This is a genomic window from Acinetobacter sp. V91_7, from assembly GCF_031799075.1.
In the GTDB taxonomy this organism is placed as follows: domain Bacteria; phylum Pseudomonadota; class Gammaproteobacteria; order Pseudomonadales; family Moraxellaceae; genus Acinetobacter; species Acinetobacter calcoaceticus.
Genome location: NZ_JAVQNT010000045.1, coordinates 115,344 through 173,014, shown reverse-complemented (window position 1 = coordinate 173,014; position 57,671 = coordinate 115,344). Strand labels below are relative to the sequence as shown.

Annotated in this window: 50 protein-coding genes (2 of these 50 cut by a window edge); 25 read left to right on the top strand and 25 right to left on the bottom strand. The window is 38.8% G+C overall.

Going from position 1 to position 57,671, the window contains the following annotated elements; genetic code table 11:
• Positions 1 to 786, bottom strand: the 5' portion of a protein-coding gene (locus RMB03_RS20410) for an urease accessory protein UreD (RefSeq protein ID WP_311077383.1). It extends 90 nt beyond the left edge of the window; 786 of the gene's 876 nt are visible here — the first part of the coding sequence; it begins with the start codon at positions 784 to 786; its stop codon lies off the left edge, out of view.
• 201 nt (positions 787 to 987) lie between these two features.
• Between RMB03_RS20410 and RMB03_RS20405 the strand changes: the two genes are divergently transcribed.
• Entirely contained in the window at positions 988 to 1,311 is a 324-nt protein-coding gene (locus tag RMB03_RS20405) for a hypothetical protein (RefSeq protein WP_005042208.1), read from the top strand.
• A 186-nt stretch (positions 1,312 to 1,497) separates the two neighbouring features.
• The gene (locus RMB03_RS20400) at positions 1,498 to 1,968 is read left to right on the top strand and encodes a copper resistance protein NlpE (protein ID WP_004641811.1); all 471 of its coding nucleotides are present in this window, start codon (positions 1,498 to 1,500) and stop codon (positions 1,966 to 1,968) included.
• Positions 1,969 to 2,028: 60 nt separating this feature from the next.
• On the opposite strand, the gene RMB03_RS20395 is transcribed toward RMB03_RS20400, so the two are convergent.
• The gene (locus tag RMB03_RS20395; protein ID WP_003653024.1) at positions 2,029 to 3,633 is read right to left on the bottom strand and encodes an isocitrate lyase; all 1,605 of its coding nucleotides are present in this window, start codon (positions 3,631 to 3,633) and stop codon (positions 2,029 to 2,031) included.
• 587 nt (positions 3,634 to 4,220) lie between these two features.
• Here RMB03_RS20395 and RMB03_RS20390 point away from each other — a divergent pair.
• From RMB03_RS20390 to RMB03_RS20380, 3 genes are all read left to right on the top strand, one after another.
• Positions 4,221 to 5,210: a LysR family transcriptional regulator gene (locus tag RMB03_RS20390; RefSeq protein WP_003653025.1), complete on the top strand. Its 990-nt coding sequence runs from the start codon at positions 4,221 to 4,223 to the stop codon at positions 5,208 to 5,210.
• Positions 5,211 to 5,320: 110 nt separating this feature from the next.
• Positions 5,321 to 6,646 carry a hemolysin family protein gene (locus RMB03_RS20385; RefSeq protein WP_017391686.1) on the top strand — a complete coding sequence of 442 codons (1,326 nt, stop codon included), beginning with the start codon at positions 5,321 to 5,323 and terminating at the stop codon, positions 6,644 to 6,646.
• A 569-nt stretch (positions 6,647 to 7,215) separates the two neighbouring features.
• Complete coding sequence (locus RMB03_RS20380; RefSeq protein ID WP_005042217.1) at positions 7,216 to 8,553, top strand: CitMHS family transporter; 1,338 nt, start codon at positions 7,216 to 7,218, stop codon at positions 8,551 to 8,553.
• Between the two features lie 40 nt (positions 8,554 to 8,593).
• On the opposite strand, the gene RMB03_RS20375 is transcribed toward RMB03_RS20380, so the two are convergent.
• The gene (locus tag RMB03_RS20375; protein ID WP_005042220.1) at positions 8,594 to 9,106 is read right to left on the bottom strand and encodes a hypothetical protein; all 513 of its coding nucleotides are present in this window, start codon (positions 9,104 to 9,106) and stop codon (positions 8,594 to 8,596) included.
• A gap of 222 nt (positions 9,107 to 9,328) precedes the next feature.
• Between RMB03_RS20375 and RMB03_RS20370 the strand changes: the two genes are divergently transcribed.
• Positions 9,329 to 9,877 carry a DUF2239 family protein gene (locus RMB03_RS20370; protein WP_311077382.1) on the top strand — a complete coding sequence of 183 codons (549 nt, stop codon included), beginning with the start codon at positions 9,329 to 9,331 and terminating at the stop codon, positions 9,875 to 9,877.
• 53 nt (positions 9,878 to 9,930) lie between these two features.
• Here RMB03_RS20370 and cysN read toward each other — a convergent pair whose 3' ends face one another.
• The 5 genes from cysN to lysS all read right to left on the bottom strand — a co-directional run bounded on the left by cysN (position 9,931) and on the right by lysS (position 16,021).
• The gene (gene cysN, locus RMB03_RS20365) at positions 9,931 to 11,544 is read right to left on the bottom strand and encodes a sulfate adenylyltransferase subunit CysN (RefSeq protein WP_133746567.1); all 1,614 of its coding nucleotides are present in this window, start codon (positions 11,542 to 11,544) and stop codon (positions 9,931 to 9,933) included.
• Between the two features lie 30 nt (positions 11,545 to 11,574).
• Positions 11,575 to 12,483 (bottom strand): sulfate adenylyltransferase subunit CysD, encoded by a 909-nt coding sequence (cysD, locus tag RMB03_RS20360; RefSeq protein ID WP_004641806.1) that lies wholly within the window; start codon positions 12,481 to 12,483, stop codon positions 11,575 to 11,577.
• On the bottom strand, positions 12,476 to 12,607 hold the full coding sequence (locus RMB03_RS20355) for a hypothetical protein (RefSeq protein ID WP_080026499.1): 132 nt from the start codon (positions 12,605 to 12,607) through the stop codon (positions 12,476 to 12,478). Before RMB03_RS20355 ends, cysD begins: the two co-directional genes overlap by 8 nt.
• 255 nt (positions 12,608 to 12,862) lie before the next feature.
• Positions 12,863 to 14,305 carry a capsule assembly Wzi family protein gene (locus tag RMB03_RS20350; RefSeq protein WP_281831318.1) on the bottom strand — a complete coding sequence of 481 codons (1,443 nt, stop codon included), beginning with the start codon at positions 14,303 to 14,305 and terminating at the stop codon, positions 12,863 to 12,865.
• 186 nt (positions 14,306 to 14,491) lie between these two features.
• Positions 14,492 to 16,021, bottom strand: coding sequence for a lysine--tRNA ligase (gene lysS, locus RMB03_RS20345; RefSeq protein WP_311077381.1), 1,530 nt, complete (start codon positions 16,019 to 16,021; stop codon positions 14,492 to 14,494).
• A gap of 258 nt (positions 16,022 to 16,279) precedes the next feature.
• Here lysS and RMB03_RS20340 point away from each other — a divergent pair, with 258 nt between their 5' ends.
• The gene (locus RMB03_RS20340) at positions 16,280 to 16,768 is read left to right on the top strand and encodes a YqiA/YcfP family alpha/beta fold hydrolase (protein WP_311077380.1); all 489 of its coding nucleotides are present in this window, start codon (positions 16,280 to 16,282) and stop codon (positions 16,766 to 16,768) included.
• A gap of 54 nt (positions 16,769 to 16,822) precedes the next feature.
• On the opposite strand, the gene RMB03_RS20335 is transcribed toward RMB03_RS20340, so the two are convergent.
• Positions 16,823 to 17,263, bottom strand: a complete 441-nt coding sequence (locus tag RMB03_RS20335) for an SRPBCC domain-containing protein (RefSeq protein ID WP_003653046.1) — start codon at positions 17,261 to 17,263, stop codon at positions 16,823 to 16,825.
• A 435-nt stretch (positions 17,264 to 17,698) separates the two neighbouring features.
• Here RMB03_RS20335 and rubA point away from each other — a divergent pair, with 435 nt between their 5' ends.
• The 4 genes from rubA to oxyR all read left to right on the top strand — a co-directional run bounded on the left by rubA (position 17,699) and on the right by oxyR (position 21,052).
• Positions 17,699 to 17,863: a rubredoxin RubA gene (gene rubA / locus RMB03_RS20330; protein ID WP_000760495.1), complete on the top strand. Its 165-nt coding sequence runs from the start codon at positions 17,699 to 17,701 to the stop codon at positions 17,861 to 17,863.
• Between the two features lie 94 nt (positions 17,864 to 17,957).
• Complete coding sequence (rubB, locus tag RMB03_RS20325) at positions 17,958 to 19,139, top strand: rubredoxin reductase RubB (protein ID WP_005042233.1); 1,182 nt, start codon at positions 17,958 to 17,960, stop codon at positions 19,137 to 19,139.
• A gap of 53 nt (positions 19,140 to 19,192) precedes the next feature.
• On the top strand, positions 19,193 to 20,137 hold the full coding sequence (gene estB / locus RMB03_RS20320; RefSeq protein WP_005042235.1) for an esterase EstB: 945 nt from the start codon (positions 19,193 to 19,195) through the stop codon (positions 20,135 to 20,137).
• A gap of 6 nt (positions 20,138 to 20,143) precedes the next feature.
• A complete protein-coding gene (gene oxyR / locus RMB03_RS20315) occupies positions 20,144 to 21,052 on the top strand; it encodes a LysR family transcriptional regulator OxyR (RefSeq protein ID WP_003653052.1) in 909 nt (302 codons plus the stop codon).
• A gap of 29 nt (positions 21,053 to 21,081) precedes the next feature.
• Here oxyR and RMB03_RS20310 read toward each other — a convergent pair whose 3' ends face one another.
• Positions 21,082 to 21,672: an SPOR domain-containing protein gene (locus tag RMB03_RS20310; RefSeq protein ID WP_311077471.1), complete on the bottom strand. Its 591-nt coding sequence runs from the start codon at positions 21,670 to 21,672 to the stop codon at positions 21,082 to 21,084.
• 57 nt (positions 21,673 to 21,729) lie between these two features.
• On the opposite strand from RMB03_RS20310, the gene RMB03_RS20305 reads away from it, so the two are divergent.
• Positions 21,730 to 21,858 carry a hypothetical protein gene (locus tag RMB03_RS20305; RefSeq protein ID WP_080026496.1) on the top strand — a complete coding sequence of 43 codons (129 nt, stop codon included), beginning with the start codon at positions 21,730 to 21,732 and terminating at the stop codon, positions 21,856 to 21,858.
• 59 nt (positions 21,859 to 21,917) lie between these two features.
• On the opposite strand, the gene ppk1 is transcribed toward RMB03_RS20305, so the two are convergent.
• Together ppk1 and mtgA are read right to left on the bottom strand one after the other, a co-directional pair.
• Positions 21,918 to 23,999 carry a polyphosphate kinase 1 gene (gene ppk1, locus RMB03_RS20300; RefSeq protein WP_005042241.1) on the bottom strand — a complete coding sequence of 694 codons (2,082 nt, stop codon included), beginning with the start codon at positions 23,997 to 23,999 and terminating at the stop codon, positions 21,918 to 21,920.
• Positions 24,000 to 24,104: 105 nt separating this feature from the next.
• Entirely contained in the window at positions 24,105 to 24,782 is a 678-nt protein-coding gene (gene mtgA / locus RMB03_RS20295; RefSeq protein ID WP_005042244.1) for a monofunctional biosynthetic peptidoglycan transglycosylase, read from the bottom strand.
• A gap of 76 nt (positions 24,783 to 24,858) precedes the next feature.
• Between mtgA and RMB03_RS20290 the strand changes: the two genes are divergently transcribed.
• Positions 24,859 to 25,668 (top strand): rhomboid family intramembrane serine protease, encoded by an 810-nt coding sequence (locus tag RMB03_RS20290; protein ID WP_311077379.1) that lies wholly within the window; start codon positions 24,859 to 24,861, stop codon positions 25,666 to 25,668.
• A gap of 1 nt (position 25,669) precedes the next feature.
• On the opposite strand, the gene RMB03_RS20285 is transcribed toward RMB03_RS20290, so the two are convergent.
• Both RMB03_RS20285 and RMB03_RS20280 read right to left on the bottom strand, forming a co-directional pair.
• Positions 25,670 to 28,129 (bottom strand): FtsX-like permease family protein, encoded by a 2,460-nt coding sequence (locus tag RMB03_RS20285; RefSeq protein WP_311077470.1) that lies wholly within the window; start codon positions 28,127 to 28,129, stop codon positions 25,670 to 25,672.
• A 3-nt stretch (positions 28,130 to 28,132) separates the two neighbouring features.
• Positions 28,133 to 28,825: an ABC transporter ATP-binding protein gene (locus tag RMB03_RS20280; RefSeq protein WP_311077378.1), complete on the bottom strand. Its 693-nt coding sequence runs from the start codon at positions 28,823 to 28,825 to the stop codon at positions 28,133 to 28,135.
• A gap of 44 nt (positions 28,826 to 28,869) precedes the next feature.
• Here RMB03_RS20280 and RMB03_RS20275 point away from each other — a divergent pair, with 44 nt between their 5' ends.
• Complete coding sequence (locus RMB03_RS20275) at positions 28,870 to 29,493, top strand: arylesterase (protein ID WP_311077377.1); 624 nt, start codon at positions 28,870 to 28,872, stop codon at positions 29,491 to 29,493.
• 32 nt (positions 29,494 to 29,525) lie between these two features.
• Here the strand turns inward: RMB03_RS20275 and RMB03_RS20270 are convergent, their stop codons facing one another.
• On the bottom strand, positions 29,526 to 30,140 hold the full coding sequence (locus RMB03_RS20270) for a carbonic anhydrase (protein ID WP_003653067.1): 615 nt from the start codon (positions 30,138 to 30,140) through the stop codon (positions 29,526 to 29,528).
• A gap of 285 nt (positions 30,141 to 30,425) precedes the next feature.
• Between RMB03_RS20270 and RMB03_RS20265 the strand changes: the two genes are divergently transcribed.
• Both RMB03_RS20265 and RMB03_RS20260 read left to right on the top strand, forming a co-directional pair.
• Positions 30,426 to 31,451, top strand: a complete 1,026-nt coding sequence (locus RMB03_RS20265) for an alpha/beta hydrolase (protein WP_311077376.1) — start codon at positions 30,426 to 30,428, stop codon at positions 31,449 to 31,451.
• A gap of 26 nt (positions 31,452 to 31,477) precedes the next feature.
• Positions 31,478 to 32,485, top strand: a complete 1,008-nt coding sequence (locus RMB03_RS20260) for a hypothetical protein (RefSeq protein ID WP_311077375.1) — start codon at positions 31,478 to 31,480, stop codon at positions 32,483 to 32,485.
• Between the two features lie 23 nt (positions 32,486 to 32,508).
• Here the strand turns inward: RMB03_RS20260 and RMB03_RS20255 are convergent, their stop codons facing one another.
• Both RMB03_RS20255 and nfuA read right to left on the bottom strand, forming a co-directional pair.
• Positions 32,509 to 34,773, bottom strand: coding sequence for a TonB-dependent siderophore receptor (locus tag RMB03_RS20255; RefSeq protein ID WP_080026492.1), 2,265 nt, complete (start codon positions 34,771 to 34,773; stop codon positions 32,509 to 32,511).
• A gap of 169 nt (positions 34,774 to 34,942) precedes the next feature.
• Positions 34,943 to 35,581, bottom strand: a complete 639-nt coding sequence (nfuA, locus tag RMB03_RS20250; RefSeq protein WP_003653074.1) for a Fe-S biogenesis protein NfuA — start codon at positions 35,579 to 35,581, stop codon at positions 34,943 to 34,945.
• Positions 35,582 to 35,739: 158 nt separating this feature from the next.
• Between nfuA and RMB03_RS20245 the strand changes: the two genes are divergently transcribed.
• The 5 genes from RMB03_RS20245 to RMB03_RS20225 all read left to right on the top strand — a co-directional run bounded on the left by RMB03_RS20245 (position 35,740) and on the right by RMB03_RS20225 (position 41,587).
• A complete protein-coding gene (locus RMB03_RS20245) occupies positions 35,740 to 36,357 on the top strand; it encodes a rhomboid family intramembrane serine protease (RefSeq protein WP_003653076.1) in 618 nt (205 codons plus the stop codon).
• A 167-nt stretch (positions 36,358 to 36,524) separates the two neighbouring features.
• Positions 36,525 to 38,201: an arylsulfatase gene (locus tag RMB03_RS20240; RefSeq protein ID WP_311077374.1), complete on the top strand. Its 1,677-nt coding sequence runs from the start codon at positions 36,525 to 36,527 to the stop codon at positions 38,199 to 38,201.
• Positions 38,198 to 39,202 carry an SUMF1/EgtB/PvdO family nonheme iron enzyme gene (locus RMB03_RS20235; RefSeq protein ID WP_311077373.1) on the top strand — a complete coding sequence of 335 codons (1,005 nt, stop codon included), beginning with the start codon at positions 38,198 to 38,200 and terminating at the stop codon, positions 39,200 to 39,202. Before RMB03_RS20240 ends, RMB03_RS20235 begins: the two co-directional genes overlap by 4 nt.
• A 107-nt stretch (positions 39,203 to 39,309) precedes the next feature.
• Positions 39,310 to 39,474 (top strand): hypothetical protein, encoded by a 165-nt coding sequence (locus RMB03_RS20230; protein ID WP_004793999.1) that lies wholly within the window; start codon positions 39,310 to 39,312, stop codon positions 39,472 to 39,474.
• A gap of 565 nt (positions 39,475 to 40,039) precedes the next feature.
• On the top strand, positions 40,040 to 41,587 hold the full coding sequence (locus tag RMB03_RS20225; RefSeq protein ID WP_005042273.1) for a hypothetical protein: 1,548 nt from the start codon (positions 40,040 to 40,042) through the stop codon (positions 41,585 to 41,587).
• 46 nt (positions 41,588 to 41,633) lie between these two features.
• Here RMB03_RS20225 and RMB03_RS20220 read toward each other — a convergent pair whose 3' ends face one another.
• Together RMB03_RS20220 and RMB03_RS20215 are read right to left on the bottom strand one after the other, a co-directional pair.
• On the bottom strand, positions 41,634 to 42,968 hold the full coding sequence (locus RMB03_RS20220) for a D-serine ammonia-lyase (RefSeq protein ID WP_311077372.1): 1,335 nt from the start codon (positions 42,966 to 42,968) through the stop codon (positions 41,634 to 41,636).
• Positions 42,969 to 43,132: 164 nt separating this feature from the next.
• Entirely contained in the window at positions 43,133 to 44,764 is a 1,632-nt protein-coding gene (locus RMB03_RS20215) for an inorganic phosphate transporter (protein WP_132071890.1), read from the bottom strand.
• 464 nt (positions 44,765 to 45,228) lie between these two features.
• Between RMB03_RS20215 and metH the strand changes: the two genes are divergently transcribed.
• Positions 45,229 to 48,915, top strand: coding sequence for a methionine synthase (gene metH, locus RMB03_RS20210; RefSeq protein WP_311077371.1), 3,687 nt, complete (start codon positions 45,229 to 45,231; stop codon positions 48,913 to 48,915).
• Positions 48,916 to 49,027: 112 nt separating this feature from the next.
• On the opposite strand, the gene RMB03_RS20205 is transcribed toward metH, so the two are convergent.
• From RMB03_RS20205 to RMB03_RS20190, 4 genes are all read right to left on the bottom strand, one after another.
• Positions 49,028 to 50,032 carry a transketolase C-terminal domain-containing protein gene (locus RMB03_RS20205; protein ID WP_311077370.1) on the bottom strand — a complete coding sequence of 335 codons (1,005 nt, stop codon included), beginning with the start codon at positions 50,030 to 50,032 and terminating at the stop codon, positions 49,028 to 49,030.
• A 10-nt stretch (positions 50,033 to 50,042) separates the two neighbouring features.
• Entirely contained in the window at positions 50,043 to 50,888 is an 846-nt protein-coding gene (locus RMB03_RS20200; protein WP_080028189.1) for a transketolase, read from the bottom strand.
• 19 nt (positions 50,889 to 50,907) lie between these two features.
• Entirely contained in the window at positions 50,908 to 52,209 is a 1,302-nt protein-coding gene (locus tag RMB03_RS20195) for an MFS transporter (protein WP_035364395.1), read from the bottom strand.
• Between the two features lie 77 nt (positions 52,210 to 52,286).
• A complete protein-coding gene (locus RMB03_RS20190; RefSeq protein WP_205469704.1) occupies positions 52,287 to 53,036 on the bottom strand; it encodes an SDR family NAD(P)-dependent oxidoreductase in 750 nt (249 codons plus the stop codon).
• 184 nt (positions 53,037 to 53,220) lie between these two features.
• Between RMB03_RS20190 and RMB03_RS20185 the strand changes: the two genes are divergently transcribed.
• Positions 53,221 to 54,096: a LysR substrate-binding domain-containing protein gene (locus RMB03_RS20185; protein ID WP_080593047.1), complete on the top strand. Its 876-nt coding sequence runs from the start codon at positions 53,221 to 53,223 to the stop codon at positions 54,094 to 54,096.
• A gap of 12 nt (positions 54,097 to 54,108) precedes the next feature.
• Here RMB03_RS20185 and RMB03_RS20180 read toward each other — a convergent pair whose 3' ends face one another.
• Complete coding sequence (locus RMB03_RS20180) at positions 54,109 to 54,555, bottom strand: hypothetical protein (protein WP_311077369.1); 447 nt, start codon at positions 54,553 to 54,555, stop codon at positions 54,109 to 54,111.
• Positions 54,556 to 54,746: 191 nt separating this feature from the next.
• Between RMB03_RS20180 and RMB03_RS20175 the strand changes: the two genes are divergently transcribed.
• The gene (locus RMB03_RS20175) at positions 54,747 to 55,892 is read left to right on the top strand and encodes an aldose epimerase family protein (RefSeq protein WP_311077368.1); all 1,146 of its coding nucleotides are present in this window, start codon (positions 54,747 to 54,749) and stop codon (positions 55,890 to 55,892) included.
• 67 nt (positions 55,893 to 55,959) lie between these two features.
• Here RMB03_RS20175 and RMB03_RS20170 read toward each other — a convergent pair whose 3' ends face one another.
• Positions 55,960 to 57,180 carry an MFS transporter gene (locus tag RMB03_RS20170; protein WP_311077367.1) on the bottom strand — a complete coding sequence of 407 codons (1,221 nt, stop codon included), beginning with the start codon at positions 57,178 to 57,180 and terminating at the stop codon, positions 55,960 to 55,962.
• Positions 57,181 to 57,285: 105 nt separating this feature from the next.
• On the opposite strand from RMB03_RS20170, the gene RMB03_RS20165 reads away from it, so the two are divergent.
• Positions 57,286 to 57,671: the 5' end (the start) of a helix-turn-helix transcriptional regulator gene (locus tag RMB03_RS20165; protein ID WP_311077366.1), read on the top strand. Its footprint extends 403 nt past the window's final position; only the first 386 of its 789 coding nucleotides appear in the window; it begins with the start codon at positions 57,286 to 57,288; the stop codon falls past the right edge of the window.

Below are 57,671 nucleotides of genomic sequence, written 5' to 3'. Positions count from 1 at the left end.
ATGTCGGGCATCATTTCCCAAAAAACGGGCCGAAACCACATCATCTAATAATGTTAATGTGACAGGTGCTTGCATACGCATCATCAATTCACGAATGAGCTCTAACTGTTGTTCTAAGTAAAATGATGAACGATATTTCTCGGGAGCGGCTGCCCAAAAGCTTCCCATCACAGCTTGATTGTTCATACCTAAACATGAACTAAGCCAACGGTCTTCTCCTTCAAAATACAATGTATCTGCAACCAACAATTTATTTTCGCGCCACAATTTAAACTGGTTGTAATAACTACCTTGAACAAAGCGTTCAGCACGTGCCTGTCGCCCAAGTACCAACATATCCCATCCAATAAAACTTGCAGCATTATCAAGATGAATATGAGTTTCTGAATGTGCTAAAGCCCCATCAAACAGCATCGTTTCTTGTGGAACCCACTCTAAAATGGACTGATCTTTCACATGCAAATGAATATGCTGAAAAGCTTGTTTCCCATTGGTTTTGTACCATTTCCCCGCACCTGGAGTAGTTACTACCGCATGAGCTTGATCTTTGGTTTCAATTTCAAACGTCAGATGATCTCCTCCTGCAATTCCTGCTGGTGGATGAACAATAATGGCATGACATACACCAGTCCTTTCAGGCCAGAGCATTTTTTGCACCCTAACAGGGCCATGATGTTTTCGATGACTCATTATGGTGCGTGAATTTTCAAAACAAAATCCGAGCTCTAATTGCGCATACCAAAATGGTGCTAAAGAGTTTTTTGAAAACGTTTGTACCTGATTCATTCTGGTTCATATGTTCAAAATAAGTGCTTAAACTTATAAGCAAAATACGCACCAAATATAAAAAAAAGCCAACTGATAAAATTAGATACAATTTTTCGATTTTAATGAGTTAAAAAATCATCAATGTCTAACATAAAACCACAGTAACTTATGGAATTGTTTATACAATAGCGCCCACCGTTGCTTCCATACTTGCTCTCCATGAAACTTTTTTTCGTGTTAACCCCACTTGTCTTTTTAACTGGGTGTATTTTTGGCCAATCTAGTGAGGTCAAACGTGCAGAAAAGATCCTGCACAATTTCGAATGTAAAAATGTTGAGACAAGCCAGCTTGCAACAAGCTCGATTAATTCTTACTACCAGCAATCTTTAGCGGTAAGCAAAGAAAAAGCAACTTCATACGTAGAGAGCTACAAAAATGGTGAAGAATTATTCGACATGCCGCTGGATGAGGTTTTAAAGCAACAATACCAACTCTATAAATCAGCATGTGACTCCTTAGGTGGGGTTTCAGCGCAACCGTAATTTATAAGGTATTCATTAAATCGTTTTAGTGAATACCTCCTTTTTATTTTCTTTTTAATAATTATTCAAAATTTACTCACTTTACCTTTTGTTAAAATTAAATTACATACTTAAACTTTTATTAAGCTCTCATATTTCATAGCCTATTTATTGCTTTTTTATTTATTTTCCGAGGTTTAGATCATCATGAAAAAAACATTATTATCAGTTGCACTTGTAAGTGCCCTTCTTGTTGCTTGTAGCAAAAACGAAAATAAAGCCGATACAACACCACAAGCCTCTGCTCCAGCACAAACTACTGAAGCTAATAACAATGCAGTAGATACCGCTCATACAGCTGAAAACTCACTAGATTGGGACGGTACATATAAAGGCACTCTTCCATGTGCAGACTGTGAAGGTATTAAAACTGAGTTAGAGTTAAAAGATGATAAAACTTATGAATTGACTGAAACTTATCTTGGCAAAGGTGATAAAAATCCATTTGAAACACATGGTACGTTTACTTTTGACAAAGATAATACTTCTGTAATTACCTTAGATGACAAAGGACAAAATCGTAAATTCTTCATTGGTGAAAATACGGCAACTGCTTTAGATATGGAAGGTAAGAAAGTTGAAGGTTCTTTAGCTGAACACTATGTATTGAAAAAATAATTATTTATTAATGATAAAAAAACCCGCTCATTTGAGCGGGTTTTCTTTTGAAATCAATTCTTAGTGTGCAGCGAATTGGTTCATTGTGTTTTTAGCATCATCATGCGCTTTAAGTGCATTGTCACCAGAGAAGATTTCTTTGTGATCATCACCGATGTCAGAACCAGCCATTGCTTGGTGTTTCACACAAGCGATACCACCACGGATTTCTTTACGTTGTACGCCAGCAACATAAGCCAACATACCTTCAGAACCGAAGTAACCTTGTGCAAGCTCATGCGTAGAAAGAGCAGCAGTGTGGTAAGTCGGCAGTGTGATCAAGTGATGGAACACACCCGCTTCACGAGAAGCATCTGCTTGGAATGTACGGATCTTAGCGTCTGCATCAGCAGCTAATTCAGTAGCATCATACTCAGCGCTCATTAATTTAGCACGGTCGTAAGCAGAAACGTCTTTACCTTCAGCAACCCAACGATCGTAAGCTTGTTGACGGAAGTTTAAAGTCCAGTTGAATGATGGGCTGTTGTTATAAACAAGCTTCGCATTTGGAACAACTTCTTTAACACGGTTAACCATGTGAGCGATTTCTTCTACGTTTGGAGTCGCAGTTTCGATCCAAAGAAGGTCAGCACCATTTTGAAGGCTAGATACACAGTCAAGTACAACACGGTCAATTTGTGTGTCAGCACGGAACTGATACAAACCAGAAGGTAAACGCTTAGGACGGTGTAATTTACCATCACGTTTGATCAAGATTTCGTCTTCTTGAGCATCAGCAATGTCAATTTCAACAGTATCTAAGAAACCGATGTATTGAGAAGCAATGTCACCTGGCTCTTTAACCACTGGGATTTTTTGAGTCAAGTCAGCGCCTTCAGAGTCAGTACGCGCAACGATGATACCGTCATCAAGGCCCATTTCTAAGAATGCATAACGTAATGCATGGATTTTAGAGATGAAATCTTCATGTGGAACAGTTACTTTACCAGCTTGGTGACCACATTGTTTAGCATCAGATACTTGGTTTTCGATTTGAAGCGCACAAGCACCAGCTTCGATCATTTTACGAGCAAGTAAGTAAGTCGCTTCTTCGTTACCAAAACCAGCATCGATGTCAGCAATAATTGGCACAATGTGAGTTTGGAAACCGTCGATTTGAGCAGTGATTTCAGCAGCTTTAGCAGTATCACCAGCTTCGTTTGCTTTTTTAAGCGCACGGAATAAATCGTTTAATTCTTTTGCGTCAGCTTGACGTAAGAAAGTGTAGATTTCTTCGATTAATGCAGGTACTGAAGTTTTTTCGTGCATAGATTGGTCAGGAAGTGGACCAAATTCTGAACGAAGAGCAGCAACCATCCAACCAGAAAGGTAGATATAGCGACGTTCAGTAGTACCGAAGTATTTTTTGTTCGCAATCATTTTTTGTTGTGCGATAAAACCGTGCCAGCAACCTAATGATTGAGTGTATTTGCTAGAGTCAGCATCATAAGCAGCCATATCACGACGCATAATCGCAGCTGTATATTTAGCAATGTCTAAACCAGTTTTGAATTGGTTTTGCATTTGCATACGTGCAGCATCTTCTGGGCTAATATCGCGCCAAGTGCTACCGAATTTTGCTTTTAGTTCGCGGATTGCATCAATCGCTGTTTGATATGTAGTCATGATATTGTCCTGTATTCATTTTAGGATTTCATCGATTGAAGCCTAGAGTCATGTACTTAAATTTCTTATGACACCAGCTGCTTCTTCATGAACACAGCTTAGACTTAGCCAATCAATTAATCCAATATCCTTTATTAATCTTCAGTATTTATTTAAAAAATATACCGATAAATCGATATTATAGATAAAACCAAAAACATTAACACTTTGTTTATAAAAATAAAATTATTCTAAAGGAGTATAGAGTTTTATTCTAAAAACTTAGTAAGTCTTATTTTTATACAATTTTTGAAGTTTTTCCACCCATTTTTAACCTTAAAAGTCAATTGTAAATTAGGCTATTTTTGCCAATGTAAAAAGTCAACTTCCATGCTAGAAAGTAATAAGTTATATATAAATATATTCTATTTGTCACCTTCATACTTAAAAATGTAGCAAAGACAATAAAATCGAGCCTTTGAAGTACTTTTTACCCCTACTTAATTCCTACAAAAAATGTCGTTTTTCTCATCATTTTTTCACACAATAGTTATTAGATATGGCATAATTTGAAACAATTTCAGGGTTTTATTTTCGGTATTTTTTTTATGAATCTGGAGCGAGTAGATCTTAATCTATTAATATATCTTGATGTACTTCTTCGTGAAAAAAATGTTACGCGCGCGGCCGAACAGCTTGGGGTAACTCAGCCTGCAATGAGTAATATTTTACGTCGCTTACGTAATTTATTTAATGACCCTCTTCTTATCCGTTCTTCTGAAGGGATGACTCCAACAGAGCGTGCTCTTGAATTACAACCTCGTATTCGTGATGCGCTTGCTGATCTCTCCATGATTTTGGAACCCCGTACCGAATTCCGCCCTTATACAAGTAATCGTGTTTTCCGCATTATGACATCGGACTATGCCGAGGCAACTTTAGTTCCTCGTCTTGTTAAAGCGCTCCGCTCTGAAGCTCCAAACGTTGTTCTTGATTTTCTTACACCAAGTGATGTGTCTTATAGAGACATGGAACAAGGTAAAGTTGATCTCGCAATTAATAGATTTAATGAAATACCGCAAAGTTTCCATCAGGTTTTAGTTTGGCGTGATAGTTTCAGTTGTATTCTTAACGACAAACACCCTGCTGTAACTCATTTAAATTTAAAAAGCTATTTAGATGCACAACATATCTGGGTTTCTAAAACAGGTATGGGTGTCGGTTTTGGCGTAAACCCTGATAAACAAGGTGGTTTAGGCTGGATTGATCAGGCATTAGAACGTATTGGTCAACGTCGTAAAATTTCTGTATTTACTCGCCACTACCAAATGCCAGCTTTACTTGCTCAAAACGTAGACCTTATTGCCACTTTGCCAACACGGATGGCACGTCTACAAACACAGAATCCTAAACTGGTTATAAAGGATCCTCCTTTTTATATTCCAGAGTTCGAACTTAAAATGGCTTGGTGCCCGTTGTTACATCATCACCCTGCTCATCGCTGGTTGCGCCAACTTATCTTATTTGTTGCTCGTCAAATGATTGAAGAGGAAAACCGTGAATTTCTAACCAATAATTCACAATTTTCTCACTATTAAATAAATTTTAATTTAATTGTCGATTTCAGGCGCTGAGCAATCAATCTGATTACCTCAGCGCTTTTTTATGTTAAAACATAGTCATAATAATGATGAATCTCAGGTGATTTGTGAGTCTCTTTCAAAATATCATTATCATCGTACTGCTTATCATCGGAGCAGGCTTTTTATCTTTAACTGAAATTGCACTCGCTGGTGCCAGAAAAGTTAAGCTAAAAATTCTAGCCGAAGCTGGTGAAGAACGCGCTCAACAAGTACTAGATTTACAAGAACAATCTGCTGACTTTTTTGCAGCCTCTCAAATTGGCCTAAATGCAGTTGCGATTTTAGGTGGTATTTTGGGTGAAGCTGCTTTTCGTCCTTATTTCGTGACTTTAGTTGACCGTTTCTACGCAGGTCCTTGGACACAAACGATTGGTTTTGCCCTATCCTTTACTTTAGTGACATCACTCTTTATTTTATTTGCCGATCTTATGCCAAAACGTTTGGCTATGATTGCACCCGAAAAAATTGCAATTAGTGTTATTAATCCAATTCAGGTTTTTATTAAGGTTTGTAAACCTTTAGCTTGGGGAATTAACGCAATTGCCAACCTGCTATTCCGTTTATTTAAAGTGAATACAACGCGAGAAGACAACATTACTTTTGATGATATTTCAGCAGTAATGGATGCAGGTGCTCAAGCAGGCGTACTGCAAAAACAAGAACATCACTTTATCGAGAATGTTTTTGAATTAGAAGAACGCAACGTACCTTCCAGCATGACAACACGTGAAAATGTTGTTTATTTCACCTTAAATGAACATGAAGATAGCATTCGTCAAAAATTAGCAGAGTATCCTTATTCAAAATTTTTGGTATGTAATGAAAATATTGATCAGGTCATTGGTTACGTCGACGCCAAAGACTTTCTTGTTCGTATTTTAAACAACCAATCCCCAACGCAATTGAATGAAACAACCATTCGTACTGTCTTGATGATCCCGGATACCTTAACCCTCTCGGAATTACTTGATCGTTTCCGCTCTACCAAAGAAAAGTTTGCGGTTGTTATAAATGAATATGCGCTTGTCGTGGGGGTTATTACCTTAAGCGATATTATGATTACGGTTATGGGCGATTGGGTAACCCCAATTGAGGAAGATCAACAAATCATCAAACGTGATAATAACTCGTGGTTAATTGATGGCAGCACACCAATTGATGATCTAAGACACGCACTTGAAATTGATGAAATGCCTGATGAAGAAAATTATGAAACATTAGCAGGCTTCATGATGTACCGCTTACGCAAAATTCCACGTCCAGCAGATTTTGTAGAATTCGGTGGCTACAAGTTTGAAGTAGTCGATGTCGATCATTTTAAAATTGACCAACTCCTTGTAACTCGAATTTTAGAACAAAGCGAAGTACATTCATCAATTGATGAAAACTGATTTATATTAATTTAAATACCTCACAATTTTTTGTGGGGTATTTTTTTTAATCTAAATAAATTTTTCAAATATATGTAATAATTATTTTAGATTCATAAATTCAATTTGCTGTTTTAATTTAAAAGCAATATTATTTAAATTATCACTTATATTAAATCTTAAACACTGAAAAATAATAGAATAATCTACATATCTTAATCAACATGAAGCGATTCACCCCCATTTACATTGCCATCAAACTTATGTAACTTAGCTCAAAGCAAGTCTTTAAATGGTTCTTCTTCTCATTTCATCCATCAAACCACATATAATTAAAAAAAATATCATATAATTTTTATTTTTATAAAACCTTTATAACTCATCATAATGAATTACATTTATTATATGCCTACTATAATCTTAATATATATGTTCAGTATTTCGTATAAATATACCCCTCCAACTGAATATATATTAACCAAATAAACTAAATATATTATTTGTCTTTTTAATAAAAATTAATAAGAATAACCAAGGTCAGAGTTTTGAATAAACTTGTTCAGTAAAACTATAGGCAAAGGATTGATTGTATGCTGACATTACTTGGTGTTGGCATGATTTTGTGCTTCATGTACTTAATCATGTCCAAACGTTTAAGCCCTATTATTGCTTTAATTCTCATCCCATTTATTTTTTCTCTTATTGCCTGGGGCCTAGGTCACTACTTTGAAAGTTTGAGTCACATTGAACTCAAAGGTCTCAGTGAGATGATGCTAGAAGGCATCAAAAAATTAGCGCCAACTGGCGTAATGCTTTTATTTGCAATTTTATATTTTGCCTTAATGATCGATGCAGGTCTTTTCGATCCACCGGTTAAATGGATTTTAAAAAAGGTTAAAGGCGATCCTTTAAAAATCACAATGGGAACCGTGTTCTTAACCACAATGGTTTCTTTAGATGGTGATGGCTCAACAACGTATATGATTTGTGTAGCTGCAATGCTGCCACTTTATCAACGCTTAGGAATGAATACACTCATCATGACTGCACTTATGCTGTTATGTAGCGGTGTAATGAACCTAACACCATGGGGTGGCCCTACAGCTCGTGCTGCAAGCGCCCTGCAAATTGACCCAAGCCACATTTTCGTACCAATGATTATCCCTATGGTCATTAGTATTGGTTGGTTATTCTTCTTGGCATACCTATACGGTCGTTACGAGCAAAAACGTTTAGGCGTTATTGAGCTTGAAACTCACCATGGCGACAATATTACTGTATCGAAAGATCCTGAAGCGACCCGTCCACATTTACGTAAAGTAAATATGGTGCTTACCATCCTTCTTATGATTGCTTTGATCAAAGGCATCTTGCCTATGTCTGTGTTGTTCATGATAGCATTCTGTATCGCAATGCTCATTAACTACCCAGATGTTGATATGCAGAAAAAACGCATTGCAATGCATGCAGACAGTGTCTTAGCTGTTGTGGGCTTAATTTTTGCAGCAGGTATTTTCACAGGAATTTTATCTGGTACAGGTATGGTTGAGGCGATGTCTAAAGAGTTCGTCGCAATGATTCCTCCAAGCATGGGTCCATATCTTGCACCAATCACTGCTTTAGTGAGTATGCCGTTAACATTCTTTATGTCAAATGATGCTTTCTTCTATGGTGTTTTACCAATTCTTGCTGAAGCTGCTTCACATTATGGTATTAGCGCAGAAGCGATTGCTCGTGCTTCGATTGTAGGTCAACCTGTACACTTACTTTCACCACTTGTTCCATCTACCTATTTGTTATGTGGTCTTGCTAAAGTCGATTTTGCCGACCATCAAAAGTTCACTTTAAAGTGGGCATTTATAACTTGTCTGGTATTGATGGGAACTGCTTTAGTGATTGGTGTTTTCCCACTCTTTAGCACGCTTTAATTATTCATATGCAATAAAAAAGCCCCAATCGGGGCTTTTTTTATTTCTGTACATATTCAATTAAGTGATCTAACACAATGTTAAAATGCAATGTAATGTCTTCTTCTAAAATTTTATAAGCATTATCAAACTGAACCATTGGCCAACCTTCTTTCCAAAATGGAAAAATATTGTGTAGACCTTCAGTCACGATCGCATCTTCACGACTAATCGCTTGAGCAACTTGAGCTAAAACCTGAGCGGTTTCTGCACCATCAATAGCTAAATAATCAATACCACGTGCTTTAAAAATACGGATACGGTCTTTTTTATAACGAATCTTTTTCGCCTGACCTGAATTCAAGCCTAATGCCAGCGTAGCAGCTTCTACAAACTTTTCTTCAAAGTTTGCATTCAATGCAACTAAAGCCTGTTTATGTGCTTCTTGACGCCCAGCTTTCCCCCCATTACGGATAATCTCATTTGCTTCCGTATCCAGCTTATCTTTTTTCATAGACTGTAAAATGTCTAAAATTTCGATATCGCTTAAAGATTCAGGAGATTGCTCAAACATAGGAGTCCTTATACATACAACTAAAGGCATATTCTCTCATAAAAGCACTACTAAAGCAGAGTAAAATTTTAAATAGCCTATTATCTTGACTATTTTTATAGTCCTAACTTCATAGACTACACTCATAAAATCAAATAATTCTTTGATTATAATTTTAATTATTTGCCAAATTAATTTTACCCTGATAATATTATTTTACCCAGATAAAAATATACGGCTAAAATGAATACTAAAATCACCTATACTGCTTTCACTGGAAGCACGCTTATTGCGAGTGACTCCCTAGTTGAACTTGCAAAAAAACTCAAAGATATTCCTAAAAAAACGGAAAATATTCTGATTTTTAACGATCAAACAGGTCAACAAATTGATCTTGATCTTTCTGGTTCGGAACAAGAATTTCAACAACGTTATGCTGAACCGGAAGAAATTAAAAAAGTTGGACGACCTAAACTCGGAGTAATTTCTCGTGAAATCACTTTACAGAAAAAACATTGGGATTGGCTAGATCAACAAAGTGCGAGTGCATCAGCAGTAATTCGTAAGTTAATTGATAAAGAGTTAAATAACCCAAATTCTGAAGGTAATATTATGCTCGCTAAACAAGCCATCGACCGTTTTATGTCTGCCATGTTGGGTAATATGCCAAATTACGAAGAAGCAACACGCGCCTTATATCAAGGCGATCGAGATATATTTTTAAAGATGATTCAGAGCTATCCTAAGGATTTAAGAGAATATTTAACTTTAAAAACTCAAAGTATTTTCTAAACCCAATAAAAAAAACCCACTTACGCGGGTTTTTTCAAAATCACTTCAGCCTATTAAAGACGGACTAATGCAATAATTTGTTCAACCAACTCATCTACATTTTCAGTAGTAATGCTAGTATCAGTACCTTCAGCTACAGTAGTCAAAACAGTTACGCCAGTTTGACGGAGCAAAGCAACTTGTTCTTCGGTTAAATCAACTTTAGCAATAGCAACTACGCCTTGCTGAATTAACGAACTTTCGATGACTTGAGCTTGCTCGAGTGCTTTTGCAGAAACTTGAACTGCTGCTGGCTTTTGGCCTAAACGTGCAGCACGGTCTTCAGCAGTAACAGGATTACTATGCGCAGTCCACTCTACCGCAGACTCAACCATACCCGCACCAACCGTTACATTGCTTAAACGATCAATGAAAATAAATGAACCTGTGTATCGTGAATCTTGATATTGATCAAATACGACTGGTGCATCAAACTCAACCACAACGTCTGCAATTGCATTTAACTCAAGCTCTTCAACCTGAGTATGCTCAAGCGTATTTACATTCACACGATAGTGAATATTAGTCACTTTCGCAGGAACAGTCTGCGTACCAATCTTAACGTTGTACAACTTACCTTTCACAAGCGGATGTTCATTCATCCACACCACTGAAGCACGAACACTACGTGAAATTAATGGTTGCTCGCCAGCACGTACCAAAACGTTACCACGGCTAATATCAATTTCATCATTCAACGTTAATGTTACAGCTTGACCTGCTACAGCCTGCTCAAGGTTTCCATCAAAAGTAACGATTTCTTTAACTGTTGAACGCTTACCTGATGGTAATGCAACAATCTCATCGCCAACGTTGATTTCACCTAAAGCAACAGTACCAGCAAAACCACGGAAATCTAGGTTTGGACGGTTCACATATTGAACAGGGAAACGGAATTCGTGTTTGTTTGATTCGCGACTAATTTCCACAGATTCAAGAATGCTCATCAAGGTTTGACCCTTGTACCAAGCTGTATGCTCAGAAGCATTTACCACGTTATCGCCATTTAAAGCAGAAATCGGTACAAACTGAATATTGGCTGGACGACGATCACCTAATTGGTTTACGAAAGCATCATATTCAACCTGAATTTCGTTAAAACGCTCTTCAGAGAACTCAACTAAATCCATTTTATTAATGGCAACAACAATATTCTTAATACCAAGTAAACTTGCAATAAAAGTATGACGACGTGTTTGTGTTTGCACGCCATAACGCGCATCGATCAAGATAATTGCAAGATCAGCTGTTGATGCACCTGTTGCCATGTTACGGGTATATTGTTCATGCCCCGGTGTATCAGCAATAATAAACTTACGCTTTTCTGTTGAAAAGTAGCGGTAAGCCACATCAATGGTAATACCTTGCTCACGCTCAGCTTGTAAACCATCTACAAGTAATGCTAAGTCTGGTGCATCGCCCGTGGTTCCTACTTTTTTACTATCACGCGTTACGGCTTGCAATTGATCTTCATAAATCAATTTTGAGTCGTAAAGTAAACGTCCAATTAAAGTACTTTTACCATCATCTACGTTACCGCAAGTCAAAAAGCGCAGAAGGTCTTTTTGTTCATGTTGCTTCAAATAGGCCAAGATATCTTGACTGATTAATTCTGATTGATGAGACATTGCTCAAACTCCACAAATTTAGAAATTGTCTTAGAAATAGCCTTCTTGCTTTTTCTTTTCCATTGAGCCCGCTTCATCATGGTCAATCATACGACCTTGACGCTCAGAACTAGTGGCTAAAAGCATCTCTTGGATAATTTCAGGTAACGTATCCGCTTCAGACTCAACTGCACCAGTTAATGGATAACAGCCAAGCGTACGGAAACGTACAGACTTCATCTGTGGAACTTCACCTTCTTTTAAGCGCATACGTTCATCATCAACCATGATTAACGTACCACTACGCTCTACTACTGGACGAACAGCAGAGAAATAAAGAGGAACGATTTGAATATTTTCTAAATAGATATATTGCCAAATATCCAACTCAGTCCAGTTAGATAAAGGGAATACACGAATACTTTCACCTTTGTTCACTTTACCATTGTAAAGATTCCAAAGTTCAGGACGCTGGTTTTTCGGATCCCAACGATGCTTGCTATCACGGAATGAATAAACACGCTCTTTCGCACGTGATTTTTCTTCATCACGGCGTGCGCCACCAAAAGCAGCATCAAATTGATATTTGTCCAAAGCCTGTTTCAAAGCTTGGGTTTTCATAATATCAGTGTATTTTGAACTGCCATGATCAAATGGATTGATTCCAGCTTCGCGACCTTCTTTGTTCTGATGAACGATTAAATCAAAGCCATGCGTTTTTGCCATGTTATCGCGAAATGAAATCATCTCTTTAAATTTCCACCCAGTATCTACATGTAATAATGGGAATGGAAGTTTAGCTGGGTAAAACGCTTTTAACGCAAGATGAAGCATTACCGCAGAGTCTTTACCAATTGAGTAAAGCATTACCGGATTTTCAAATTCAGCAGCAACTTCACGGATAATATGAATGCTTTCAGCTTCAAGTTGCTTGAGATGTGTGAGTCTTGATTCAGTCATGAACACGTCCTTCTCTATCCATTTTGCCCATAAAATCTAGAAGTGGTATTAAACCACCACGTAGAAGACCATGTGGAGGAACGAGTGCCATAACAACTCCAATTTTTCGTGATAAATAATCCAACCACAAGCCTTTATATGGCTTATAGCATTAGTTATGCATTATAGTGATTTAAAACCGATTCCTTTTGCTTGTTTTTTCATATTGATATTCGATTTCATCATATACAATATAATATGCTGATTCACTTACACAACTTTGCAATCGTAGCTTGTGCAGCCAACTTAAGCAAATCATGATCTACTCTTTAGATTTCTCTAAAAACCATAAAAAAAGAGAAGCCTTAATAGCTTCTCTTTTCTAAAACATAATCTAATCTTAGAAACCGAACATTTTACGTTCTAATGGAATTTCAATCCCAATCGATGCGCCTGCATCATTACCTTCTAGATCAGAATCACTTACCCAGCCATTAATTTTTAATGGAAGATCAGGTTTAAGGTAATGTGTCCAAGTTAAATCAAGCGCTTTAATTTCATCATCTTTAGGGAACGCTTTATTGATGGCCAAGCTAGATTGGTTAACCTTAACCACCATAGCACGACCACTTAAACGGTTCATGACATCAAAGCGGATATCACCACCCACTGAATACATTTGCCCATCACCACCCATCGCGTGACCTAATGGGAAACCATGCTGGTAATAACCATCTTTATAAATATAATGATTATAAGAAATACCTTTTACATCGTTATTGGTGCGCGTATCAGCCCATTCCGCATAAAGTTGGTACGGCATGTCATTGTAACTAGAAGAATAATCAACGCCTGCTAAATACATTTTCTTAGAAGGTAGTAAACCAGCTTCATCTTCACCCACATACTGACCATAAATACCAACAGGAGTATTTAAAAGAGTTTGTAGATTTAAACGAGCATCAAATCCTGCAATTTGATTAGATCTGTCTTCGGAAGCATCATAAACATTATCATTGCCCTTAATCGCATTCCATAAAGAATCCCAGCTTTCAGAGCGCCCCTCACCACCCCATTGTAAAGTTCGAGAAGCGCCGAGCTCTAAATATGGTAATGGTCTTGCAGTTACACGCAAACCTAATAATTTAGCATCTGGAACTGCTTTATAGTCATCTAATTGGCCAGCAAAAGCTTGATATTGCCACGGTCCAATCCAAGATAACCATTTACTCTCAAAAGCATTTTGTACTGCACGTTGTGCGGTTACACCATAAACTGGACGACTAGCATCACCACGAATTAAGCTTCCATCATGTCCAGGACCCCACCATGTTGGAATTTGACCAGCAACTACCCACTGATTCCAAAGTTTACCTGCAACATATGAACCTTCAACATTCACATCTTGCCCATTGTCAATTTGCGGATCTTTTTCAGCATTTACACGAATTTTTGCATCCCAGTTTTCACCGCCTGCATTAAACTCTAAAGAACCTTGATATTGTGATTTCTGGTTATCACCAAATGCTTGGGGAACATTTTTGATATCAGTTTCAGCAAAAGCGCCCACTTTAACTGTATTGTTATCTGCTTTTAATGCATTAAGAACTGAATTAATAACTTTTTGTTGAGCTGGATGAGACACTTCTGCCCGAGAGAGTGCTCGATGAATTTCATCGCCACTTAACGGCCAGGTTGAAGTGCTAATATTGATAACACCTTGTTGATTCAACCAATTTAAGTCTGTACGTAAGTCCTCATCATTTAGCACCAAACCTTGTGCAAAAATAGCGGATGAAGCAGTTGCCAATATTGCAATCGAAAGTGTTTTTCTTAGAAACATGCCAGCACAATTCTCAAAGTTATTTATGAGCAACACCTTAAATTTTTTATCACAACTTTGCAATTGTTAAACTGTGCAATTACATTTTTTAACGCTATCTTAAGATTAGTGTAGATAGGTAAGTTTTTGAGATATATAAGTAATAAAAAAGGCAGTATAAATACTGCCTTTTTTGCCTTTAGAAGATTAACCTTCTTTACGACGCATGTGCGGGAATAAAATTACATCACGAATACTTGGTGCATCGGCAAATAACATGACTAAACGGTCAATACCGATACCCTCACCAGCAGTAGGTGGCAAACCATACTCAAGCGCTTCAACGAACTCTGCATCGTAATGCATTGCTTCATCATCACCAGCATCTTTCTCTGCAACTTGGGCTTGGAAACGTTCAGCCTGATCAATTGGATCGTTTAACTCGCTGAAACCATTTGCCAATTCACGACCACCGATGAAAAACTCAAAACGATCAGTAACATGCGGATTGTCATCATTACGGCGAGCGAGTGGAGATGTTTCAGCTGGGTATTCAGTAATAAATGTTGGCTGACGTAGTTTAGTTTCAACTGTTTCTTCAAATACGATAGTTTGAAGCTTACCTAAACCAAAACCTGGCTTAACTTGTTCTTTTAACTCTTCACGAATAAATTGAGCAAGAAACTCACGGTCACCAACATTTTCAGGTGTAAACTGTGGGTTATTCTCTAAAATCGCATCAAACATAGAGATTTTTTTGTATGGCCCTTTGAAGCTAAACACTTCACCTTGGTAAGGCACATCAGTTGTACCTAAAATATCCAAGGCCAATTTTTCAATCATATTTTCAGTTAATGCCATCAAGTCTTTATAGTCAGCGTAAGCTTGATAAAACTCGATCATCGTAAATTCAGGGTTGTGACGTGTTGAAACACCTTCATTACGGAAGTTACGGTTAATTTCAAACACACGTTCAAAACCACCAACAACCAAACGCTTTAAGTAAAGCTCAGGTGCGATACGCAAAAATAAAGGCATATCCAAAGCATTATGATGTGTTTCAAACGGACGCGCAGACGCACCACCCGGAATCACATGCATCATTGGCGTTTCAACTTCCATGAAACGTTCATTGTTTAAAAATGCTCGAATTCCAGCAACTACTTTGGCGCGGATTTCAAAAGTTTTACGTGTTTCTTCATTCACAATTAAGTCAAGATAACGTTTACGATACTTAACTTCTGTGTCATTTAAACCGTGAAATTTATCTGGTAACGGGCGAAGCGATTTCGTTAAAAGCTCAAAACCTTCAAGGTGAACATACAAGTCACCTTTTCCTGAGCGTCCGATATAACCTTCAGCAGCAATAATGTCACCAAGATCTAAACCTTTAATAGTCTCGAGGATATCTTTTGGTAAACCCTTACGGTCAACATATAACTGAATACGGCCTGTCATATCTTGAATAACCATGAAAGATCCACGGTTTAACATGACACGACCAGCAATTTTTACATAGACATGCTCAGCGCTTTCAATTTTTTCTTTCGACTGATCTTTAAATTGTTCTTGTAGGTCAGCAGCGTAGTGTTCACGCTTAAAAGTATTCGGCCAAGGACTCTTTCCAGTTTCCTTCGCAACCTCTTGGATTTGCTTTAATTTGGCATGACGCTGTGCAATTAAATCGTTTTCGGAAATAGTTGGTTCAGAAGTCGATTGAGCGTTTTGTTGCGTCATCTCTGCCTCGATTAAGTAAAAATTAAGTGCTATATCTTAACAGATTGCGGGAGTTTTTCGAATGATTTCAATCAAACAAAAATGAAAAAAGACAATTTTATAGAAACGAACACTACTTTTTAAAGGCAAAATGACTTAGACCAATCGCTAAGATCATTTTTTAAAGCATTTAGTAAAATATAAAAAAATCCAAATAACCTCGATATTCAAAAGGCCCTATTTGCCTTTTATTTTATCAATGAGATTGTGTAGCAAATAATGAAAATTCTATTTTTACATGGCTTGGATTCTTCTCGTGAGTCGACAAAGTTCCATGCCATTTTACATCCTGAAAAATTTTGTATTGACGTCGATTATCGTAACTTAAGTTATGCATCTATTGAGTACTTTTACCATCAGGCTATTCAGACGATCAAACCAGATTTATTGGTGGGTCATAGCATTGGAGGCTATTGGGCGCTAAAAACTGCTGCTCAACATAAATTAGCTGTTATTGTGGCGAATCCAAGTCTTACACCTAACTTTCGGACTGACTATCCTCAACTTTCTGAAGACGAACTCACTCTCTCTAACCCTAAAATGGCTTATTTAGAGTTAGGAGATGAGCAACTTGATATGTATCAGGTTCAAGAAAAACTTGCCCCTTACATGAACATCGAAACTTTTGAAGGTGGACATCATCGCTTGGCCTATCCTTCACGACTTAATGATCTCATTATGAAAATTTATAAAAAATATTTGGCTTAGATTTATATAGTTTGATTTTTGAAAAAATGGTTTTATACGTAAATAAACGAAGCTCTATTTTGCTTCTGCCATTTTTTTAACCACCTCAAAACCTTGAACAAAGCCACTTTTCAACATGCCCATATATTCGGGTAAGGTGGCCAATTCAACTTTTAAAGTGGTTATATTATCTTTTTGGGTTAGAAAATATTTTTCTAAGGAACCACTCCACCCTTTAACCTCTTCACTTTCTAAATCTTCCTTACCCTCCTTAATCATTCCTAAATGTTTAAAAATTAATATTTCCGGTTTTTGCATTTGTTCAATCGTTGAAACCATGCCATTTCCTTCACCGTCAAGAAAATAAGTTTTACCACCTATTTGCCAGTCGGTACGCATGGAGGAATCCGGCGCAAAGAATTTCGTCCAAGCGTTATATGTCTCGCTATTCCAAAGTATGTCCCATACTTTTTCTATAGGCGCCTCAATTTCTACTTCATATACTAAATTTTCCATATTTCACTTCCCTGATTTATACCGTCTTAATGACAGCAAATTTTAATTTTGGGTTTTAATAATGACATTCTGTCACATCATAGTTTGTTGTTATTTAGCTTTCGTATGAGATGAATCTTTTAAATTATGAGGTGCTCTTTATTTCAAGATATTTTCATCAATAAAATTAATTTTAAGAATGCATTAGTTATTATTAGTTTATGGCGAAGTTTTGCCTAAATAACCACTTATTTGTCCTAACCTGCCATTCATCTTTGCTTACGAATGATTAAACTCCGTTATTTACTTTACTTTGAATGTAGAACTGCGTAAAAATTTGATATCCAATCAAAGGCACATTGGTTATTATTGACCGGATCGTAGTTACATTATTAATAGATGGAATAGTTTTACTGAAAGGCAGCTTTGAGCAAACTTATCAGTGCGGAGAGTCTCATGAAAAAATATCAATGTATCGTTTGTGGATGGATTTATGACGAAGCGGAAGGTTGGCCACAAGACGGCATTGCAGCTGGAACAAAATGGGAAGATATTCCAGATGACTGGACTTGCCCTGATTGCGGCGTTTCAAAAGCTGACTTCGAAATGATCGAAATCTAAGAACGTAAAGTAAAAGGCCATGATCGACATGGTCTTTTTTACGAATATTACCAATCACCGTATTAAATAAATAATTCTAACTCTGGAGAAAAAAATGCATCCTATCGTCATTATCGGATCAGGCATGGCGGGTTATACCTTAGCACGTGAGTTCCGTAAGCTTAGCCCAGAGCAAGAACTTGTGATGATTTGTGCGGATGATGCAGTGAACTATGCAAAGCCAACATTATCAAATGCATTTGCAGGTAAAAAAGCACCTGAACAAATTCCTTTAGGCGATGCGACAAAAATGGGTACTCAACTCAATATGCGTATTGAGCCTTTTACCTTTGTGAAAGAAATTTTAGCTGAACGCCATGAGCTTGTTCTTGAAAAAGATGGTGTAACTTCACAGCAACCCTATTCAAAATTGATTTTAGCCGTGGGTGCTAACCCAATTCGCCTTGCAATTGCAGGTGATGGTAGCGATGACATTCATGTTGTGAACTCACTTATTGATTACCGCGCTTTTCGTGAAAATCTAGCTCAGCGTAAAGACAAACGTGTTGTTATTTTGGGTGCAGGTTTAATTGGTTGTGAATTTGCCAACGACTTACTTCATAGTGAATATGACATCACTGTCATTGATTTAGCACCGCAACCATTAGGTCGTTTACTTCCATCACATATTGCTTCTGCTTTCCAGCAAAATCTTGAGGAAGCTGGAGTAAAATTTGCACTCGGAACCACTGTTGAAAAAGTTAGCAAAATTAATAATGGCGAAGATTATGCGATAACACTCGCAAACGGACAAACATTGGTTGCGGACCTTGTTCTTTCTGCGATTGGTTTACAGCCAAATATTTCACTTGCTCAAAGTGCAGATATTCAAACAAGCCGTGGAATTATTACCAATGGTTTACTGGAAACAAATCAAGCAGACATTTATGCAATTGGGGATTGCGCAGAGGTAAATGGTACTTTACTTCCATATGTAATGCCTATTATGCAACAGGCTCGTGCGCTCGCGAAAACACTCAGTGGACAACAAACTACCGTTCATTACCCTGCAATGCCAGTTGCAGTAAAAACGCCAGCTGCTCCACTTACAGTTTTGCCAGCTCCGGTTGATGCGGAAGTGAACTGGGAAACAGAAGAGTTCGACGATGGTATGCTTGCCAAAGCAATTGACAATGAAGGAACATTGCGTGGTTTTGTATTGTTAGGTGCAACCGCAGGTAAACAACGCTTAACTTTGACAAAGCTTGTCCCAGATCTTATTCCAGCCCAAGCATAAGGTTTGTATCAGGAATACTCACTTACAGAGTATTCCTTTAAGGAATGAATAACATGAATAGCGCCTTACAGTTTAACATTTCACCGTACACATCTTTCATGCAAGAAACCAAAGTCAACTTAGGCAATGGAATTGAGTTACATGTAGAAGTAGGTGGAAAACCAGAACATCCAACCATTTTGCTGATTATGGGCCTTGGTGCTCAAATGCTTTTTTGGCCAGATTTCTTCTGTAAATCGCTGATTGATCAAGGATTTCGTGTTATTCGTTTTGATAACCGTGATATTGGCCTTTCTTCAAAAGTACGTCACGAGGGTAAACGGTTAAATACTGTCAAATTGATGGGCCGCTTTGCACTGGGGCTAACTAATCAGGGTGCGCCCTATACTCTGCATGATATGGCAGACGATGTATCTATGCTCATTGATCGTTTAGGCGTGAACAAAGCGCATGTCATTGGTGCATCAATGGGTGGGATGATTGCTCAAATTCTTGCAGCAAAATATCCAGAAAAGGTTGAAAAATTAGGGCTCATGTTTACAAGTAATAACCAGCCTTTTTTACCACCACCTTTTCCGAAACAACTTTTGAGTTTAATCGGTAAACCTGAGTCACGGGACGAAGAAGGGATTGTGAATCATAGTTTAAAACTATTTCAACTGATTGGTTCACCTGGTTATATCAACCAGATTGAAGCAATACAAACTGCGCGTAAGCTTTATCAACGTAGCTACTATCCTGCTGGTGTACTTCAGCAGTTTTTAGCAATATTATGTACAGGCTCCTTACTACAACTGGACCGTGAAATTAAGCAACCCGCTTTAGTCTTACATGGCTCTCGCGATCGCTTACTTCCCCCTAGCCACGGTAAGGCTGTAGCAAAAGCAATTTCCGGTGCTAAGTTTGAATTAATTGATGGAATGGGGCATGATATCCCTGCACATTTTATTCCACAGCTTAGCGGTTTATTTGCGCATCATTTTAAATCATCAGACTAGGACACTATGGCTGCATTACCCTCACTAAGACAGCTATCATATTTAGTTACGTTGTCGGAAACTTTGCATTTTACTGAAGCAGCACGCCGCTCTTTTGTCACTCAATCGACGTTATCAGGCGGCATCATGGAGCTTGAACGGTTATTAGGTGGCGTTCTGGTAGAACGTGATCGTCAGAATGTGCGTTTAACACCTTTAGGTGAACAAGTCGTTGCTCGTGCCCGTGTACTACTAGCAGATGCTCAAGATTTAATGCGTTTGAGCCGTGAAATGAGTGAGCCGTTAACGGGTGATTTGCATTTGGGTGTTATTCCAACCATTGCACCTTTTATCCTGACACGCTTACTTAATGAAGTGCATCAGCAGCTACCTAAAATTCAGCTACATTTGCATGAAGCACAAAGTGAAAAAATTGTAGAGCGCCTAGAACACGGTAATTTAGACATGATCGTTCTTGCTCTACCGTTTGACACCAGAGGTCTAAAAGTCGCTGAAATTTCGAAAGAAAATTTGTACCTTGTATGTAGTAAACAAGATACCAATGCTCTTCAAGCAAACTCTCTAGATGATCTTGATTTATCAAGACTAATCTTGCTTGAGGAAGGCCACTGTTTACGTGACCACGTTTTGAGTGCGTGCCCTATCGGTGAGCGTAAAAACGACAACCGTTTAAAAGCAAGCTCTTTACCAACGTTAGTTGAAATGGTTTCTTCTGATTTAGGCTTTACGCTTTTACCAGAAATTGCAATTGAAAATAGTATGATCAAGTTTAATGATCAGATTACTGCAAAACCAATTGAAGATGCACCGAGCCGTACTTTAGCGCTAGTGACTCGTAAAAGTACACCATTGCAAAGTGAGTTCGATGTATTACTGCAAATTATGCAGAAAATCACGACAAGAATACATGAATAAAAAAAGGAGTCTTCGGACTCCTTTTTATTTTATTGAGGCGTCAAGGATGCCCACTTAAACACCCAAGCAGATGGCATATTCAAACTATTATCAGCGATAATTTTTTCTCTAATAATTTGTGCTATGGCATAGTCATTTGCAGGGTCTATCATAACTCGTATTCCTTTAGTCGTTGCACTGGTTACAACCTTGTACCCTTTCGCTTCTAACCGTGACTGAATCGTACTTGCCTTATTTTGATTAGCCGCTAATGCAACTTGTACCATCCATTTCTTTTCACCATTTTCCAAAATTTCTTTAGCGATCGCTGCATCAAGTTGCTTTTTACTGTCAAAATTTTTCTTTTCTTCTACTTTCTTGGTGTGAACATCTTCAATTTTCTTTTGGGCTAAAAACTCATCTTGTTTTGGTTTTCTTTTCTGGATGACTATTGTTTTATTTTTGTCCCCACTTTTTTTCGCTTTATCATTAGAAGGATTTACAAAATAAGGATACATCGCTTGATCATCAAATCTTTGAAATACGATGATATCCCCATAACACTTCTGATCTGCATAGGCGGTCACTGGCATTATCCCCAAAAGTATTTTAATAAGTAAACTTCTAATAAAGCATTGCATCTTATTCATTTACCAAAGTTAAGTATATTTAATGCGGCGTATTAAAGTAGATTTCTTGTGATTTGTATATTTTTAAAATTCAATGTTTTATGTAAAAAATCACATATTTTAAAAACATATTGCAGTGCTTCAAATTATTGTCGTTTATCCAGCAACCATTTAGAAAAACTAACTAAATTACTTTGAATTTCAGTTAATTAAAAAAGCCGACAAAATGTCGGCTTTTATTTAATCTTGAGAGTTCATTATTTAATGATTTCCAATAATGCCCTTTGAGCATTATGCAATTTTTCACCCTCTGCTGGCTCAGCACGAATCCAAGTACCGTCACCTTGTAACAGCCATGCCTGTTGATTATCTTGTAGGTAGTTCACCAAACCTTGTTGATAAATACGTTTTTTCAACGCAGGATCTTCAACAGGGAAACAAGCTTCAACACGATTAAATAAATTACGGTCCATCCAGTCTGCACTTGAACAGTAAATACGCGCATCACCATTATTACTAAAGTAATAAACGCGAGTATGCTCAAGGAAACGTCCTACAATTGAACGCACTCGAATATTCTCTGATAAGTTAGGCAAACCCGGACGTAAACAACAAATCGAACGGATAATCAGGTCAATCTGAACACCCGCCTGAGAAGCTTCGTACAATTTATTGATTAACTGAACTTCGGTTAACGCATTCACTTTAACAATGATTTGAGCTTTACGTCCTGCCTTAGCATTGGCAATTTCTTCATCAATAAAGTTAATGAGCTGAGCATGTAAGGTAAATGGTGCATGTAATAGCTTTTTCAATTTCGCCATTTTGCCCATGCCAGTCAGTTCTTGGAATATACGGTGTACGTCTTCACACAGATCTTTATCTGTGGTCATGAGACCATAATCTGTATAAATTCGAGCATTCATCGCATGGTAGTTACCTGTTCCTAAATGAACGTAACGCACCAATTTGTTATTTTCACGGCGCACCACCATGATCATTTTGGCGTGAGTTTTATAACCAACTATGCCGTAAACAACGACTGCCCCAGCCTCTTGTAAAACGTTCGCTACTTCAATATTTGATTCTTCATCAAAGCGAGCACGTAACTCAATGACTGCAATAACCTCTTTTCCATTTCGAGCCGCTTCAGCCAAAATTTGCACAATTTCAGAATTAGCACCACTACGATATAGCGTCTGTTTGATTGCTAATACCTGCGGATCACGTGCAGATTCGCGTAGCAATTGAATAACTGGCGCAAAAGACTCAAACGGATGATGCAGTAAAATATCCTGTTTTTGCATTGCCGAGAAAATACTCTCAGTCTTTTTAAACACTTTAGGCACAACTGGCGTATGCGAGTCGTAACGCAAATGCGGACGTTTAAAATTTGAAACCAGACGAGCTAAGTTTACCGGACCATCAACTTTGTATAATTGCTCATCGGTTAAATCAAACTCTTCCAGTAAGTACTCATAAATATGTTGTGGACAATTATGGGTTACTTCCAAGCGAACGGCACGACCAAAACGACGAGAACTTAATTCACCTTTTAATGCTTTAGCTAAGTCTTCAACATCTTCATTCAATGCCAAGTCTGCATTACGTGTAACGCGGAATTGGTAACATCCAGTTGCTGTCATTCCTGGGAATAAGTCAGACACATGCTCATGGATAATTGCCGATAACATCACATGATGTTCTTTACCACCCGTTAATTCATCTGGTAGTCGTACAACGCGAGGCAATGAACGTGGTGCAGGTACAACAGCCAAATCAATTTGACGACCAAAAGCATCTTTACCTTCAAGAGTGATAATGAAGTTTAGGCTTTTATTCACAAGTCGTGGGAATGGATGTGCTGGATCTAAGCTAATTGGTGTTAATACAGGTGCAACTTGTTCCTGAAAATATTTTTTTACCCAAGCAGATTGGGCTGGAGTTAACTCACCACGACGTAAGAAGCAAATATCTTCTTCACGTAGCTTTGGTAAGATTTCCTCATTTAAAATACGATATTGACGCTCAATCGCAGCATGAGCAGTTTCAGAGATTTTTTGTAAGACCTGTCTTGGCGTAAGACCATCCGGGCTACGACTCTCATTGTCTAGAGAAAATTGCTCCATCACTCCGGCAACACGGATTTCAAAGAACTCATCGAGATTACGTGAAAAAATGAGTAAGAAATTCATTCGCTCAAGTAATGGATGTAAAGGGTCTACCGCTTGTTCCAATACACGCAAATGGAAGTCAAGAATAGACAATTCACGATTGATATAACGGTCATTATAACTATATTCTATTGGGGTCGTTGTTGGTGTAATCGCTGTATTCATGTCTAACTCAATTCTCTATCCAGCCAAAATCTCTATAAACCAGTATGCTGCAAAAATATGACAATTTGGTAAAAACTAAAAAATTAACACATCTTTAAAACAGCATTATTCAGGAATCTGGGTGCTATTCATATAACGTAAAATAACGCGTTTTCTATATTGTAGTTTATGATCGTTACGGTGATCTTGATAATATTTCGGATCAGGCAATAATGCGGCTAAGAAAGCAGCTTGTTCACGCGTTAGGCTTTTAGCACTTTTACCATAATAATGTTGAGCGGCTGCTTCAATACCATACAGATTTTTGCCGAATTCAACCGAGTTCATATATACCTCAAGAATTCGGCGTTTTGACCACATCCGCTCCATCATCCAAGTCGCGACTGTTTCTTGGCCTTTGCGAATAAACGAACGCTTATTGTATAAAAAAAGATTCTTTGCAAGTTGTTGAGATACAGTAGAACCGCCAGCAACAACTTCACCCTCTTCATTATTTCGCTCAAGGGCAAAACGAATACCCTGCCAGTCAAAACCATGATGATGGATAAATTTTGCATCTTCACCCGCTAAAATCGCATGTTTGAAATTGTCGCTAATATCATCATAATCAAGCCACTTATGGATGATCGGCTCTGATGTATCAGACCAATAATCAATTCGCATGAACATGGTGGTATCCACTTCATGTGTCCGCCACCAAACCAAACTCGAAAAAATCCAAAGTTGAATAAGGAGAATCGCCCCAATAAAAATTAACAACACGCGAACAATAAAAGCTTTCATGTTCGTCCTGATCTCCTGTATTCAACTTTTTTCATGTTAAGCTGTAAAGCATGTTCATATATAACAAAAGCATAGCATGACTCAATATCAGCCTCCGCACATTAATCGTAAACTCAATGTACAAAATTGGTGGCTGACCGCCCTACTCATCGCAATCAATGTAGGTTTGTTTGTCTGGCAAATTATATCTGGCGTCGATATTAGTGACCCAGCTATGAAAGACGCCATTCATTGGGGGGCTGATTTTACACCACTTACTTTTTCTGGGCAGCCCGAACGTTTATTTACCAGCATGTTTTTTCATTTTGGTTTAGTTCATCTCATGCTCAACATGTGGGCCTTGTATATTTTCGGTAATGTTGCTGAGTCACTATTTGGTCGCTTCTATTTTATTGGGATGTACTTACTCGCCGGCTTATTTGGTAGCCTTTTAAGTAGTTATATGACGATTCAAAATGGACATGAATTGCTGCAACATTTTGACCAGAGCTTGCTTCCGCATGTCAGTGCAGGCGCTTCGGGTGCGGTGATGGGATTAGGTGCTGCATTAACAGTGCTTTCTTTATTTCCACCACTACCTCATCAAGCCTACATACTCGATAAAAAAGCATTATTAATGATTATGGCAATCAACCTTATTTTTGGTTTTGTCGCAACGGGAATTAATAATGCCGCGCATATTGGCGGCATGATTATTGGGGCATTTCTTGCGCTGATGGGGTACTTAAGTTATGTCAGCAAATTTAAAAATACGCTGAAACTTCTAGGCTTATTAGGAGCAGTTGTAATTACAGGTGGTTTTTATATGTACTGTGTACAACTCAACTCCCCTTTACTTCCGTTATGGCATGAAATCATCATCCAGAATCCTGACATTATTCCTTAAGCTACAGCTGGTTTAGTTCTCTTAAGCTTTGTAAAGGTGGTAAGTTGCAAAGATAGCCTAGTCGATAACGGCCTATCAGGGCACAAACTAACATCATGCCAATTGGTAGAATCAACCATATTTCAACATGCCACTGTATTGCCATATTCATTTTATAGCTTGCAATAGCACTAATCACTTCTGCAAAACAGCAGGCAACTATACCTGCTAATAATCCTAAAAATCCAACTTCAAGACTGAGCATCTGCTTCATTTTATTCTTAGACAATCCAAATGAACGTAACAAAGCAACTTCACGGCGTCGCTCATCCATTAATAAGTTTAAGCATGCAATCAGTACTAAAACCCCAGAGAAACCCACTAAAGCCGCCAGTACCGTCACAATTTTCACTAAAACATTCATTAAACGCTTTACTTCATCTAAAATTCGATCGACGTCAATAAAGACGGTATTTGAAAATTGCTGAATAATATTGATCATTTTGGGTTGGTCTTGCTTAGGCACATAAAAACTACCTAAATAACTTCCAGCATTTTCATCTAAAGTTTTCGGTGAAAAAATAAAGAAAAAGTTAGGACTAAAACTTTCCCATTCTACACTTCGAAAATTAACCACTTTGGCCTGTAAATTACCTTCCGGTAAACTAAAGGTAAGCTTATCTCCAATTTGAATACCAAGGCTTTCAGCCGTTTTGTTTTCAACAGAAACTTGCCCTACACCACTAAACTGAGCTTGACCATTTGTAATGGCATTGTCATTCGGTAAGTGATTAGACTGAGTTAAATTTAACTCACGACGTAAAGAGTTATTTTGTTTTATAGCCTCTTCTGAAAAAGGTACATCATTCTTCGCTAGCAATCGGCCGCGGATATTTGGATATAAAGGAGTGCTTTGCCAACCATTTTGTTTCAACTGTTGTTCAAAAGCTTTTAAATCAAATGGAGGCAAACCATAAACAAACTGATTAGGCGTTCCTTCGGGAAGTTGTTGCTGCCAACGCTCTAATAAATCAGTTCTTAATACACTGAGTACTGTAATAAGGCTTAATCCTAAAGCTAGAGCAGTAATTTGTAGTGCGCTTTGGGAAGGAGAACGAATATAAAAAGACAAACGATTTTTCATCTTTTTTAGGCTACGAAGCAACAACCAGACAGCGGTGTAAAGCAAAATACAAAGAACGATAATCGCAGCCAAAACCATAATGCTGAGCATCAAGTTTTCACTCAACACCAAACTAAAAACGATCAGGCTACTAATGCCGGCAAAAAACATAAAAAATAATGATTTTCGAGATTTTGCTTGTTCACGAATAACACGAATTGGAGGCGTATTTAAAAGCTCCCAAATGCTTGGCAAGATAAATCCAAGCAAAACAATTACACTTGTAAAAATGGCGATTGGCAAAGGCCCAAGTAAAAGTGGTATTACCGAAAAATTTAATTCCAATTGAGGAATCAATTGCAACATGAGTTGAAGCAGGCCATAGCCCAATATCAGCCCCAATAGGCTTCCTATAACAATCGAAATCGCACTAACAACACAAAGTAATCCAATATATGCCAATAAAATTTGGAATTTACTTCCCCCTAAACACCGGATGAGCGCAATGTGATCTTGGTTCTGTTGAACATATCGTTGGCTCGTTAAAGCGATGGCAATACCACACAATAAAATCGTTAAAATATTGGCCAACTGTAAAAAGGTATCAAGGTTTTCAAGTGGACGTAATAATCTGCTATTCGACTCACTTGCATCGCGTAACCGTAAACCCGCTGTTTCGTCTAGATCTTTAGTAGTTTGATGTTGTTGTTTAAACTGCTTAGCAAAAGTCTGTACCTGTTCTGGTTTACCTGCCATTAATAAACGATAGTCAATTCTACTGCCTGTCTGAATTGCATGAGTTTTAGCAATATCAGCTTGATGGATAATAACCGTAGGAGAAAAGCCAGAGAAACCTAACTCTTGGTTAGAATCACGTACAATCACACCACTAAAACGAAATGTACCATCCGCAATAGAAACAGCATCATCCAGTTTTACTTTTAATAAATCTGCCGCCCTTTGGCTTAACCACACCTCACCAGACTGAATCCCTTGGGTAGTTGGCGCAATTTCAAGCTGTCCTCTTAGTGGAAATAAAGGCTCTATCGCTTTCACATTGACCATGACAAACTGGTCTTGTGTATGGGCCATAGAACTAAACATAGTGACATTGGTTTGCTTGAAACCAAGCTGCTCTGCTCTTTTTTTCCATGACTGTTCTATCGGTTCGTTATTCGACAGAACTAAATCAGCACCCAACATTTGAGAAGCCTGTAAACTGACAGCATTTTTAACTTGGTCATTGCTAAATTTCAGAGCAGTTGTGGCACTAATCGCAAGTGAAAGAGCAATAATGAGTAGATATAGACCACCCGTGCGGAAACTTTGTAGTAAAAGTGGTTTTAGAAGATTACGCATCATTTAACCACCCTGTACTGTCTTTAATCGGCCATCATCTAACTCAACATGGCGCTGACAAAGGCTTGCTAAGTTACGGTCATGTGTAACCAAAATAAGGGTTGTACCTAACTCTCGGTTTAAATCAAAAAGTAGATTTTCAATTTCTTCTGCTGTTTGACCATCTAGGTTTCCAGTAGGTTCATCTGCAAAAATAATTTGTGGCTCTGCAATAAGTGCGCGCGCAATCGCTACACGTTGCTGTTCTCCTCCAGACAGGACCTTAGGCGTTTGTTCCACTTGACGGCCAAGTCCCACTCGATGCAACCAATCTAACGCTTTTTTCTCTGCGGTTTTATAATCGAAATCTTTACGCAGCCTTAAGGGCAACATGACATTTTCAAGTGCGCTCAACTGAGGCAAAAGCTGAAAAGACTGAAATACAAAACCAATATGTTTCATTCTAATTTGAGCGCGTTGTTCTTCTGTTAACTCATGTACTGCTTGACCACATAGCCACACTTCTCCTTCAGACGGTTGATCTAATGTCGCTAGAATTCCTAGCAAGGTTGATTTACCTGAGCCAGAACGTCCTGTAATTGCTACCTGTTCCCCTTCAAATATCTCTAAATCGATATCTTTTAAAATCGTAAACTGATTTTGGTTGATCTGAATAGTTTGTGTAACTTGATGGGCAGCAATGATGGGTTGTGGCATGATATGAAAAGTCCTATGTATTCAGAATCAGGGTCGAAGTACAAATGTATAAATCTTTTTTGATTGGTTCTAAAAGCATCATGCTCATCTCATTAAGTATGCTGCCCCTGCTTGTATCGGCGAAAACTATTTTAATTTTAGGAGATAGTATTAGTGCCGGTTACGGAATTGATCCCAAACAAGGTTGGGTACAATTACTACAAAAACGTTTAGACCAACAGTATCCCAAACAACACAAAGTGGTCAATGCAAGTGTTAGTGGAGAAACAACAAGCGGAGCTTTGGCTCGATTACCTAAATTATTACAGACCTATAAGCCAAATGTAGTCGTGATTGAATTAGGCGGAAATGACGGCTTGCGTGGGCAACCACCTCAAATGATTCAAAAAAATCTGGATCAGCTCATTCAATTAAGCCAAAAACAAAAAGCCAAAGTTGTTATTTTTGGTATGAAAATTCCGCCAAATTATGGAGCTGCATATAGCAAAGCTTTTGAAAATAACTATAAAGTTGTAAGCCAAAAATATCAGGTGAAATTACTTCCGTTTTTTCTAGATGGCGTTGCTGGTCAAAAACAGCTGATGCAAAATGATTTGATTCATCCAAATGCACAAGCACAATCAAAACTACTTAATTTAGCTTTTCCATACATAAAAGGTGCCCTATAGGCACCTTTTAGTTTTAAATATTTTTATTATGATCAGAAATCAAAAAAAGTAACTTCACCAGTTTCTAGTGAATACTCTGCACCAACGACAATCAACTCACCTTTTGCGATCAAGCTTTCAAGGACACTTGAACCATGACGTAATTGATTTACCGAAGCAAAAACGTTTGAACGTACTGCATGGCATGATAATTTTTTCAAATCATTTTTTAAGTCAGTTTGCATTAAAATTTCAACTGATGGACGAACACGGTTCACAATCGACATTAAGTTAGATGATGGCGGTTGATCAGGGTTCATTAAGGTATCAATTGTCGCTTGAATCGCGCCACAATGGCTGTGTCCTAATACAACTACAACCGGACAGTCATAGCGTTCTGCTGCGAACTCAACACTACCGACTTGTGAAGGTGCCACAACATTACCAGCAACACGAATTACGAATAAGTCACCAAGACCTTGGTCAAATACCATTTCTGCTGGAACACGAGAATCTGAGCAACCTAATACAATCGCAAACGGATTTTGATCCTTTGCCATTTCAGCGCGTTCATGATGAGATAAGGTTTTTGCAAGGGAAGTATTTCCATTTACAAATCGTTGATTACCAGCTTTCAGACGATCTAAAACTTCTTGCGCAGTAGGCATTTTATATTTCCATTGTTTTTTCAAGGTTGGAAATCATTTTAATGTGTCAAAATTTGAATGTCACTGACAAAAAATTAAATCATTTCCCATGAAAAATTTTAAAAATACTTCCTCTATTTGAATGGAGAATTTACTGCACATTCACTGCTGTTTAGTGAAAAAATAGACATACTTTAGCAAATGGATTGACTATAATTTTCCTCCTTTTAATCATTTAGCAAATGACTCATTGGCAAAGTTTTTCAATAATTTTCAAACTCGCTTATGCATCAAGGATGAAATCTTATGACAACGCTGTCCGCATCAAAAAAAACTGTTCTAAAAAAAACCGTTGCAGCATTTACCTTAGCATGCAGCCTTACAACAATAATGAGTATTTCTCAGACACAAGCTGCCGATACGATTGATATAAGCTTTCAAAATATTTTGCAGCAAGAACGAAGCTGGGCAGGTTTACAAAGTAAAAGTTTAAAAGTTGGTGATATAACTTGGTCATATAGTGAAGGTGGATCTACCACTAAACCTACGTTGTTACTCATCCATGGATTAGGGGGGAGTCGTGATAACTGGAACCGTGTCTCTCGTTATCTGACAGCAAATTATCATGTCGTTATTCCCGATTTACCAGGAAGTGGTGAAACCGTAGTTACACAAAACTTTGATTATTCAGTGCCTAATCTTGCCGAAAAATTACGTCGTTTTGTTGAAGCTGCAAATTTAAAAGGCCCTATTCATATTGCTGGCCACTCACTTGGCGGTTCAATTGCCCTACTCTATGCCGGCCAATATCCATTTGAAACCAAAAGCCTATTCTTAGTTGATAGTGGCGGTATTTTCCGTTCTGCCAATACAATTTACCTAAAAGATCCAGCCTACCTAAAACAACTTTTAGTATCTAAAAAGGGTGACTTTAACTATTTATTAAAGCAAACCATGTTTAATCCTCCGTTTATTCCCAAAGAATTTTTAGAAGCTCAAGAAAAGCTCATGATTAATCAGGCACCTCAAACACAGAAACTGGTTAATCAGCTTATTGCGCTAAATAAGGTTTACACTCCCGATTCATTTGCAGTTCTCACAAAAACAATAGATGCACCGACACTGATTTTATGGGGTAAGCAAGATAAGATTATTAATGTCGAAGTCGCAAGTGAACTAAAACGACTTTTAAAGAATGCCCAACCTCCAGTTATTTTAGAAAATGTTGGTCATATGCCAATTCTGGAAGCTGAGCAGCTGGTTATTCAACAATATGTACCGTTTTTACTGAAAGTAGAAACAAATCAGTCGCCAAAAGCGACTACACCTTAAATAAAACTTCGGACTTGTGAGACCTTATGTCTACCCAACCGCTTATAGAAAAACTCATTGAAGCTCATCTTGATTTTTTAGATGAGGAATTTGCTCAGTCCCATGTTATCCAACAAGAATTTGAGCAATTTTATCATTGGTTGGGTAGTCGGCAACTACAACACCTCTGGACTTTCGAACAAATTCAGCAGCTGATTCAAAAGCAGATTTTAGACACCCCTGCTTCTGATTCCCTGCTTGAACAAATTGCAGAACATATCCGTTTTGCACTGATTCATCCTGCTAATGACAGTACAACAATTGAAGATGTTATTCCTGTTTTAACAATTGATGGAATTGCGCAATACGTTGCAAGTAAAGATCAGCATCGTAAGAAGCTAATTAAAACGATTGTGAATAATCCTGCATTTTCAGCACTTCTAACACAGCTGATTCAACAAACGATGCATGACTATTTAGATGAGTCGATGTCAAAACGGGTGCCAGGTGTAGGTCGTTTTATGAAGATGGGCAAATCGGTTCTAGAAACCGTAACCGATTCAAATCTAGACGACACGATTCATCATTATTTGCAAAAGAATATTTTAAAACTCACTCAAATGAGTGAGCGTGTTTTAAATCAACATTTTGACAATGATAAGCTCTACCATTTTCAGGCAAATATTTGGCATAAAGTTAAAACCATGCCGCTTTCTGTTTTAAAAAATTATGTAGAAGTTCAGGACTTATCAAAAACTGTGGGTTTAGGACATCAGATTTGGGATCACATTCGCCAAACTTCTTATTTGAAACAACAAGTACATGATGGTATTTACACGTGGTATGTTCGAAATCAGGAACATAATTTTGACTTGCTACTTCGTGACCTCAATATTGATGAAAGCTTAATTCAATATGAACTGACTCAGTTACTTGTGCCTGTATTACAGCAATTAGTCACAACTGGTCATTTAAGACGACGTGCTCGTGTTTACCTAGAGAAATTTTATTATTCTGAAAAAGCATTAGATATTTTAAATAACAAAGGCGCTTAAAGCGCCTTTGTTATTACTATGGATTAAAATGAATATTTTAGAGAGGCGTAATAAGCTCGACCTGGCTCATTGTAAGTTTGGCTAATCGAATTACTGTCTCTTAAAATTTGTTTATCAAACAAGTTGCTTACACCAACACGCGTACTAATATTGTCTGAAATTTTATAACCAACATTAATTCCAGCCGTACTATAGCTTTTTACAGTGCTTGGCTTAATCGCAGAATTTGTTCCACCTGAACCAATGCCAGATTCGATTCTATTTTCGGCAAACTGACGCGATTTTTGACGACCATATTGAGTAAATACAAAATTCACATCTAATTGATCTGTAATGTCGTAATCAAAAATTGAGTTAATTGTATAGTTAGGAACTAAAGATAATGGGTTACCCGTTTGCTTATCTTTCGAGTCCATCATATAGGTAAAGTTGTTGGTCCAACGAATATCGCCAAAGTCTAACCCTAAGCTTCCTTCAAAACCTTGAATTAATGCTTTAGGCGTATTTTCCCAACGTAAGATATTCCACTTCGTGTTGGTCACAGCTCCTGTATTTGCATTGGTACTTGAGCCATCTACAGTGCCAACAACATTCGTTCCTGCCACAATCTTATCTTTATAGTCATTACGGAACCACGTTAAGCTCGCGTTGACAATGTCTTTTTGGAACTGAATGCCTAACTCTTTGTTTACCGAAGTTTCTGGTTTTAAATCACCATTACCTTGTAATAAACAACGCGATTCAATATTGGCTGGACAACCATTGCCGTTCGTACTGAGTAAGTACCCTTCGGCATTTTGATACATATTTGGTGCTTTATAAGCTTTTGCTATCCCACCTTTTAACGTGAAATAATCATTGAGTCTTTGAGTAACGTTTAAGCTTGGGCTCCAGTTAGAGCCAGATTTGCTATGGTCGTCAAAACGTAAACCTAATACGGCATCGGTGCTGTCTGTGAGTTTCAAGTTGTCTTCGATATATGCAGAAGCAATCCGTGATTCCATTTTACTGCGATTGCCTTTAGCTAATTGATCGCCATAACCTGAACCGCTGCTGTCCGTACCCTGATTTGTCGAAATATTATCTTTAAATCTGTCTTCAACCCACTCAGTACCGAGTGTTAATACGTGTGGTACATAATATTCAAAAGGAATATTGGCTTCACCATTCAACCGAAGAGTCTCTAAGCGTGAAGTCGCTTTATCATCCAGATTATTAATTTTTCCTTCTGTGCTACCACCCAGACCTTCAGGCAAACGTTTATTATGAGTTTTATCGTATTGAGCAACTAACTTACTTTTACCCCAAGACCAATCACCTTCATGTGTTAAAGCATAGCTATCACGGTACATGGTATTGGTTTCTTTACCAATAAGCTCCGAAAGAATCGCATCAGCTTCAGCATTTGCATTTAACTGAGAATCACCAGAATAAATATTCCCTTGCTTGCTAGATGAGACATCGAGCAAGACTGTTTGTTGGTCTGTTGCTTGCCAAGCTAAACGTCCTGAAATATCTTTATTTTTAACGCCTTCACGCCCAGCTGCCGTACTGCCTATTGATTTATTAATATCGACATCGTCAGCTTCTGTTTTATTGTAATTACCATATAAACGATATGACAAAACATCTTTAATCAGTGGCCCACTTAAATTAAAGCCAACTCGATTTGATGAACCTTCTTTAGAGTCTTCAGGTTGTGAAGTATAGAGTTCTACCGAACCATGGGTTTCATTCGTCACTTTTTTAGTAATGATGTTGACTACACCACCTGCTGCACCCGAACCATATCGAGCTGCCGCTGGTCCGCGTAAAACTTCAATCGATTCGATTGCTTCCGCTGGAACCCAGTTTGAATCACCGCGTGTATCACGTTCCCCTTTCCAGCCATAGCGAACTGAATTACGAGAGTTAACAGGTTTTCCATCCACTAAAATGAGCGTATTTTCAGGACCCATTCCACGAATGTCGATTTGTCTATTATTACCACGCTGCCCTGTTGCACTGTTTCCAGTTAAATTTACACCAGGCATACGGCGTACATAATCTGAAATATCATTACGAACTGGAAGTTTTTCTAAATCTTCTTGGGTGATCACTGATACACCGAGCGATTGCTTTACTTGCTCTTCAGCTGTTACAAAAATTGTTTCCAATTTCACAGGTTCAGCAGGCTTTTCTAATGCTGGTTCAGCTTGTTCTTGCTCATTTTTTGCAGCATAAGCCATAGACATCATACTTGCCAGTACTGAAACAGAAAGCACTGACTGGATAATACGCTTCGACATAAGTATTCCCAATATATTGATTTATTAAACATCTCTCATTTTAAGTTCCGCATTGTAACAAATCTAAATAAAATTACAAATGATATTGATAATAATTATCATTATTTATATTGAATAATAAAAAAACCTCATTTCGAGGCTTTTTTATTTCACTTTTCAAATAATTTAATTATTTGAAATAAGCACCTTCAGCTTGTGTATGGTCAGTTTGGTCAACCACACGTTGAAGCTCTGGAATATGCTCTCTTAACGTCGTTTCTACACCTTGTTTCAAGGTAACGTCAATTGCAGAACATCCTTGGCAACCACCACCAAATTTCAATACAGCAGTTAAACCATGTTCTGGATTATCTTGTACTTCTACCAAGCTACAATTCCCGCCATGGCCTGCAAGACCTGGGTTAATTTCTGCTTGAAGAATGTAAGTAATACGCTCTTCAATTGATGCATCTGGACCAACACGTGGAACTTTAGAGTTTGGCGCGCGGAAAGTTAACTGCCCACCAAAACGGTCCTTATTGTAATCAATTACGGCATCTAAAAGATAAGGAATAGATGGCGCGTCAATATATGCAGGGAAATCTGGATAGTCCTGTTTATAATCCGTTGGGATTACTTCTTCTGGTGCACTATATGCCATACAGCATTCTGCACGTGGCGTACCCGGATGTTCAACAAAAACTCGAACGCCAATTCCCGGAGTATTTTGCTTCGTCAATAAATCGTGCAAATACTCTTGTGCAGATGGTGTAATCAAAAGGTTTGGAATTTCTTCTGCAACAGCAGTGTTGGTGTTCTCAGTCGACATAACAATATTCCTCAAGCTGATGCCTTTATATTAACCGAAGATGAGGTAGATTTAAAAAAAATCAACTAAATTTGTCGGATTTATACACAACAGGGTTTCAACTGAAGTTTTTAATGGCATTATTGGGCTCAATATTGATCATTTTTTAAATATTTCTTATGTTGCATCTGCCGTTTAACCATACCATTACCCTTATTATTATTACGGTCATTGTTTCTTTACTTGCGTTTAGCAATCAAAACGTGATGAATCGTTTGATTTTTTGGCCACCTGCAATGCAACGTGGGCAATTTGATCGTTTCATTACTCATGGCTTTATCCATGCAGATGGTACACATCTACTTTTCAACATGATTACCCTGTTCTTCTTTGGCAGCATTATTGAAAGTTTTTATCGCCAATATTTTTATGACATGGGTTTTGTTCTGTTCTATTTAGGCGGTTTAATCTTTGCGATTTTACCGAGCTATTTACAACATAGAAATGATACAAACTGGGCTAGCCTCGGCGCCTCTGGTGCGGTTTCAGCTGTTTTATTTGCTTATATTCTATTTCAACCATGGAAGCTGATTTTTGTATTCTTCATTCCGGTACCAGCCATTATTTTTGCTGTTTTATATGTAGCGTACAGCATTTGGGCTGGTAAACGTGGTAATAGCCATATCAACCATAGTGCGCATTTGTGGGGTGCAGCTTACGGGGTCCTTGTAACCATTTTGATCGAACCTAAAGTGATTCCACATTTCTTAGATCAACTGACTCGTATTCCGTTCTAAGTCAGGCACTCAAAAAAGCCCGTAATGGGCTTTTCTTTTTTTCTCATTTATTTATCAACATAAATTCTCAGTCTTTTTTCTGATTTTCTTTGATCTTTTCCTTGTTTTGATTGCAAAAACCATCTGATTAAACTCATGCCAAATCTTTTAATAATTCAGATGATACAATGAAGTACAAAGCAATTTTATCTAGCCTTTCCATTGCTTTATTTAGCTTATCTTTGGCTGGATGTAATGACAACGATAATCAAGAAAATGTAGCAACCACACCTAAGCAGCCGAATATCTTATTTATTATGGCGGATGACTTAGGCTATTCAGATCTAGGGGCCTTCGGTGGTGAAATTCGTACACCCAATATTGATAGCCTAGCTCAGGAAGGTCGCCTTTTAACTGACTATCACACCGCCCCGACCTGTTCCCCAACACGCTCTCAACTGATTTCAGGTACTGATCACCATTTAGCTGGTATTGGTGCAATGGCTGAACTCACGCCAGAACATTTAAAGGGCCAGCCTGGCTACGAGGGCTATTTGAATGAGCGTTCGCTATCCATTGCACAAGTGCTGAAAGATAATGGCTATCGTACTTATATCAGCGGTAAATGGCATTTAGGGCTAACCCCTGAAACGAATGCCCATGCAAAAGGTTTTGACCATTCATTTACCTTATTACAAGGTCTCGATCATCACTTTAAGCAAGCGCCAAGTGCATTTAAGCGAAATTCGACCTATACGGAAGATGGGCAAATTATTCCTGTTTCAGCATTGCCTGATGACTTTTTCTCGACAAATTATTTTACCGATAAATTACTGAGCTATTTAGACTCAGGTAAAAATAGCGGCAAACCGTTCTTTGCTTATGCTGCCTATACAGCACCTCATTGGCCAATTCAGGCACCTGCGGAATACCGTGAAAAATATCGCGGAGTTTACGATGTTGGTTACGATGCAATTCGTAATGCGCGTATCGCACGCCAAAAACAGCTTGGCATTATTCCGGCAAAATTTGAAGCAGCCGAACCGATTGCAACTCAAAATGCTCCACAAAAATATGGAAAATGGAATGAATTAACTGCTGAACAAAAAGCACTAGAAGCCCGTAAAATGGAAATCTATGCAGGCATGGTAGAAAACCTCGATGCCAATGTGGGCCGAATTATTCAATACCTCAAACAAAATAATCTTTATGACAATACCTTAATTTTCTTTGTTTCCGACAATGGTGCAGAAGGTTTTGTACGTGGAGGATACGGCAGTGAATCTGGCTTTGATAACTCTGTAGCAAATGTGGGCACACCGACTTCGTATCACTATATTGGACCACGTTGGGCTGAGGTCAGCGCGGCGCCATTTCATTTATGGAAAGATACCGCTGGTGAAGGTGCAACTACTGCCCCAGCAATCGTGAAATTACCAAATCAGAAAAAAGCAGAAGAAACGAATGATAGCTTTGCATCCGTACTCGATGTTTTCCCAACTTTACTAGAATATGCTCATATTCCAGTACCTCAAGGCCAATACAATGGTCGTACCATTAACACGCCATCAGGGATTTCATGGAAACCTTTACTTGAAAATAAAACAACTACGATTCGCCCCGAAAATTTTAGTTTTGCTGATGAGTTACATGGCAGTAAATATGCAAAACAAGGCGAGTGGAAAATTGCACTTCAAGGGCGATCTGAATTAGGTACAGGAACTTGGGAGCTATACAACATTAAAGCAGATCGAGGGGAAAGACAGAACGTTGCTCAGCTTTACCCTGCTAAAGTGCAAGAACTCTTATCGGTCTATCAAAAATATACTGAAAAAAATGGTGTGCAGGAATATAACGCCAAATGAGATTGAAACCATTTTTAGTTACGACCATCAGCCTGTCTTTTATGGCAGGCTGTAGTCAATCTTCACAAGTTTCTGAACCCGCACCATCGTCTCAGCAGCAAACCTCGTTAGCTGACTTGGGTTCTATTGAGAAATGTAAAAACTACACTGGACTACCTCAAGGTTGGCTAAAACAACCCACAGCTGGAATGGTTTTAATTCCTAATGGGCATTTTAATTTTGGTTCTGAAAAAGCCTATCCTGATGAACTTAATTTTGGAAAAAAGCAAAGGGAAGTTAAAGGATTCTGGATTGATCAGACAGAAGTCAGCGTTGCTCAGTTTGCTAGTTTCGTAAAAGCAACGGGTTATATCACCGATGCCGAAAAACAAAATCAGGCTGCTGTTTTTTCACCAGCCCCTCAACACCCACAGCAATGGTGGCAACTAAAATCGGGCTATATATGGAAAACTCCAAATGGTAGTAAAGGTGCTACTCCCCATCCTAACGAACCTGTGCGATATGTGAGTAAAAACGATGCTGAACATTATGCGGTCTGGCTAGGACGTGATTTACCAACAGAATTAGAGTGGGAATATGCAGCTAAAGCAAATTCAAAAACTGATACACCATTACATCAGGCCCCTACCGATGAACACCAACATCCACAAGCAAATTACTGGCAAGGTGAATTCCCTTTTCAAAACCTAAATCAAGATCACTTTAAAGATGTTGCGCCCGTTGGATGTTTTGCAGCAAATCATTTCAAACTATTTGATATGATCGGAAATGTATGGGAATGGACATCATCTCCATATCAAGGTGCTCATGACCAGCATATGGGAAATTATTCTGATTTAAGACAACAACAAATCACCAGTACACAATATGTAATTAAAGGCGGATCTTTTCTTTGCGCACAAAATTATTGTTCACGTTATCGTAGCAGTAGCCGCTATCCACAAGACTTTGATTTAGCAGCAACCCATGTGGGCTTCCGAACGATTTTACGGTCTGATTAGTTTCTTCAAGTCAGAATTATTAAATATATTCTTAACCAAAAGTAGATCGAAAAATAACCAAAATATTTCTATAGTAAAATGGAGAATGATAAAAAAGTGAGAACAAGATGAAAACATTACTTCTCTGTGCAGCAGCAATTTTCACAATGTCATTATCAGCCTGTGCAGTTCATACACCTGAAGGTAGTATTGTGATTGATCCAGATTCACCTTATCACAACCATCCAGGAGACTTTTGCCCACCAGGACAAGCCAAAAAAGGACGTTGTTAGAGACAGCTTCTTTTAAAGTAATTTTAAAGTAATTTTGAAGTTACTTTAAACAAATAAGGTTCAATCAAGTGATAAAGTGAGTACAAAAATGGAGGGTTCCAACCCAAAAATAGATGGGGTGAAACTAGAAAATTATGGTGTAAAAAAATCACCATATCCCCAAGATTTTTAAAAGACAATCTTATGTTGTCTTCTATCTAGTTTCACCCCAATTCTTTCTTATTCAGTCTGACTTTTCTTATCTTTTAATAAAAAAGTCTAGTTTTTAATCATTTCTGTATCTGTATTATTGATACATTTTGAACATTTTACCTTCAGGCTAAAACTGATGTATTTGCTTAATACAAAATAATCATTTATGTAACGTAAGTCTATAAAAATGTTCTAAAATTGTGAAAAAAATTAAGGCCAAAATGAGATGAATTTATCATAATAATTCCCTCTTCCATGTTTCATCACATAAATAATCAATATTATTTTGTCAGTTATTGCCACTCGTTTCCTTTCATTGGCATAGATAATGTATACATCTGTATATTAACCCAGTCGTATAACGAGATATTTTATGTCCAGCACAAGTCAAGTCGAAGGTCTACAATTTCCAGTACACGCCTCAACAAAAAAACAAAGCACATCTCTTACTGGCCAAGAAATTTTGTCAGAGGCTTTATCTGTTGTAGATAATAAAACCGCACAACAAGTGTTGAATGAAAAAAACTGGCGAAAAAATTACCCAATATATTTTAAAGCACTTGTTAAACAAGGAATTTCTAATAGTAACCACCCCATTACTATTGCGAAGCAAGGTTTGCATAAAGCTCACCATATTTTTGACTATTATCGTGATAGTAAACACTACCTTTTAAAAGATGCAGTTAATATTGCTTCATCTACGCCACTTCATACAGTAAAACTTAAAGGTGAAAGTGATGCAGCACCTGAATGGTATGTTCCTTACAAAGGACAAAAACTAAGCGGGCAAAGCTTACTGGACCAGATTCAACGTTGGGAAGAGGCTGGTATTATTGAACCAAGTCATGCAAAAGCTTTACGTGAAGCTATTGCTCACCCAGAATGGTTTGATTTATCTGACCGTACCATGGTGCTGTTTGGTGCAGCTTCAGAAGCAGGACCTCTACCTTGGTTAGCCAAATGGAAAGCGAATATTGTTGCTGTCGACTTACCAAATCCACGTGTCTGGGGCAAAATTTTAAATACGATTCAACAAGGAAACGCAACCCTCATTGCGCCTAGTGTTGAACAAATTGATTCTTCAGCAAAAGTTTCTGAATTAAAGGATAAATTGGGTGCAAATTTATTGACTCAATTACCAGAAATTGCACAGTGGTTAGTTCAGTTTCCACAAAAGTTAGATTTGGCTGCAATAGCTTATTTAGATGGCGAAAAGCATGTTCGTGTTTCCATGGCAATGGACAGCATCATGCAATTTGTGAGCGAGCATAAGTCTGATACGAGCCTTATGTTTATGTGTACGCCAACCGATGTTTATGCAGTTCCTAAAGAAGTCGCTAAAGCTGCTCAACAAAAGTTTAAATCACGCACAAAAATACAAAAAATGGCAGTGAAAGGTGTTTCCGCTCTTTCGCTCAATCGTTTTTTTCAAGCGCCATATCAAGACTTAATTGCTTGTGAAAATGGAAAAACTTATGGCATTGCCGACTGTCTAGTTGTTGAGCAAGGGCCAAATTACGCCTTGGCAAAACGCATTCAACAATGGCGCGCTATTTTGGCCCGCCATCAAGGACAACACGTCAGCATTAATATTGCACCATCAACAACGACTCATTCTGTGACTAAAAATCCATTGTTGAAAGCAGCTTTTAATGGTGCAGAGCTTTTTGATGTAGAAGCATTTAGCCCTGAAACTACCAATGCAATTATGGCTGCAATCTGGATTCATGACTTAAGAAATGAGTCTTCTGTAGCAAATCCTGAAACTGAGCTGGACCATCCGCTTGAGCTTATGATGGAAGGTGCCAACCACGGCGGATTGTGGCGTGTTGCTTATTTAGCACGAACTGCCCTGCCTTTTGCTGCAATCTATGGCTTTGCAACCGAAAAACTACCTTTTGGAAAATCATCTAAAAAATAATTTGATTGAAGCCCAATTCTAGAATTGAGCTTTTTTCTGTATTTATCTATTTACTTTGAAAGTGTGATAGATATTTTTGCATTTCATCAGGCGGCACCATACCGCCTCCTGTCGCCCATATCACATGGGTTGCCTGCTGTAATTGCTCAGCTGATAATTGATGTAAAGCCAAATAATCAGGACTCGTCTGGACATAATATGGCCCCATCAGGCCTGCCACCGCAGAAGGCTCAAGCTGAATATTTTCGGTTTGATTTAAAAGCGCAATGAGCTCATACAAACGCTCATCATCAATAGTGTAATAGCCATCAATTAACTGCTGCATAGCACGTCCCACAAAACCTGAAGCACGGCCTACTGCGAGCCCATCTGCGGTAGTTACATTATCGAGGCCAATATCATTCACTGAAAGCTGATCATGCAAACCTGTGTGGACACCCAGTAACATACATGGCGAATGGGTGGGTTCTGCAAAGATACAATGTACATGCTCACCAAAAGCCAGTTTCAAGCCAAAACTTACCCCACCAGGGCCACCGCCAACGCCACACGGCAAATAAACAAATAATGGGTGTTCAGCATCGACTTTAATTTGTTTTTGCTCAAATTGCTGTTTTAAGCGTATTCCTGCAACTGCATAACCTAAAAACAATGTTGTTGAGTTTTCATCATCAATAAAAAAACAATACGGATCTTGTTCTGCTGCTTTTCTTCCCTCTTCAACAGCTACTCCATAGTCACTGGCATATTCCACAACATTAACGCCCAATGAACGCAGTTTGTCTTTTTTCCACTGTCTCGCATCGGCAGACATATGAACAGTGACTCTAAAACCCAGTTTGGCGCTCATGATGCCAATCGAAAGCCCTAAATTTCCTGTTGAGCCTACTGCAATTTGATACTTAGAAAAAAACGTTCGAAATGAATCTTGATCTAACTTACTGTAATCGTCTTCTAATTTGAGAAGTCCAGCCTCAATTGCCAACTTTTCGGCGTGAGCCAAGACTTCATAAATACCACCACGCGCTTTAATTGAACCAGAAATAGGTAAATGGCTATTTTTTTTCAGCCAGAATGCTCCCCTCAGCTGCACTTGTTCTGTTGAAGAAAGTGCTTGTTGCATATAGGCAATTTCAACGATCTCTGATTCAATTTTTCCATGTTGCGCTTGAGTTTCAGGAAACGCTTTTGCCAAATAAGGTGCGAAACGCTCTAATCGGGCTTCTGCTTCACTTACGTCTTCGGCTGTTAATCCAACTTTTTCTAAAGCTTCTTTTAAAGGATAGTAATGAGGTGTAAACCAAAATGTTTCTTGATAGGCTTGCAGTGTCTCAATAAGTGGAAATTGTTGTTTTAGCTGATCTATTTGAACCGCATCCATAATCTATCCCGATATAAAAGTTTTAAGCCTAGCCTCTGAAGTTACTTGAGGCTTTATAAGAACTCGTTAATTTATAATTGAATGTACATGAAAATAGACTGAACGTTAAAAAGAAACAAATAAAAAAGCCACTGTGAACAGTGGCTTTAATTTTTTAAATACTTTTATACAAACTGTAAAAATAACCAGTACAAACCGCCTGACAAACAGATTGTTGCAGGGAGGGTAAATACCCATGCAGATAAAATCGTTTTAACTGTATTGAAGTTTAAGCCTGATCTATTCGCTACCATGGTACCTGCAACAGCACTGTTTAAAACGTGTGTTGTTGAAACAGGCATACCTAAACCATCGGCAGCTGCAATTGTACTCATTGCGACAAGCTCAGCAGACATGCCCTGACCATAAGTCATGTGATGTTTACCAATACGTTCACCTACAGTCACTACAATACGTTTCCAGCCGACCATGGTGCCTAAGCCAAGTGCCAAAGCAACTGCTACTTTCACCCAAGTTGGAATGTATTGTAAGAATGAATCTAAGCTACTACGGTATTCTTTCACGAGTTTTTCTTGTGACTGATCCATTTTTGGTAAAGCATCTGCTTTATCCAAACGCTTAAACGTCGTTGTACTTAAATACATGTCATTACGAATTTCACTGATTGCAGCTTCTGGAATGTCTTTTAAGTTGCTATAGCTAGAAACTCGCGCACCCAAATGATCAGTCATGCTTGCCAATGCAGGCACTACTTCCGGAGTTTGCTGTTTAGTCTGAATATATTTAGTCAAAATAACACGTGCTTTTTCATCGGTTAATTCTGGCTGATTTTGATTCAAAAGTACGGCAGTTTGAGAAGAAAGCTGATGGAATGATTGAACTTGTTGTGTATCAAGGTTTTTATTCAATGAATAAGCCAAAGGCACCAGACCAACCAAAATCAGCATGATTAAACCCATACCTTTTTGACCATCATTAGAACCATGTGCAAAACTTACACCTGTACAGGTAAAGATTAAAATTGCACGAATGATTGCTGGTGGTGGTTTATTACCTTCTGGTGGTTGGAATAATTCTAATTGGCGTTTAAAAATAGTTTTAACCAACAAGAATACAATCGCTGCAAAAGCAAAACCAATTAAAGGTGAAAATAATAAGGCCTTACCGACTTTAATCACCTGATCCATATCAACACCACTGGTAGTTACGCCAGTCGATGCACTCAACAGATGGTTCATAATGCCCACACCCAAGATTGAACCAATCAAAGTATGAGAGCTAGAAGCAGGAATACCCAAGAACCAAGTACCTAAGTTCCAGAGAATCGCAGCAATAAGAAGCGCAAAAACCATTGCGAAACCTGCACCGCTACCCATGTTCATAATCAATTCAACAGGCAACAATGCAATAATGCCGTAAGCGACTGCGCCGCTTGCAACCATTACCCCAAGAAAATTACAAAAACCTGCCCACATGACTGCAACTGGTGCAGGTAAAGCATTGGTGTAAATCACTGTCGCTACTGCATTTGCAGTATCATGGAAGCCATTTACAAACTCAAAGCCTAAAGCAATCAAGAGTGCGGTAGATAAGAGAATAACCGAATAAAGACTCAAAGGCGGTACATGCGCTAAATCAGCACTCACCTGAAATCCAATATAAATAAGTGTTGCAACAATAATTGTCAGAAACACCGGCATAAAGAACTTAGGTGTCGGGACATGTACATTCGTCGATTTGACTTGCAGGTTTGCCGCAAGTTTTGAATCCGAAACAGGGGGTAGATTAGAATTCATGCAGACGGTAAGAGGATAGAAAAATCCTCTGTATTCTTAAGTTAAATTATGACAATTATATGACAAAGCGGCGCCTGATGAAGTCAATTTTTCATATTTTGACCTCATTTGATGCACCTTTCCTCGATCCATTTTATTTTTTTATTAAAATACAATAATTTAAATCAATTTATATCTTCCTTATTTATGACTATTTTTAAAGCAAAAATAGCTAAAAAATTACCTGTATGACGCTTTTTTAAACAGCCTAATTGTCATAAAACAGAATATTGGAGATGAAATATTTCAGTATCATGATCATTTTATGAATATTTGATGAAAAAATACCCACTTTTTGTTCGAAAACACTTTTTTTTACGACTAATTTACGGTGAATGGTGGGTCGTCATAGATCATCAATTGTGCTGCTATTCTGTTACAATAGCGCCGCATTTTTAAATTCATATAAAAGATCGGGGTTTTCTATGTCTACGCTTGCCACCCTAAAAGCGCTTCTTGCTAAACGCATTCTGATTATTGATGGTGCAATGGGAACGATGATCCAGCGCCATAAATTGGAAGAAGCCGACTACCGTGGTGAGCGTTTTGCCGATTGGGCACATGACTTAAAAGGTAATAATGACCTTTTAGTTTTGACACAACCAGAAATCATTCAAGGCATTCATGAAGCTTATCTTGATGCAGGCGCAGACATTATTGAAACCAACAGCTTTAACGGCACACGTGTTTCAATGTCTGATTACCACATGGAAGACCTTGTTCCCGAAATTAACCGTGAAGCAGCGCGTTTAGCCAAAGCAGCTTGTGAAAAGTATTCGACTCCAGATAAACCGCGTTTTGTAGCGGGTGTACTCGGCCCAACATCGCGTACCTGTTCAATTTCACCAAATGTAAATGATCCTGCCTTTCGTAACATTACCTTTGATGCGCTAAAAGAAAACTATATTGAGGCCACTCATGCGCTGATTGAAGGTGGTGCAGATATCATTCTGATTGAAACCGTTTTTGATACATTAAACTGTAAAGCTGCAATTTTTGCGGTGAAAGAAGTCTTTAAGCAAATTGGTCATGAATTACCACTCATGATTTCAGGGACCATTACCGATGCATCGGGTCGTACCTTAACAGGTCAGACTGCCGAAGCGTTCTGGAACTCTGTACGCCATGGTGATTTGCTTTCAATTGGTTTTAACTGCGCCCTTGGTGCAGATGCTATGCGTCCTCACGTTAAAACCGTGTCTGATGTTGCTGATACATTCATTTCTGCCCATCCAAATGCTGGCTTACCAAACGCTTTTGGTGAATATGATGAAACACCAGAACAAACTGCTGCCTTCTTAAAAGAATTTGCAGAAAGTGGTTTGATCAATATTACCGGGGGTTGCTGTGGTACAACACCAGACCATATTCGTGCTATTGCCAATGCTGTAAAAGACATTGCACCCCGTCAAATTCCTGAAACTAAACCTGCTTGTCGTTTGAGTGGTTTAGAACCATTTAATATTTATGATGACTCATTGTTCGTTAACGTAGGCGAACGTACCAACGTTACCGGTTCAAAAAAATTCTTACGTCTTATTCGTGAAGAAAATTTTGCCGAAGCTTTAGAGGTTGCACAGCAGCAAGTAGAAGCTGGTGCCCAGATTATTGACATCAACATGGATGAAGGGATGCTCGATTCGCAAAATGCGATGGTACATTTCTTAAACCTTGTGGCATCTGAGCCAGATATTTCACGTGTACCTATCATGATTGACTCATCAAAATGGGAAATCATTGAAGCAGGCTTAAAATGTGTACAAGGTAAACCTGTTGTTAACTCGATTTCCTTAAAAGAAGGTTATGACGAGTTTGTCGAAAAAGCTCGCCTCTGTCGTCAATATGGTGCCGCGATTATTGTGATGGCCTTTGATGAAACAGGTCAGGCAGATACTGCTGCACGCAAGCGTGAAATCTGTAAACGTTCTTATGATGTTTTGGTTAATGATGTGGGCTTCCCTGCTGAAGATATTATTTTTGACCCAAACGTGTTTGCAGTGGCAACAGGGATTGAAGAACACAATAACTATGGCGTCGATTTTATTGAAGCCACAGGTTGGATTAAACAGAACTTACCTCATGCCATGATTTCTGGTGGTGTATCGAACGTTTCATTCTCGTTCCGTGGAAATGAGCCTGTTCGTGAAGCCATTCACTCTGTGTTCTTGTACCATGCTATTAAACAAGGCATGACCATGGGGATTGTAAATGCCGGCCAAATGGCAATTTATGATGATATTCCTAAAGAACTCAAAGATGCAGTTGAAGATGTTGTTTTAAACCAAAACCAAGGTGAATCTGGTCAGCTTGCGACCGAAAAACTACTTGAAGTAGCTGAAAAGTTTCGTGGTCATAGTGGTGCTCAGCGCGAAGCAGAAAACCTTGAATGGCGTAACGAGCCAGTAGAAAAACGTCTTGAATATGCGTTGGTTAAAGGTATTACCACATACATTGACGAAGATACCGAAGAAGCTCGCCTAAAAGCTAAACGTCCATTAGATGTGATTGAAGGCGCTTTGATGGACGGTATGAACGTGGTTGGTGACTTGTTCGGTTCAGGCAAAATGTTCTTACCACAGGTTGTGAAATCTGCACGTGTCATGAAGCAAGCTGTGGCTTGGCTCAACCCGTACATTGAAGCTGAAAAAACAGGTAGCCAATCTAAAGGTAAAGTCCTGATGGCAACTGTTAAGGGCGACGTACACGATATTGGTAAAAATATTGTGGGTGTTGTACTCGGCTGTAATGGTTACGACATTGTTGACCTTGGTGTGATGGTACCTTGCGAGAAAATCTTGCAAACTGCGATTGATGAAAAATGTGACATCATCGGTTTGTCAGGTCTGATTACTCCATCTTTAGATGAAATGGTGTTTGTTGCGAAAGAAATGCAACGTAAAGGATTTAATATTCCTTTATTGATCGGTGGTGCGACGACATCGAAAGCACACACAGCAGTAAAAATTGACCCTCAGTACCATAACGATGCGGTGATTTATGTTGCCGATGCCTCACGCGCTGTGGGCGTTGCAACTACCCTGCTTTCAAAAGAAATGCGTGGAAAATTCATTGAAGAGCACCGTGCTGAATATGCCAAAATTCGTGAGCGCTTAGCCAACAAACAACCAAAAGCTGCAAAACTGACTTATGCAGAGTCTGTTAAAAACGGTTTTAAAATTGATGAAAGCTACGTTCCAGCAAAACCAAATCTTTTGGGAACTCAAGTTTTAACAAACTACCCGCTTGAAACATTGGTTGAATATTTTGACTGGACACCATTCTTCATTTCTTGGAGCTTGGCAGGTAAGTTCCCGAAAATTTTACAAGATGAAGTGGTTGGTGAAGCTGCAACAGATTTGTACAACCAAGCTCAAGCAATGTTGAAAGATATTATCGACAACAACCTTTTTGATGCACGTGCTGTATTTGGTATGTTCCCTGCGCAGCGCACTGACGCCGATACCGTCAGCGTATTTGATGAAGCGGGTCAAAATGTTACGCATACATTTGAACATTTACGTCAGCAATCTGACAAAGTCACAGGTAAACCAAACTTGTCTTTAGCAGATTACATTCGTACTGACCGTGAGCAACAGGACTACTTAGGTGGATTCACTGTATCAATTTTTGGTGCAGAAGAATTGGCAAATGAATACAAAGCCAAAGGTGATGACTACTCTGCAATTTTAGTTCAGTCATTGGCTGACCGTTTTGCTGAAGCCTTTGCAGAACACTTACATGAACGCATTCGTAAAGAGTTCTGGGGTTATAAAGCAGATGAAACACTGACCAATGAAGAACTCATTAAAGAGAAATATGTCGGTATTCGCCCTGCGCCGGGTTACCCAGCGTGTCCAGAGCACTCTGAAAAAGCGGTGTTGTTTGACTGGTTAGGTTCTACAGACAAAATCGGCACCAAACTGACTGAGCACTTTGCAATGATGCCGCCATCTTCGGTAAGTGGTTTCTATTATTCGCACCCTCAAAGTGAATACTTTAACGTGGGCAAAATCTCTCAAGACCAACTTGAAGATTATGCAAAACGTAAAGGTTGGACACTTGATGAGGCGAAACGTTGGTTAGGACCGAATTTAGATGATTCGATTGCTTAAGTTCGTATAAATAATCTAAAGGGTTATTCTATTTAAATAAAATAACTCTGATTAAAAATAGGGCGTGAAGGAAATTCCATCACGCCCTTTTCAATTTGGAAATTTAATATTTCTACTTCAAATGTGACTTAATCTTCTCTTTAACTGCTTCAGTTGAAATACCATAGCGATCATGCAAAGTTGGTAATGCCCCCGCATCTAAAAATGCATCTGGTAAACCAATCATATCGAAGCGTGGATGTTGACCATTTCTTAAAAGTAAGGACCCGACTGCTTCCCCTAAACCACCAATGACTGAATGATTTTCGGCAGTTAAAACAGGTCGGCCACCTTTTGCAACTTCATCCAAAATAGTTTGTTCATCTAAAGGCTTAATAGTAGGCACATGCAGCACTGAAACCTCAATGCCCTCGTTTTCAAGCTCTTCGGCTGCCTCAAGCGCACGCATAGTCAATAGACCAGTCGAAATAATGAGTAAGTCTTTACCCGGTTTAATCACCTGCGCCTTACCCAATTTAAACTGGTAATTGTATTTATCGAGCACTAATGGAACCTGTCCACGCAATAAACGCATATATACAGGACCGTTATGTGCGGCAATTTGTGGAATCGCCTGTTCGATTTCCAAGGCATCACACGGATCAATGACCATCAGGTTCGGCATTGCACGGAAAATTGCAATATCGTCAGTCGCCTGATGACTTGGGCCATAACCCGTGGTTAAACCCGGAAGCGCAGCAACGATTTTGACATTGAGGTTATCTTCTGCAATCGCCATACAAATAAAGTCATAGGCACGGCGTGATGCAAACACAGCATAGGTCGTGGCAAAAGGAACGAATCCTTCACGAGCAAGTCCTGCTGCTGCGCTCATCAAAAGTTGTTCTGCCATGCCCATTTGGAAAAACTTGTCTGGATTTTCTTTAGCAAAGATATGCAGGTCTGTATATTTTGATAAATCGGCTGACAACCCCACAATATCATCACGCTCTTTTGCCAAGGCATTGAGTGCGTGACCAAATGGCGCTGGTTTGGTCGGTTGACCCTCGGCAGCAATAGAAGCAATCATTGCCGAAGTGGTTAGTTTTTTCTTAGGAGGATTGGCTAACTGGCTCATGGTGTATTCCTTACTGTCCGTAGTGGGTCAAAATGTTTAAAGCGTCATCCCATTCATGTTCATCAACACGAATGAAGTGTGTTTTTTCGCGGCTTTCCAAGAAAGACACGCCTTTGCCCATTTTGGTGTCACAAATAATGACTCGCGGACATGCTCCCTCATGGTTTCGTGCTTGATCGAATGCCTCAAGTAAAGCTTCCATATCGTTGCCATCTACGCGTTGGGTGTACCAACCAAATGACTGCCAACGGTCTACAATGGGTTCAAAAGCCAAAATTTCGCTTGAATGCCCATCTGCCTGTTGGTTATTTACATCAATAATGGCAATCAGGTTATCTAGTTTCCAATGAGAAGCAGACATCACCGCTTCCCATGTTGAGCCTTCATTTAACTCGCCATCAGACAGTAAGTTATAAACAAAAGCATCCGACTTTTTCTGTTTCAGTCCTAGACATGCGCCGACTGCAATTCCCAAACCATGACCTAATGAACCACCTGTAATTTCCATGCCCGGTGTGTATGAAGCCATGCCTGACATCGGTAAACGACTATCATCAGCCCCATAGGTTTCAAGTTCTTCAAGCGGAATAATGTTTGCTTCAATTAAGGCTGCATAAAGTGCAATTGCATAGTGCCCAATAGAGAGATAAAAACGGTCACGGCCTTCCCACTCTGGGTTTTCTGGCTGATATTTCATGGCATGGAAATAAGATACTGCCAGTAGATCTGCGGCACCTAATGCTTGTCCAACATAGCCTTGACCTTGTACTTGCCCCATACGTAAAGCATGTTGGCGAATGTGGTAGGCACGTTGTTGCAACTCAGCAATTTGACCTGATTTATCAACATTTAACATTGTCATTTACTATTCCTTATTAACGATTGACCAGTTTTGCCGGAACGCGCAGAACCAAACTGGCACCGAAAATTAATACTGCTGTGATTAAGAACATGCCGATTGCATTTGAACCTGTGTTGGTGGTGACCCAACCAATTAAATAAGGTGAGCAGAATCCAGCAAGGTTGGCAAAGCTATTGACTGCTGCAATACCTGCCGCTGCCGAAACACCACCCAAAAAGTTGGTTGGTAACATCCAGAATAAAGAAGATGCAGTGAGCACACCTGAGGCTGCAATGCAGAGGAAAATTAAAGAAAGTGTCAGATTTGAAGCGAGCAAAGTCGCAAGTGTAAGTGCGATCGCACCCGCACACATAGGGATAATTAAGTGCCAACGGCGTTCTTGGAAATGGTCACCACTACGCCCTGCCAAAAGCATAACCACAATGGCGCACATATAAGGAAGACTCGTAAGTAGCCCAATATGCCAGTTATCACTGATGCCTGAATTACGAATGAGAGTGGGTAGCCAAAAGGTAATGGCGTATTGGCCCATCACCACACAGAAGTAAATGCCTGCAAGTAACCATAAACGTTTATCGGCGACAAACTCTTTAACGCTCCCGTGGCCTTCTTTGTGTTGGTTATCTTGAGCAAGTTCTTGCTTAACTAAGTTTTTCTCGTCTTGAGTTAGCCAGTTCGCGTCTTGAACGGAATCTTTTAAAACAGCGAGTACGAGCAAACCGACAACAACTGTAGGAATGGCTTCAATTAAAAACATCCACTGCCAGCCAAACCAGCCATGCACACCGCTCATTCGATCCATGATTAGACCCGAAAGTGGCCCACCAATCATTCCCGAGATTGGAATCGCGATAAACCAAAGTACAGTCATGCGTGCACGACGATAAGATGGGAACCAGTAAGTGAGGTAAAGCAATAAGCCTGGGGCCAAACCCGCTTCGGCAACACCCAGTAAAAAACGTAAGGTGTAAAATTGCCATTCGGTTTGAACAAAGGCAAAACAGCCTGACAAAATGCCCCATGTAATCATGATGCGGGCAATCCAACGTCTTGCGCCTACTTTGTGGAGTACGATGTTACTTGGCACTTCACAAAGGAAATAACCAATAAAGAAAATCCCTGCGCCTAGCCCATATACAGCTTCACTAAACTGTAAATCGCTCATCATCTGGAGCTTGGCAAAACCCACATTTACTCGATCTAAATAGGCACAAAAATAACAAAGCATTAAAAATGGCATAAGCCGAAATGCAATTTTTCGATACGCCGATTTACGAACTGCCGTATCTACTTCAGATGAAAATACTGTATCCATCATGCGAATCCCTTTACATTTGGCCACAGTATCCTCTTGTGACCATCATTCTATTTTTAGTTTTTAAATGGCAAGCTTTAATGAATCAGCATGCCACCATTTACATCGAGTGTTACACCAGTTAGGTAAGCTGACAGATCGCTTGCTAAAAATAATGCTGCATTTGCAACATCTTGTGCTTTACCTAAACGGCCAAGTGGAATACCTGCAAGAATGTCATGACGACGGTCATCATTCATTAAACCACCCGTAATATCAGTCTGGATTAGACCCGGAGTAAGAGAATTTACACGAATCTGGTCAGCGCCAAACTCACGAGCCATCGCTTTTGCCAAACCTAAAACCCCTGCTTTTGCAGCGCTATAATGCGGCCCGCCAAAAATACCACCACCGCGTTGTGCTGAAACAGAAGATAGACACACAATGCTTCCGCCACCATTTGCTTTCATGGATGGAATAACAGCTTGCGACATAATGAGTGTTCCGCGCAGGCTGACATCTAAAACACGGTCATAATCATTGCGTTGAATATCAAGTGTTTTTACAGGTTGGGTAATGCCTGCATTATTAATTAAAATGTCGATTTTTCCATAGTGTTGTATAGCTTGTTCAACAGCTGCTTTGACCTGCTCTTCATTTGCAACGTTTGCAGCAAGACCTAAATGTCCTTCACCAAGTGCCTTTGCAGCGTTTTGGCTTTGAGCAAGATCTAAATCAACAATAATGACTTTGGCACCTTGTTGTGCAAAGATTTCTGCGGTTGCTCGCCCAATTCCACGTTCTGATGCTGCACCGGTAATTAATGCCACTTTTCCTTGTAGTAACATGTTGAATCCTCTTTTACGCTTTATTTCCTGAGTTCAGACTTAGATTCTCTTTTTTCAGAAGTTCCAGCAATCATCTCGAATTCAACAAGACATGAAAAAAATTCATGCCTGTGCTATTTTTAAATAAGTTTTAGGGATAAAAACGGATCATTTCATGGATAGTAGTGAAAACAATTTCAACCAGATGCCCTCAATTAAAACATTACAGGCTTTTGAACAAACTGCCCGTTTTGGCAATGTTGCAAAGGCAGCAGAGAATTTAAATCTCACGCCTTCAGCAGTCAGTCACCAAATTGCCAAACTAGAAGAAATGATTGGGCAGAGTTTATTTATTCGCGGTGCCCGTGGTGTGACGCTGACCCCTTCAGGTGAACGCTATTTTCAGGATGTCACGACCATCTTGCATAACCTGATGTTAGCCACTGAAAAAGCTGCCGATAAAAGCCCTAAAGACAGTTTATATATTCATTCATCCCCAAGTTTTGGTTTGCTTTGGCTACTGCCACGCCTCGAATCATTTAAAGAAAAGTTCCCAATGATTCAGGTCAACCTGTCGTGTTCTTATGAAAACTTGCACTTTACTCGTGACAAGATCGACATTGATATTCGTCATGGTCTACCCAACTGGACAGGGGTAGAAATCAGAACAATTCGCAATGAAAAACTAGAGGTACTTGCATCGCCTAAGTTACTTGAGCGTAGCCCAGTGCATAAGCCCCAAGATTTATTAAAAAAAGAACTGATTTTATCGCGCTCAACCTTAGTCACTTGGCCTCAGTGGTTTGCGCATCAGGGCTTAAGCATTCCTGAGTTTCCCTATACTTTGAGTTTTGACCGCTCTTACATGTCACTTGAAGCGGCAACGCATGGACTAGGTTTTGTTTTAGAAAGTAATTTACTCACTCAAAATTATTTGGAATCTGGAAAGTTAGTTAGAGTTTTTGCAGATGAGCTATCGATTCCTATTTCTGCTCATCATTTGGTTTACCCGCGAACCCATCAGTTTATTCCTAAAATTGAGCTGTTTTTAAACTGGATTCATGATGAGTTGGCAGATTGAGAAAGCAATTTCTTAAATAATCTGAATTTGCTCAACTCTTAAGTGATGCATCACCTCTCGAACAAATACAAAGTAGGTAAAAATATAAAGCTGATCTGGGGCTACTTGGCTTGTGTAGTAGCTCAAACGCTCAATAAAATCATTAAATCCATGCTCAAGCTCAATGCGACTGATTTGCTTTTGAGCACTAAAAAATAACTCACTGAGTTGTGTCATGGCTGTATCAGCCGTAACAGCTACACCACCTATATTTAGGTTTCTTAGTGGCTGAGACTCTATGATTTCTTCAATAAAATAAATCATCTTTTCGATAGCAAGCTCATCAATCACACCATGGCTAATGCTTTTTGAATTAATAAAACTCAAGCCCTGTTCAAGTTGGATATGTTGGTTGTCTAAGTCAAATGACAGGCCATTAAGACCGAGTGAAAATTTTAAAGCCGAGTCAGAAGGAGTCATAAAATAGCTTACTGTTGAATTTTGATAATAAAGTTAATTTGTTTATAACCTTAAATGGTGTCAGTTTGTTCAATACCTAAAATGAACTGAGTTAATAATCATTAACACCATATAATAAAAAACTCATTAAAAAGATGAAAAATCAATCTTATATTCATCAATATCCTACCATTACAAAATAGAGTATAAACATGAAAAAATTAGTAATTTTAAGTTTTACGATCTATAGCTTTGCACAAATTGCGAATGCAGCCACATTAAATGTAAAACCATACGGAACAACTCAAGATGGTCAAAAAGTTGATCTATACACCATGAGCAATAACAAAGGAGTCTCTGTATCTTTTATTAGTTTTGGTGGCGTAATTACACAAATTTTGACTCCCGATGCACAAGGTAAACAAAATAATATTGTTTTGGGCTTCGATGATCTAAAAGGCTATGAAATCACTGATACCAAGGAAGGCATTCATTTTGGCGGATTAATTGGTCGTTATGCGAACCGTATTGGCAATGCTAAATTTAGCTTGGAAGGGAAAACTTATAATCTTGAAAAAAATAATGGATCGAATTCATTACATAGCGGTAATCCAGGTTTTGATAAACGTGTTTGGCAAGTTAAGCCTCTCGTTTCTAAAGGTGAAACCGTTAAAGCTTCTCTTAAGTTAACCAGTCCAAATGGTGATCAAGGTTTTCCCGGAAAGTTAGATGTGGAGGTGATCTACAGTCTTTCAGATCAAAATGAATTCCAGATTGAATATAAGGCCAAAACTGATCAACCGACCGTCGTCAATCTCACCAATCACAGTTATTTCAACTTGTCAGGAGCTGGGAACAACCCGTATGGCGTACTAGATCATGTTGTACAGCTCAATGCAGACCGTATATTGGTAACCGATCAAAACTCTTTACCAACAGGTGAAATTGCTTCAGTTGCAGGTACACCTTTTGATTTTCGGACTCCTAAAGCAATTGTAAAAGATATTCGAGCGAATCATCAGCAATTGGCGTATGGATATGGCTATGACCAAACTTGGGTGATTAACCAAAAGTCTCAAGGGAAATTAAATCTTGCTGCTAGTGTTGTTGACCCAAAATCTAAACGGACTATGCAGGTCCTAACCACTGAACCAAGCGTTCAAATGTATACGGCGAATCATTTATTAGGAAATATTGCGGGTGCAAATGGTGTGCTTTATCGACAAGCAGATGCGTTAGCATTAGAAACACAACATTTTCCAGATAGCCCGAATCAACCAACTTTCCCTTCTACACGTTTGAACCCAAATCAAACGTATAACAGTGTCACCGTATTTAAGTTTGGTGTTAAAAAATAATCTTTTCAATGAGGCTATGTTCATATTAAAAAGACTCTCAGCTGAATATGGCTGAGAGTCTTTTCATTTATTTAACTTTTGTGTTTGGTAAAAATGCAGTTGCAAATCCAAGTAATGGCAAGAATGAACATAAACCAAATACCCATTCAATGCCGTTAATATCAGCTAAATGCCCTAACCCAGCTGCGGCAATACCACTTACCCCAAACATAAGACCAAACATTAAACCAGCAATCATCCCCACACGGCCCGGAACAGCTTCTTGTGCATAAACCACCATTGCAGCAAAAGCAGACGACAACACCAAACCAGTAATAATTGATAAGACTGTTGTCCAAAACAAGTTTGCATACGGCATCATTAATGCAAATGGAGCCATACCCACAAATGAAACCCAGATAACAGCTTTACGACCAATCTTGTCACCAATTGGGCCACCTGCAAATGTACCTAAAGCAACAGCTGCCAAAAACGCAAACAAATGCAACTGAGCGGTCTGGATACTGATATGGAACTTTTGAATTAAGTAAAAAGTGAAGTAGTTACTAATACTGGCAATGTAGGTAAATTTAGCGAACATCAACACACTAATGGTGCTCAAGGCAATAATGAGCTTACGACCATGTAATTTACTCTGTGCTTGGTTTACACGTGTAGCTACCTGATTTTTTGCATGACCAATCGTCCAACGGCTTACACCAAATAAAACCCAAATAGCTAAAAGTGCAAATATAACTAAACCTGCAACTGCATGCTGTCCAAACGGTACAATCAGCAAAGCTGCTAACAATGGACCAATGGCAGTGCCTGTGTTTCCACCCACCTGAAAAGTTGACTGAGCCGTACCAAAACGACCACCCGATGCCATTCGAGCCACCCGCGAAGCTTCAGGGTGAAAAGTTGCAGAACCTACCCCAATCAGCGCAGATGCACATAACAACACAGTAAAGCTTGGTGAAAATGCCAACAAGATAATGCCGGAAAATGTGACGACCATTCCCAGTGGTAGAAGATAAGGTTTTGGATGTTTATCGGTATAAAGTCCAATCCAAGGCTGTAGCAGTGAACCTGTAATTTGGTATACAAACGAAATCAGGCCAACTTGAGCAAAACTCAGCGAGAAGTTTGCTTTGAGCATTGGATAGATAGCTGGTAACACGGCTTGAATTAAATCATTCAGTAAATGTGCAACCGCCACGGCGCCTACAATTTTAATAATCATTCCTTGAGGCTGATCATTTGCAACGGTATTGGCAATACCGTCTTTCAATTGTATTGAAGACGTCATACCTGAAAAACTCCAACATTTTAAGTAAGGTGCTTATTGTAAATTGTCGCTTATAAAGTTATCTTCCAATAATCATCGTATAAGTGACAATTTTTAGAATAGATTATGTCCGATTCTCTTATTCAGTCTGATTTGTCTGAACTTGTGATTGGGCTATCTTCCGAGCATGCCTACCGAGAAATCACGCCGACTCATACGCATACCCGCGCTCAGTTTTTATATGCGTCTACAGGAAACATTCAGGTGTTTACACCCAACAATGTCTGGATTGTGCCGCCCATGTGTGCGTTATGGATTCCTACCCATGTCGAGCATAGTGTCATTTCACTGAGTCACGTTAAGTTAAATACAGCATTGGTTGAAGTAAATGCAGCTGCTTTAATGGGGCAACATTGCTTTATTATTCGGGTGAGCAACCTGTTGCATGAGCTTTTGATTCGTTTAAACGAAATTGAACAAGAGGAGACTCCAAATATTGTCACCTCTCAAGA

Coding starts and splice junctions, on each gene's coding strand:
- RMB03_RS20405 (WP_005042208.1), top strand. CDS start 988: ATGAAACTTTTTTTCGTGTTAACCCCACTTGTCTTTTTAACTGGGTGT.
- RMB03_RS20400 (WP_004641811.1), top strand. CDS start 1,498: ATGAAAAAAACATTATTATCAGTTGCACTTGTAAGTGCCCTTCTTGTT.
- RMB03_RS20395 (WP_003653024.1), bottom strand. CDS start 3,633: ATGACTACATATCAAACAGCGATTGATGCAATCCGCGAACTAAAAGCA.
- RMB03_RS20390 (WP_003653025.1), top strand. CDS start 4,221: ATGAATCTGGAGCGAGTAGATCTTAATCTATTAATATATCTTGATGTA.
- RMB03_RS20380 (WP_005042217.1), top strand. CDS start 7,216: ATGCTGACATTACTTGGTGTTGGCATGATTTTGTGCTTCATGTACTTA.
- RMB03_RS20375 (WP_005042220.1), bottom strand. CDS start 9,106: ATGTTTGAGCAATCTCCTGAATCTTTAAGCGATATCGAAATTTTAGAC.
- RMB03_RS20370 (WP_311077382.1), top strand. CDS start 9,329: ATGAATACTAAAATCACCTATACTGCTTTCACTGGAAGCACGCTTATT.
- cysN (WP_133746567.1), bottom strand. CDS start 11,544: ATGTCTCATCAATCAGAATTAATCAGTCAAGATATCTTGGCCTATTTG.
- cysD (WP_004641806.1), bottom strand. CDS start 12,483: ATGACTGAATCAAGACTCACACATCTCAAGCAACTTGAAGCTGAAAGC.
- RMB03_RS20350 (WP_281831318.1), bottom strand. CDS start 14,305: ATGTTTCTAAGAAAAACACTTTCGATTGCAATATTGGCAACTGCTTCA.
- lysS (WP_311077381.1), bottom strand. CDS start 16,021: ATGACGCAACAAAACGCTCAATCGACTTCTGAACCAACTATTTCCGAA.
- RMB03_RS20340 (WP_311077380.1), top strand. CDS start 16,280: ATGAAAATTCTATTTTTACATGGCTTGGATTCTTCTCGTGAGTCGACA.
- RMB03_RS20335 (WP_003653046.1), bottom strand. CDS start 17,263: ATGGAAAATTTAGTATATGAAGTAGAAATTGAGGCGCCTATAGAAAAA.
- rubA (WP_000760495.1), top strand. CDS start 17,699: ATGAAAAAATATCAATGTATCGTTTGTGGATGGATTTATGACGAAGCG.
- rubB (WP_005042233.1), top strand. CDS start 17,958: ATGCATCCTATCGTCATTATCGGATCAGGCATGGCGGGTTATACCTTA.
- estB (WP_005042235.1), top strand. CDS start 19,193: ATGAATAGCGCCTTACAGTTTAACATTTCACCGTACACATCTTTCATG.
- oxyR (WP_003653052.1), top strand. CDS start 20,144: ATGGCTGCATTACCCTCACTAAGACAGCTATCATATTTAGTTACGTTG.
- RMB03_RS20310 (WP_311077471.1), bottom strand. CDS start 21,672: ATGCAATGCTTTATTAGAAGTTTACTTATTAAAATACTTTTGGGGATA.
- ppk1 (WP_005042241.1), bottom strand. CDS start 23,999: ATGAATACAGCGATTACACCAACAACGACCCCAATAGAATATAGTTAT.
- mtgA (WP_005042244.1), bottom strand. CDS start 24,782: ATGAAAGCTTTTATTGTTCGCGTGTTGTTAATTTTTATTGGGGCGATT.
- RMB03_RS20290 (WP_311077379.1), top strand. CDS start 24,859: ATGACTCAATATCAGCCTCCGCACATTAATCGTAAACTCAATGTACAA.
- RMB03_RS20285 (WP_311077470.1), bottom strand. CDS start 28,129: ATGCGTAATCTTCTAAAACCACTTTTACTACAAAGTTTCCGCACGGGT.
- RMB03_RS20280 (WP_311077378.1), bottom strand. CDS start 28,825: ATGCCACAACCCATCATTGCTGCCCATCAAGTTACACAAACTATTCAG.
- RMB03_RS20275 (WP_311077377.1), top strand. CDS start 28,870: ATGTATAAATCTTTTTTGATTGGTTCTAAAAGCATCATGCTCATCTCA.
- RMB03_RS20270 (WP_003653067.1), bottom strand. CDS start 30,140: ATGCCTACTGCGCAAGAAGTTTTAGATCGTCTGAAAGCTGGTAATCAA.
- RMB03_RS20265 (WP_311077376.1), top strand. CDS start 30,426: ATGACAACGCTGTCCGCATCAAAAAAAACTGTTCTAAAAAAAACCGTT.
- RMB03_RS20260 (WP_311077375.1), top strand. CDS start 31,478: ATGTCTACCCAACCGCTTATAGAAAAACTCATTGAAGCTCATCTTGAT.
- RMB03_RS20255 (WP_080026492.1), bottom strand. CDS start 34,773: ATGTCGAAGCGTATTATCCAGTCAGTGCTTTCTGTTTCAGTACTGGCA.
- nfuA (WP_003653074.1), bottom strand. CDS start 35,581: ATGTCGACTGAGAACACCAACACTGCTGTTGCAGAAGAAATTCCAAAC.
- RMB03_RS20245 (WP_003653076.1), top strand. CDS start 35,740: ATGTTGCATCTGCCGTTTAACCATACCATTACCCTTATTATTATTACG.
- RMB03_RS20240 (WP_311077374.1), top strand. CDS start 36,525: ATGAAGTACAAAGCAATTTTATCTAGCCTTTCCATTGCTTTATTTAGC.
- RMB03_RS20235 (WP_311077373.1), top strand. CDS start 38,198: ATGAGATTGAAACCATTTTTAGTTACGACCATCAGCCTGTCTTTTATG.
- RMB03_RS20230 (WP_004793999.1), top strand. CDS start 39,310: ATGAAAACATTACTTCTCTGTGCAGCAGCAATTTTCACAATGTCATTA.
- RMB03_RS20225 (WP_005042273.1), top strand. CDS start 40,040: ATGTCCAGCACAAGTCAAGTCGAAGGTCTACAATTTCCAGTACACGCC.
- RMB03_RS20220 (WP_311077372.1), bottom strand. CDS start 42,968: ATGGATGCGGTTCAAATAGATCAGCTAAAACAACAATTTCCACTTATT.
- RMB03_RS20215 (WP_132071890.1), bottom strand. CDS start 44,764: ATGAATTCTAATCTACCCCCTGTTTCGGATTCAAAACTTGCGGCAAAC.
- metH (WP_311077371.1), top strand. CDS start 45,229: ATGTCTACGCTTGCCACCCTAAAAGCGCTTCTTGCTAAACGCATTCTG.
- RMB03_RS20205 (WP_311077370.1), bottom strand. CDS start 50,032: ATGAGCCAGTTAGCCAATCCTCCTAAGAAAAAACTAACCACTTCGGCA.
- RMB03_RS20200 (WP_080028189.1), bottom strand. CDS start 50,888: ATGTTAAATGTTGATAAATCAGGTCAAATTGCTGAGTTGCAACAACGT.
- RMB03_RS20195 (WP_035364395.1), bottom strand. CDS start 52,209: ATGGATACAGTATTTTCATCTGAAGTAGATACGGCAGTTCGTAAATCG.
- RMB03_RS20190 (WP_205469704.1), bottom strand. CDS start 53,036: ATGTTACTACAAGGAAAAGTGGCATTAATTACCGGTGCAGCATCAGAA.
- RMB03_RS20185 (WP_080593047.1), top strand. CDS start 53,221: ATGCCCTCAATTAAAACATTACAGGCTTTTGAACAAACTGCCCGTTTT.
- RMB03_RS20180 (WP_311077369.1), bottom strand. CDS start 54,555: ATGACTCCTTCTGACTCGGCTTTAAAATTTTCACTCGGTCTTAATGGC.
- RMB03_RS20175 (WP_311077368.1), top strand. CDS start 54,747: ATGAAAAAATTAGTAATTTTAAGTTTTACGATCTATAGCTTTGCACAA.
- RMB03_RS20170 (WP_311077367.1), bottom strand. CDS start 57,180: ATGACGTCTTCAATACAATTGAAAGACGGTATTGCCAATACCGTTGCA.